Origin of the sequence: Novosphingobium sp. (assembly GCF_030696665.1) — a bacterium.
Classification (GTDB): Bacteria; Pseudomonadota; Alphaproteobacteria; order Sphingomonadales; family Sphingomonadaceae; genus Novosphingobium.
The window spans coordinates 1-55868 of the sequence record NZ_JAUYRV010000026.1; the positions used below are offsets into that span (position 1 = coordinate 1).

General features: G+C 62.4%; 53 protein-coding genes (1 of these 53 running past the window's edge). 25 read left to right on the forward strand and 28 right to left on the reverse strand.

The window, feature by feature from the left end; all coding sequences use genetic code 11:
* Together xylA and xylB are read right to left on the reverse strand one after the other, a co-directional pair.
* Window positions 1–1086 (reverse strand): xylose isomerase (gene xylA / locus Q8R81_RS05640; protein WP_305616464.1); only part of this gene is annotated, 1086 nt, incomplete at its 3' end.
* Window positions 1087–1099: 13 nt separating this feature from the next.
* The gene (xylB, locus tag Q8R81_RS05645) at window positions 1100–2542 is read right to left on the reverse strand and encodes a xylulokinase (protein ID WP_305616614.1); all 1443 of its coding nucleotides are present in this window, start codon (window positions 2540–2542) and stop codon (window positions 1100–1102) included.
* A 401-nt stretch (window positions 2543–2943) separates the two neighbouring features.
* Here xylB and Q8R81_RS05650 point away from each other — a divergent pair, with 401 nt between their 5' ends.
* The 3 genes from Q8R81_RS05650 (at window position 2944) to Q8R81_RS05660 (ending at window position 8757) form a co-directional block, all read left to right on the forward strand.
* Complete coding sequence (locus tag Q8R81_RS05650) at window positions 2944–5604, forward strand: TonB-dependent receptor (RefSeq protein WP_305616465.1); 2661 nt, start codon at window positions 2944–2946, stop codon at window positions 5602–5604.
* Between the two features lie 23 nt (window positions 5605–5627).
* Complete coding sequence (locus tag Q8R81_RS05655; protein ID WP_305616466.1) at window positions 5628–6686, forward strand: tyrosine-protein phosphatase; 1059 nt, start codon at window positions 5628–5630, stop codon at window positions 6684–6686.
* Window positions 6687–6816: 130 nt separating this feature from the next.
* Complete coding sequence (locus Q8R81_RS05660; RefSeq protein WP_305616467.1) at window positions 6817–8757, forward strand: bifunctional diguanylate cyclase/phosphodiesterase; 1941 nt, start codon at window positions 6817–6819, stop codon at window positions 8755–8757.
* On the opposite strand, the gene Q8R81_RS05665 is transcribed toward Q8R81_RS05660, so the two are convergent.
* Window positions 8754–9665: an SDR family NAD(P)-dependent oxidoreductase gene (locus Q8R81_RS05665; RefSeq protein ID WP_305616468.1), complete on the reverse strand. Its 912-nt coding sequence runs from the start codon at window positions 9663–9665 to the stop codon at window positions 8754–8756. The two genes, Q8R81_RS05660 and Q8R81_RS05665, sit on opposite strands and share 4 nt — an antisense overlap.
* Before the next feature lie 131 nt (window positions 9666–9796).
* On the opposite strand from Q8R81_RS05665, the gene Q8R81_RS05670 reads away from it, so the two are divergent.
* Both Q8R81_RS05670 and Q8R81_RS05675 read left to right on the forward strand, forming a co-directional pair.
* Entirely contained in the window at window positions 9797–10597 is an 801-nt protein-coding gene (locus tag Q8R81_RS05670; RefSeq protein ID WP_305616469.1) for a class III extradiol ring-cleavage dioxygenase, read from the forward strand.
* Window positions 10598–10644: 47 nt separating this feature from the next.
* Window positions 10645–10905, forward strand: a complete 261-nt coding sequence (locus Q8R81_RS05675) for a hypothetical protein (protein ID WP_305616470.1) — start codon at window positions 10645–10647, stop codon at window positions 10903–10905.
* Here the strand turns inward: Q8R81_RS05675 and Q8R81_RS05680 are convergent.
* From Q8R81_RS05680 to Q8R81_RS05710, 7 genes are all read right to left on the reverse strand, one after another.
* Window positions 10902–11432 carry a VOC family protein gene (locus tag Q8R81_RS05680; protein ID WP_305616471.1) on the reverse strand — a complete coding sequence of 177 codons (531 nt, stop codon included), beginning with the start codon at window positions 11430–11432 and terminating at the stop codon, window positions 10902–10904. The genes Q8R81_RS05675 and Q8R81_RS05680 overlap by 4 nt on opposite strands.
* The gene (locus Q8R81_RS05685; protein ID WP_305616472.1) at window positions 11429–12862 is read right to left on the reverse strand and encodes a dihydrolipoamide acetyltransferase family protein; all 1434 of its coding nucleotides are present in this window, start codon (window positions 12860–12862) and stop codon (window positions 11429–11431) included. Before Q8R81_RS05685 ends, Q8R81_RS05680 begins: the two co-directional genes overlap by 4 nt.
* An 11-nt stretch (window positions 12863–12873) precedes the next feature.
* Entirely contained in the window at window positions 12874–13887 is a 1014-nt protein-coding gene (locus tag Q8R81_RS05690; RefSeq protein ID WP_305616473.1) for an alpha-ketoacid dehydrogenase subunit beta, read from the reverse strand.
* Between the two features lie 17 nt (window positions 13888–13904).
* Window positions 13905–14879 carry a thiamine pyrophosphate-dependent dehydrogenase E1 component subunit alpha gene (locus Q8R81_RS05695; protein WP_305616474.1) on the reverse strand — a complete coding sequence of 325 codons (975 nt, stop codon included), beginning with the start codon at window positions 14877–14879 and terminating at the stop codon, window positions 13905–13907.
* A gap of 204 nt (window positions 14880–15083) precedes the next feature.
* Entirely contained in the window at window positions 15084–16298 is a 1215-nt protein-coding gene (locus tag Q8R81_RS05700) for an acyl-CoA dehydrogenase family protein (protein WP_305616475.1), read from the reverse strand.
* A gap of 5 nt (window positions 16299–16303) precedes the next feature.
* Window positions 16304–17455 (reverse strand): thiolase family protein, encoded by a 1152-nt coding sequence (locus Q8R81_RS05705; protein ID WP_305616476.1) that lies wholly within the window; start codon window positions 17453–17455, stop codon window positions 16304–16306.
* A complete protein-coding gene (locus Q8R81_RS05710) occupies window positions 17452–17847 on the reverse strand; it encodes a Zn-ribbon domain-containing OB-fold protein (protein WP_305616477.1) in 396 nt (131 codons plus the stop codon). The genes Q8R81_RS05705 and Q8R81_RS05710 overlap by 4 nt, the downstream gene beginning before the upstream one ends.
* Window positions 17848–18102: 255 nt before the next feature.
* Between Q8R81_RS05710 and Q8R81_RS05715 the strand changes: the two genes are divergently transcribed.
* From Q8R81_RS05715 to Q8R81_RS05730, 4 genes are read left to right on the forward strand one after another with little or no spacing between them, the layout of a single operon-like run.
* Complete coding sequence (locus Q8R81_RS05715; RefSeq protein WP_305616478.1) at window positions 18103–18453, forward strand: cytochrome c; 351 nt, start codon at window positions 18103–18105, stop codon at window positions 18451–18453.
* A 5-nt stretch (window positions 18454–18458) separates the two neighbouring features.
* Window positions 18459–20078: an FAD-binding oxidoreductase gene (locus tag Q8R81_RS05720; protein ID WP_305616615.1), complete on the forward strand. Its 1620-nt coding sequence runs from the start codon at window positions 18459–18461 to the stop codon at window positions 20076–20078.
* Window positions 20078–20830: an SDR family NAD(P)-dependent oxidoreductase gene (locus Q8R81_RS05725; protein ID WP_305616479.1), complete on the forward strand. Its 753-nt coding sequence runs from the start codon at window positions 20078–20080 to the stop codon at window positions 20828–20830. Before Q8R81_RS05720 ends, Q8R81_RS05725 begins: the two co-directional genes overlap by 1 nt.
* A 13-nt stretch (window positions 20831–20843) precedes the next feature.
* Window positions 20844–21722 (forward strand): MBL fold metallo-hydrolase, encoded by an 879-nt coding sequence (locus tag Q8R81_RS05730; RefSeq protein WP_305616480.1) that lies wholly within the window; start codon window positions 20844–20846, stop codon window positions 21720–21722.
* A gap of 181 nt (window positions 21723–21903) precedes the next feature.
* On the opposite strand, the gene Q8R81_RS05735 is transcribed toward Q8R81_RS05730, so the two are convergent.
* Entirely contained in the window at window positions 21904–22659 is a 756-nt protein-coding gene (locus Q8R81_RS05735; RefSeq protein ID WP_305616616.1) for a LuxR C-terminal-related transcriptional regulator, read from the reverse strand.
* A gap of 155 nt (window positions 22660–22814) precedes the next feature.
* Here Q8R81_RS05735 and Q8R81_RS05740 point away from each other — a divergent pair, with 155 nt between their 5' ends.
* Window positions 22815–23912 (forward strand): acyl-CoA dehydrogenase family protein, encoded by a 1098-nt coding sequence (locus tag Q8R81_RS05740; RefSeq protein ID WP_305616481.1) that lies wholly within the window; start codon window positions 22815–22817, stop codon window positions 23910–23912.
* A 144-nt stretch (window positions 23913–24056) separates the two neighbouring features.
* Here Q8R81_RS05740 and Q8R81_RS05745 read toward each other — a convergent pair whose 3' ends face one another.
* Window positions 24057–24833: a ThuA domain-containing protein gene (locus Q8R81_RS05745; protein ID WP_305616482.1), complete on the reverse strand. Its 777-nt coding sequence runs from the start codon at window positions 24831–24833 to the stop codon at window positions 24057–24059.
* Window positions 24830–26227: an aromatic ring-hydroxylating dioxygenase subunit alpha gene (locus Q8R81_RS05750; RefSeq protein ID WP_305616483.1), complete on the reverse strand. Its 1398-nt coding sequence runs from the start codon at window positions 26225–26227 to the stop codon at window positions 24830–24832. The genes Q8R81_RS05745 and Q8R81_RS05750 overlap by 4 nt, the downstream gene beginning before the upstream one ends.
* A gap of 164 nt (window positions 26228–26391) precedes the next feature.
* Between Q8R81_RS05750 and Q8R81_RS05755 the strand changes: the two genes are divergently transcribed.
* From Q8R81_RS05755 to Q8R81_RS05770, 4 genes are all read left to right on the forward strand, one after another.
* Window positions 26392–27174 carry an SDR family NAD(P)-dependent oxidoreductase gene (locus Q8R81_RS05755; RefSeq protein ID WP_305616484.1) on the forward strand — a complete coding sequence of 261 codons (783 nt, stop codon included), beginning with the start codon at window positions 26392–26394 and terminating at the stop codon, window positions 27172–27174.
* Window positions 27175–27179: 5 nt separating this feature from the next.
* Complete coding sequence (locus Q8R81_RS05760) at window positions 27180–27995, forward strand: SDR family NAD(P)-dependent oxidoreductase (RefSeq protein WP_305616485.1); 816 nt, start codon at window positions 27180–27182, stop codon at window positions 27993–27995.
* Entirely contained in the window at window positions 27992–28771 is a 780-nt protein-coding gene (locus tag Q8R81_RS05765) for an SDR family NAD(P)-dependent oxidoreductase (RefSeq protein ID WP_305616486.1), read from the forward strand. Before Q8R81_RS05760 ends, Q8R81_RS05765 begins: the two co-directional genes overlap by 4 nt.
* A 251-nt stretch (window positions 28772–29022) precedes the next feature.
* Window positions 29023–31953, forward strand: a complete 2931-nt coding sequence (locus Q8R81_RS05770; RefSeq protein ID WP_305616487.1) for a TonB-dependent receptor domain-containing protein — start codon at window positions 29023–29025, stop codon at window positions 31951–31953.
* Between the two features lie 208 nt (window positions 31954–32161).
* On the opposite strand, the gene Q8R81_RS05775 is transcribed toward Q8R81_RS05770, so the two are convergent.
* Window positions 32162–32623 carry a GreA/GreB family elongation factor gene (locus Q8R81_RS05775; RefSeq protein WP_305616488.1) on the reverse strand — a complete coding sequence of 154 codons (462 nt, stop codon included), beginning with the start codon at window positions 32621–32623 and terminating at the stop codon, window positions 32162–32164.
* Between the two features lie 68 nt (window positions 32624–32691).
* Between Q8R81_RS05775 and ybaK the strand changes: the two genes are divergently transcribed.
* Entirely contained in the window at window positions 32692–33165 is a 474-nt protein-coding gene (ybaK, locus tag Q8R81_RS05780; protein WP_305616489.1) for a Cys-tRNA(Pro) deacylase, read from the forward strand.
* A 34-nt stretch (window positions 33166–33199) separates the two neighbouring features.
* On the opposite strand, the gene Q8R81_RS05785 is transcribed toward ybaK, so the two are convergent.
* The 8 genes from Q8R81_RS05785 to Q8R81_RS05820 all read right to left on the reverse strand — a co-directional run bounded on the left by Q8R81_RS05785 (window position 33200) and on the right by Q8R81_RS05820 (window position 42036).
* Window positions 33200–33634, reverse strand: coding sequence for a nuclear transport factor 2 family protein (locus tag Q8R81_RS05785; RefSeq protein ID WP_305616490.1), 435 nt, complete (start codon window positions 33632–33634; stop codon window positions 33200–33202).
* Window positions 33635–33702: 68 nt separating this feature from the next.
* Entirely contained in the window at window positions 33703–34254 is a 552-nt protein-coding gene (locus Q8R81_RS05790; protein WP_305616491.1) for a VOC family protein, read from the reverse strand.
* Window positions 34255–34428: 174 nt separating this feature from the next.
* Window positions 34429–35763, reverse strand: coding sequence for an aromatic ring-hydroxylating dioxygenase subunit alpha (locus Q8R81_RS05795; RefSeq protein ID WP_305616492.1), 1335 nt, complete (start codon window positions 35761–35763; stop codon window positions 34429–34431).
* Window positions 35764–35786: 23 nt separating this feature from the next.
* Window positions 35787–36305 carry a nuclear transport factor 2 family protein gene (locus Q8R81_RS05800; protein ID WP_305616493.1) on the reverse strand — a complete coding sequence of 173 codons (519 nt, stop codon included), beginning with the start codon at window positions 36303–36305 and terminating at the stop codon, window positions 35787–35789.
* Between the two features lie 4 nt (window positions 36306–36309).
* Window positions 36310–37731: an aromatic ring-hydroxylating dioxygenase subunit alpha gene (locus Q8R81_RS05805; RefSeq protein ID WP_305616494.1), complete on the reverse strand. Its 1422-nt coding sequence runs from the start codon at window positions 37729–37731 to the stop codon at window positions 36310–36312.
* 108 nt (window positions 37732–37839) lie between these two features.
* Window positions 37840–38586 carry an SDR family oxidoreductase gene (locus Q8R81_RS05810; RefSeq protein WP_305616495.1) on the reverse strand — a complete coding sequence of 249 codons (747 nt, stop codon included), beginning with the start codon at window positions 38584–38586 and terminating at the stop codon, window positions 37840–37842.
* A gap of 12 nt (window positions 38587–38598) precedes the next feature.
* Window positions 38599–39645, reverse strand: a complete 1047-nt coding sequence (locus Q8R81_RS05815) for a nuclear transport factor 2 family protein (RefSeq protein WP_305616496.1) — start codon at window positions 39643–39645, stop codon at window positions 38599–38601.
* Between the two features lie 72 nt (window positions 39646–39717).
* A complete protein-coding gene (locus Q8R81_RS05820) occupies window positions 39718–42036 on the reverse strand; it encodes a TonB-dependent receptor (protein ID WP_305616497.1) in 2319 nt (772 codons plus the stop codon).
* A 166-nt stretch (window positions 42037–42202) separates the two neighbouring features.
* Between Q8R81_RS05820 and Q8R81_RS05825 the strand changes: the two genes are divergently transcribed.
* The 5 genes from Q8R81_RS05825 to Q8R81_RS05845 all read left to right on the forward strand — a co-directional run bounded on the left by Q8R81_RS05825 (window position 42203) and on the right by Q8R81_RS05845 (window position 45168).
* Complete coding sequence (locus Q8R81_RS05825) at window positions 42203–42874, forward strand: TetR/AcrR family transcriptional regulator (RefSeq protein ID WP_305616498.1); 672 nt, start codon at window positions 42203–42205, stop codon at window positions 42872–42874.
* A gap of 83 nt (window positions 42875–42957) precedes the next feature.
* Window positions 42958–43644, forward strand: a complete 687-nt coding sequence (locus Q8R81_RS05830) for an SDR family oxidoreductase (RefSeq protein ID WP_305616499.1) — start codon at window positions 42958–42960, stop codon at window positions 43642–43644.
* A gap of 12 nt (window positions 43645–43656) precedes the next feature.
* The gene (locus Q8R81_RS05835) at window positions 43657–44091 is read left to right on the forward strand and encodes a nuclear transport factor 2 family protein (protein WP_305616500.1); all 435 of its coding nucleotides are present in this window, start codon (window positions 43657–43659) and stop codon (window positions 44089–44091) included.
* Between the two features lie 118 nt (window positions 44092–44209).
* Window positions 44210–44527, forward strand: a complete 318-nt coding sequence (locus tag Q8R81_RS05840; protein ID WP_305616501.1) for a hypothetical protein — start codon at window positions 44210–44212, stop codon at window positions 44525–44527.
* Window positions 44528–44688: 161 nt separating this feature from the next.
* The gene (locus Q8R81_RS05845; RefSeq protein ID WP_305616502.1) at window positions 44689–45168 is read left to right on the forward strand and encodes a hypothetical protein; all 480 of its coding nucleotides are present in this window, start codon (window positions 44689–44691) and stop codon (window positions 45166–45168) included.
* A gap of 61 nt (window positions 45169–45229) precedes the next feature.
* On the opposite strand, the gene Q8R81_RS05850 is transcribed toward Q8R81_RS05845, so the two are convergent.
* The 3 genes from Q8R81_RS05850 to Q8R81_RS05860 are packed head-to-tail and all read right to left on the reverse strand — an operon-like array spanning window position 45230 to window position 47567.
* Window positions 45230–45592 (reverse strand): EthD domain-containing protein, encoded by a 363-nt coding sequence (locus Q8R81_RS05850; RefSeq protein WP_305616503.1) that lies wholly within the window; start codon window positions 45590–45592, stop codon window positions 45230–45232.
* Entirely contained in the window at window positions 45589–46392 is an 804-nt protein-coding gene (locus Q8R81_RS05855) for a sugar phosphate isomerase/epimerase (protein WP_305616504.1), read from the reverse strand. The genes Q8R81_RS05850 and Q8R81_RS05855 overlap by 4 nt, the downstream gene beginning before the upstream one ends.
* Window positions 46389–47567 carry an aromatic ring-hydroxylating dioxygenase subunit alpha gene (locus Q8R81_RS05860; protein WP_305616505.1) on the reverse strand — a complete coding sequence of 393 codons (1179 nt, stop codon included), beginning with the start codon at window positions 47565–47567 and terminating at the stop codon, window positions 46389–46391. The genes Q8R81_RS05855 and Q8R81_RS05860 overlap by 4 nt, the downstream gene beginning before the upstream one ends.
* 249 nt (window positions 47568–47816) lie before the next feature.
* Here Q8R81_RS05860 and Q8R81_RS05865 point away from each other — a divergent pair, with 249 nt between their 5' ends.
* Together Q8R81_RS05865 and Q8R81_RS05870 are read left to right on the forward strand one after the other, a co-directional pair.
* On the forward strand, window positions 47817–49439 hold the full coding sequence (locus tag Q8R81_RS05865; RefSeq protein ID WP_305616506.1) for an AMP-binding protein: 1623 nt from the start codon (window positions 47817–47819) through the stop codon (window positions 49437–49439).
* An 89-nt stretch (window positions 49440–49528) separates the two neighbouring features.
* Window positions 49529–49705 (forward strand): hypothetical protein, encoded by a 177-nt coding sequence (locus tag Q8R81_RS05870; protein WP_305616507.1) that lies wholly within the window; start codon window positions 49529–49531, stop codon window positions 49703–49705.
* A 47-nt stretch (window positions 49706–49752) separates the two neighbouring features.
* On the opposite strand, the gene Q8R81_RS05875 is transcribed toward Q8R81_RS05870, so the two are convergent.
* Window positions 49753–50559: an SDR family oxidoreductase gene (locus Q8R81_RS05875; RefSeq protein ID WP_305616508.1), complete on the reverse strand. Its 807-nt coding sequence runs from the start codon at window positions 50557–50559 to the stop codon at window positions 49753–49755.
* Between the two features lie 158 nt (window positions 50560–50717).
* Here Q8R81_RS05875 and Q8R81_RS05880 point away from each other — a divergent pair, with 158 nt between their 5' ends.
* A complete protein-coding gene (locus tag Q8R81_RS05880; protein WP_305616510.1) occupies window positions 50718–51479 on the forward strand; it encodes an SDR family NAD(P)-dependent oxidoreductase in 762 nt (253 codons plus the stop codon).
* Window positions 51480–51483: 4 nt separating this feature from the next.
* The gene (locus Q8R81_RS05885; protein ID WP_305616511.1) at window positions 51484–52011 is read left to right on the forward strand and encodes a VOC family protein; all 528 of its coding nucleotides are present in this window, start codon (window positions 51484–51486) and stop codon (window positions 52009–52011) included.
* A gap of 117 nt (window positions 52012–52128) precedes the next feature.
* On the opposite strand, the gene Q8R81_RS05890 is transcribed toward Q8R81_RS05885, so the two are convergent.
* Both Q8R81_RS05890 and Q8R81_RS05895 read right to left on the reverse strand, forming a co-directional pair.
* Window positions 52129–52845: an SDR family NAD(P)-dependent oxidoreductase gene (locus Q8R81_RS05890; RefSeq protein ID WP_305616512.1), complete on the reverse strand. Its 717-nt coding sequence runs from the start codon at window positions 52843–52845 to the stop codon at window positions 52129–52131.
* A complete protein-coding gene (locus tag Q8R81_RS05895) occupies window positions 52835–53857 on the reverse strand; it encodes an NADP-dependent oxidoreductase (protein WP_305616513.1) in 1023 nt (340 codons plus the stop codon). The genes Q8R81_RS05890 and Q8R81_RS05895 overlap by 11 nt, the downstream gene beginning before the upstream one ends.
* Window positions 53858–54009: 152 nt before the next feature.
* On the opposite strand from Q8R81_RS05895, the gene Q8R81_RS05900 reads away from it, so the two are divergent.
* A protein-coding gene (locus Q8R81_RS05900) for a TonB-dependent receptor (RefSeq protein WP_305616514.1) crosses the window boundary here: on the forward strand, window positions 54010–55868 show its 5' portion. It continues 478 nt past the right edge of the window; only the first 1859 of its 2337 coding nucleotides appear in the window; its start codon is at window positions 54010–54012; its stop codon lies off the right edge, out of view.

Sequence of the window (55868 nt, forward strand, 5' to 3'; positions counted from 1 at the left end):
GTCTACGCCGCCGATGTGGCCGTGGAACAGGTCTGCCGCGTCGATGGACTGGCGGCGCACCTTGGCATCGAAGTTGAACCCGCCATCGGTGAAGCCGCCGGCGCGTTCGATTTCGATGCAGGCCAGCGTCAGTTCCTCGACCGAGTTGGGGAACTGGTCGGTGTCCCACCCATTCTGCGGATCGCCGCGATTGGCGTCAATCGAACCGAAGATGCCGAGCGCGCGTGCCATCGCGATTTCATGTTCGAACGTGTGGCCCGAAAGCGTGGCGTGGTTGGCCTCGATGTTGACCTTCACTTCGTTTTCCAGCCCGAAGCGCTTGAGGAAGCCGTAGACGGTTTGCGTGTCGAAATCGTACTGGTGCTTGGTCGGCTCGTGCGGCTTGGGTTCGATCAGGATGGTGCCCTTGAAGCCGATCTTGTGCTTGTGTTCGACCACCAGCGACAGGAAGCGGCCGAAATTGGCCTGCTCCACCGCAAGATCGGTGTTGAGGATGGTGTCATAACCTTCACGACCGCCCCACAGCACGTAGTTCGCGCCGCCGAGGCGGTGGGTTGCTTCCAATGCATCGCGGACTTGCGACGCACCCCATGCGTAAACTTCGGGGCGGGGGGAGGTGGCGGCACCGGCCAGATAGCGCGGGTGGCCGAACAGGTTGGCCGTGCCCCACAGCAACTGGCGGCCATGTGCGGCTTGCAGTTCCTCAAGATGATCGACCGCGCGGGCAAAGCTGGCGCGGAATTCGCCAATGCTCTCTGCCGGGGCCATCACATCGACATCGTGGAAGCAGTAAAACGGCAGGTCCAGCTTTTCAACGAAGGCGAGGGCGGCTTCACGCTTGGCACGGGCGGCACTTTCGTCCTGCGGTCCGTTCAACCAGGGGCGATCAAACGTGCCTGCGCCGAATACGTCGCTGCCCGGCCAGCAGAAGGTGTGCCACATGCATACGGCAAAGCGCAGGTAATCTTCCATGCGCTTCCCAAAGACCACGCGGTCCTTGTCATAATAGTGATAGGCAAGGTCGCTGGTGCTGTCTGGCCCTTCATAGCGGACCGTGTCGAAAGCGTCGAAATAGGATGCAGACATGGGGGCTTACTCCTTAGAGGGCGGCAAGCGCGGCATAGGCGGCGCGGAAGCGGGTGCGTTTGGGGGTTAGCAATTCGGCCAGGGCGGCGTCGGGTTCGATCACCGCGCGCACGGGTGGGCGGGTGCAGACTTGCGCCGCGCTGGCCCCGGTCACGCCGATCTGGGCGAGGCGTGCCGCGCCGAGCGCCGGGCCAACTTCACCGCCATCGAGATAGACGAGCCTTACGCCCAGCGCAGTGGCAAGGATGCGGCCCCAGTGGGTGGAGCGCGATCCGCCACCGATGACGCAGAGTTCCTCGATTTGGGTGCCAGCGGCGCGCAGCGCGTCGATGCCATCGGCATGGGCAAAGGCCACGCCCTCCAGCACGGCGGCGGCCATTTGCGCGGTGGCGCTTTCATTGCTGAGGCCGAGGAAGGCCGCGCGGATGTGCGGATCGTTGTGCGGGGTGCGTTCGCCCGAAAGGTAGGGGAGGAACAGTTCGCTGCCGGCCTGCACGCCGTGGGCTTCGGCCAGCGCGAACAGGTCTGCCGGGCCGGGGAGATTGCAGGCTTTGGCCGCCCAATCGATGCACGATGCGGCGGAAAGGTGAACGCTCATCTGGTGCCACACGCCGGGCAGGGCGTGGCAAAATGCGTGGACGGCCTGCGCGGGGTTGGGGCGGAAGCGATCATTGCCGACGAAGATCACGCCCGATGTGCCGAGCGAGAGCATGCCTTGGCCTTCGCCCGTCACGCCAACGCCCAGCGCGCCTGCGGCGTTGTCGCCCGCACCGGCAACGACAGGGACGGTGCCCATGCCCCACGATTGGGCCACGTCGGCGCGGAGCTGGCCGGTCACTTCCGGCCCTTCGTAGAGGCGCGGCATGTGGCTTTCATCAAGGCCGGTGGCGGCGAGCATTTCGGGCGACCATGCGCGGCTCCCCACATCGAGCCAGAGCGTGCCCGCGCTGTCCGACATATCGCTGGCCTTTTCACCGGTGAGGGCGAGGCGCACGTAGTCCTTGGGCAGCAGGACGGTGCGCGTGGCGGCGAAGATGTCCGGTTCGTGCGCGCGAACCCATGCCAGTTTGGGCGCGGTGAAGCCGGGCATCATGATATTGCCGGTGATGGCGCGGCTGCGTGGCTGTGCGGATTCCAGCGCAGCACATTCGGCAAAGCTGCGCCCATCGTTCCACAGGATCGCGGGGCGAAGGGGGGCGTCGTCCGCGCCGAGCAGTGTTGCGCCGTGCATTTGCCCGGCAAGGCCAATGCCCTGCACTTGCGCGCGGATCGTGGGATCGAGACCGAGGACGGCGGTATGGGTGGCTGCGACCCAGTCCGCCGGAGCCTGCTGCGACCACAGAGGATGCGGGCGCGAAACATCAAGCGGGGCGCTGCTTTGCGCAAGGACATTGCCGTCCGCACCGGTCACCACGGCCTTCACGCCGCTTGTGCCGATATCCAGCCCCAGAAACATCGCCATCATCCTCTCTCCGGCCACCGAAGCGGCTCTTGTGGGTGTATGATAGCGCTAACTAAAAGGCGTGGCAATCACCGTTGGCGTTTATTCCGTTTGCATGGAATCCCTTCCAATCTTCGTCACCCCGGACTTGATCCGGGGGCCATTTCTCGATCAGGCGCCTCGGTCTGATTGGCGAAATGGATCCTGAACCAAGTTCAGGATGACGGCCTGGGGATTATGCTGCCGGGCGGATACCCGGAATCGCCGTTCGGGCCGTTCGTCGCAACATCTTGCGCATGAAAGCATCACCGTTCTGCCACACCTTAATTTTTCTGACGCCAATCTGACCAACGCCTGTAGCGTTGCGTGCCTAGCAGCGCCCCAACGGCCAAGTCGGCCGACCAGTGGGGGTCATCATGGTTCATCGTTTTCTTGTCGGTTGCGCGCGCGCGGCCATCGCGCTTTCGTCGGTCGCAGCACTTGCCGCCACTGCCCATGCACAGGATATGGCACCGGCAGATGCCGAAGCTGCGCCGGAAGAGCCGGGCGATGTTATCGTCGTCACCGGGGCCATCGCGCAATCGCAGGCCGCTTCGATCCGCGAAAAGCGCATTGCGGTGAACCTTGTCGATGTGGCCGCCGCCGATGCCGTGGGCCGCTTTCCCGATCAGAACAGTGCAGCAGCGCTTTCGCGCCTGCCTGCCGTGGCGGTGCAGCGCGATCAGGGGCAGGAGCGCTATATCCAGATCCGTGGCGCGCCCAACCGCTGGACTTCGGTGATGATCGACGGCGTGCCGATGATCGGCGTGGACGAAGGCGGCGATACCCGCGCGTTCCGCTTTGACGCGATCCCCGCCGTGCTGCTTTCGTCAATGGTCATCAACAAGTCGCTCACCCCGGAAATCCCGGCGGACGCGATTGTCGCCAACGTCGATCTGCGCACCTATTCGCCGATGGAGCGCAAGGGTCTGCATGTGACCGGCGATCTGGGCTATGGCTTCATGGATCTGGGCAAGGGCGAGCAGCGGCAGGCCTCGCTGCGCGTCAGCTGGTCCAACGACAATTTCGGCGTGGTGCTGGGCGGATCGCACTATCGGCGCAAGCAGTTGACCGACAACCGCGAAGTGGGTGCCTATGATGCGCCATCGAGCGCGACCGACACGACCTTTGGCCCGACCGAAATCGACATTCGCCAATACGAGATCGAGCGCTGGAGCAACGGTCTGTTCGGCGGCGTGGAGTATGAGCCGGTGGCTGGCCAGAAGATCTGGGCCAAGGCGATCTTCACCGAATTCAACGATGATGAACAGCGCAACCAGTATGAGTTGCGGCTTGATCGTGCCGCCAGCGGCACGCGCAATCTGGACAACGGCAATCTGGTGGGCGTGCCGATGCGCGGCACTTTCAACTATGGCGAATATCGCAACCGCAACTACATCGGCGCAATTGGCGGCGATTATGAAACCGACGATGGCTTCACCGCCAATGTCCGCCTGAACTATGCGCGGACCGATAACACTTCGTACCTGCCGCTGGTGCAGGCCAGCACATCGGGTCTCAATTCGCCGTCGCTGAGCTATGATCGGTCGGACCCGCTGTTCCCGGTGGTCACGCTTTACAACACGGTGAGCAACGCGGGCGTGCTGGCACGCGGCACCAATGTGCTGGGCGCATTCAACCAGACGACGCTGAACAACGCGGGCACCATCTACATCGCCGCGCGGCAGCGCACGGTGTCTGACAGCTACACGGTGAAGCTGGACCTTGCGAAGAAGTATGAGAACCTGACGCTCGCAGCGGGCGGCTTCTACGCTGACCGCAAGGTGGCGGGGAACAACTTCTCCACGGCAAACGTGGCCGCCATCGGCGCGCTGGGCGCAACCGTGGGGCAGCCGTTTGACGTGAACAGCTTCGTCACCAACCGTCCGTGGGACACCGGCTTCCCGCTGGGCTTCACGCTTAACTATGTTGATAACCGCGCGATGCGGGCGGCGATTGATACGCTGCTGCCGAAACTGGAAGCGGCAGGTCGGTTCAACCCCGCCAACGATGTGCCGGTGACGGATCGTTACAACCAGAGCGAGCAGACCGCTGCGGCCTATGTGATGGCAACGGCTGACATGGGCGACCTGCTGCTGGCAGGCGGCGTGCGGCTGGAGCATTACCAGTTGAACAATGCAGGCACGGTGCTGGCGGCGGGGCAGCAGGTGCCGCTTTCGGTCCGCCGGACGGCCACCGATCTGTTCCCGAGCCTGAACGCGCGCTACTCGGTGGGCGATGATTTCGTCGTGCGCCTTTCGGGTCAGCGCGGCGTTTCGCGCCCGGCCTATGGCGCGATCCGCGTGGGTGCTTCGATCAACGACACCAATTCACCCGGCACGATCACCGGTGGCAATCCGCAGCTAGACGCCGAGTATACGTGGGGGCTGGACGGCAGCCTTGAATACTACCTGCCCGGCAATGGCCTGATTTCGGTCGCCGGGTTCCACCGCTGGGTGGACAACGTGTTCTACGCCAACGCGCAAGTCGTGGGCGGAGACGTGTACAACTTTGGCGGGGTGAACCGGAATGGCTACCTGCTGACCTCCACCTTCAATGGCGAGAACGGGCGGCTTTATGGCGTGGAGCTGAGCTACCAGCAGCAGTTCAGCTTCCTGCCTTCGCCGATGGACGGGCTGGGCTTTCAGGGCAACCTGACGCTGCTTGACGGCAAGTTCGATACGCAAGTGGTCGGCGGCGTGCAGCAGAAGGGCATCGCGTTTCAGGGCTTGTCGGACACGATCTACAACGCTTCGGTCTATTACGAAAAGTACGGCCTGTCGGCGCGAGTCAGCTATCAGTGGCGGTCTGACTGGCTGGATAGCCTTGGCGGATTTGGCAGCGGGGAATCGCGCAAGTCCTATGGCAACCTTGACGTATCGCTGCGCTATCAGCTGAACGATGCGTTGACGCTGTTCATGGATGCGGCGAACCTGACGAACGAGAAGTACATCGCTTATCAGGATACGCTGGAACAGCCGACCGAGGTGGAGCAGATCGGTTCACGCTATCTGTTCGGCGTGCGCTTCAACTTCTGATCAACCGGCATAGGGAGACGACCATGCGCAAGATCCTTTCACAGAGCCTGTTTCTGGGCCTGATCACCGCTGCCACACCGGCTTTTGCTATCGACAATGCGGTGGTGACCCGCGTTGATGCCGGGCATGTGGCGGTGGAATGGAAGGACGCCGATCCGGTCAGCGTGTTCGTCTCCTCCAGCCCGAAGGCCGATGTGAAGAAGGCCGAAGTTGTGGCCAAGGCAGACCGTACGGGCCGGGTGGTGGTGCCCTATGCCGCCACGGATCGCCGCTACTTCATCCTGCGCGATCATGGCGACAAGTCCGTGCTGCACGTGGCCGAACGGGTGCTGCCGCTGGAACAGGGATCGAATTTCCGCGATGCGGGCGGCTATGCAGGTGCGGGTGGCAAGCATGTGGCGTGGGGGCGGATCTTCCGTTCGGGCGCGATGCCGCTGTTGACCGAGCTGGACTATACCACGCTCGAAAAGCTGAAGATCATGACCATTGTTGATCTGCGCTCCACCGATGAACGCATGATTGCGCCGAACATGCTGGATGACCGCACAGGGGCGACTTTCATCAGCAACGACTATTCGTTGAAGGGCCTGATGTCGGGCTATGGCAAGGGCGATGGCGAATTTGCCTATCGCGGCATGGACCAGTTCCTGAAGCCGCAGTTGAAGCAGGTGTTCCGGGCGATGCTGCGCGATGAAGGCGCGGTGATGTATCACTGCTCTGCCGGGCAGGACCGCACCGGCATCACCACCGGGCTGATCCTTTCTGCGCTGGGGGTGGACCGCGCAACGATCCTGAAGGATTATCACCTGTCTACCGAACTGCGCCGCCCGCAGTTTGAAATGCCGCCGCTCGATCCTGCCGACTGGCCGGGCAATCCGATCGTCCCGTATTATGTGGCCTCGATGAAGAAGCCGGGCGGGCCGAAGGCGGAACCGCTGTTCACGGCCAAGGGCAATTCGCACCTCGCGCAGTTTTTCGAGATGGTCGACAAGGACTATGGCAGTGTCGACGCCTATCTGGACAAGGAACTGGGTGTCGGTCCGCAGCAGATCGCGCAACTGCGGGCGCTCTATCTGGAATGATAGGCGCTACTACTTAGCCTGTGGGCGAAGTGAATTTCAGGAAAGTGCTCCATTCCCTGCAGCTTAACCAATCCTCAAGGGGTGGTGGGCGAAAAGCTGCAAGATGCGGGCATTGCTGGACTTTTTCAGATTGGATACCAGCGACGCGGAGCTTTCGCGCGCGCAGTTCCGCTCGATCTCGATGCACCTGCCGCTGCTCTATGCCATTCTGGTCTGCAACGCGCTGGCCATTGCGGTCATCTTCTTTGATTCCGGCAAGCTGCTGAAAACGCTGGCAACCCCGGCGGTGATCTGCGGCATCGCCATTTCACGCGGGGTGTGGTGGTGGCGCAGCGGCGATCCGGCGGCGTTTTCCGACAGCGAAATCCGGCTGCATCTGCGGCGGACCGGCGTGCTGGGTGTGGTGATGACGCTGGCGTTCGAGGGCTGGTGCATCTGGGTTTACAACGATGGCGATGCCTATGCGCGCGGCAGTCTGACATTCTTTCTGGGCCTGACCGGCGTTAGCACAGTGTTCTGCCTGATGACGCTGGGCGCGGTGGCGATGCGCGTGGCGGTTGTCTGCACGTTCTCGTTCATCTTCTATTTCTCGTGGGTCGATAACGGGCAGATGCTGACACAGGCCATCGTGCTGTGTCTGGTCAGCGCTGGGATGGTGGTGGTGGTCCACCGGCACAACCTTTCGTTTGCTGAACTGATCCGTTCGCAGCGCACGTTGCGCATGCGCCAGCATGAGACCGAAAAGCTGAGCGAGGAAAACCGCCGCATCGCCTTCAGCGATCCGTTGAGCGGGCTGCCCAACCGGCGCGAATTGCTGGCCCGGCTGGACCGGCTTGAGGGACGGGCCGATCTTCAGCCCGACAGCTTGGCGGTGGTATTCATCGATCTTGACGGGTTCAAGGCGGTGAATGACGAACATGGCCATCAAGCGGGCGATGCGCTGATCCGCAGCGTGTGCCTGCGGCTGAGCCAGCATTGCCCGGCCAATGCCACACTGGCGCGCGTGGGCGGCGATGAATTTGCGGTGGTGCTTGAAGCGCCCGATGCACAGGCCACCGCGATCAGTCTCGCCCGCGCCATGCTTGAGGAAATTGCGCTGCCGGTGCTGGTGGACCGGCATGTGCTGCAAGTGGGCGGCTCCATCGGCGTTGCCGCCAATGTCGATCCGGATGGCCGCCCGCGCGAACTGCTGCGCCGCGCCGATACCGCGATGTATCACGTCAAGACCAAGGGCAAGGGGCAGGTTGCCATCTATGACGCCGGGTTCGATGAAGGGCGGCTGCGGCGGCTTGAGATCGAGGCGCAGATCGGATCGGGCCTGAACCGGGGCGAGTTTGACGTCTACTATCAGCCCATCGTCGATGCCGCGACCGGGGAAATCGTTTCGGCAGAGGCGCTGCTGCGCTGGCCGCGCCGACCCGAGGGGCCTTTGCCGCCCGACGAATTTATCGACATTGCCGAAGCCACCGGGCAGATCCACCCGCTGGGGCTGTTCGTGCTGGAACGTGCCTGCCGCGAGATCGGGCCGTTGGGCGATCTGCTGTTGAGCGTCAATGTCTCACCCGCGCAGTTCCGCGATCCGGCGTTTGAACGGCAGGTGATGCACGTGCTGGAACAGACGCGGTTTCCGCCGCAGCGGCTGCAGTTCGAGATTACCGAAGGCTATCTGCTGGCCAATCCCGAACGGGTGGTCAGCGCGGTTGAGGCATTCAAGGCGCAGGGCATGTCGGTTGCGCTCGATGATTTCGGCACCGGGTTCACCAGCATCCATTACTTGCGGTCCTACGGGTTCAGCCACATCAAGCTGGACAAATCGCTGCTGGCGGGCCTTGCCCCCGGATCGAAGGCGACGCTGCTGGTAACCGGCGCGATTACGCTGGCGCGCGGGCTGGATATGGCGGTGATTGCCGAGGGTGTGGAGAGCGAAGCGCAGGCGGCGATCCTGCGCGACGCCGGTTGCCACGAATTGCAGGGCTTCCTGTTTGGCCGCCCCATGCCGCTGGACCAGTTCGCGCAGGTTTGTCGCGCGGCTGGCCGGTCCGTCAGCGAGGAGCGGCGGTTGCGGGCTTAACCGCCTTGCTTCTCCATAAAGACCTTCGCCCGGTCTGCGGCCCAGTTCTGCAGCGCTTCGGTGCGCAGGCGCGCGCCTTCGGGATCAGCTTCCAGTGGCAGCACTGATTCCACGATTGCATCGAAGTGGGCGCGCAGGCCCTCCTTCGCTTCGGGATAGGGGATGATGTAAAGCTGGTTCGCCACGATTCCGGCCTTCACATGCTCGGCCAGTTCAACAGGGTCCATGCCGTGCTGGTGAATCGAATGGAGCGAGGCGATGGAGTCCTCGTTTTCCACATAGCCGCTCTGCCCGAATTGCGCGGGGCGCAGGCGGCTGGCTTCGGCGATGTTCGATTTGATGTTGGCGGGGCACAGCACCGAAACGCCGATCTGGTGCTTGGCCAATCCCTGCTGATAGCTTTCCATCAGGTTGACGACCGCAGCCTTCGCGGCGGAATAGGGCGCGGCCAGAGCGCTGCCCATCAACCCGCCCAGCGATGATGTGGTGACGATATGCCCCGGCTTTCCACTGGCAATCATGCGCGGCACGAACGTGACCATGCCGTTGATCACCCCGCCCAGATTGACGCCCACGATCCAGTCGAAATCGTCATAGCTGGTGTCCTCCACCGGGCCGAAGCTGTTGACCCCGGCGGTGTTGAACAGCAGCGTGGGGGGCGCGCCGAACACGGCCTCAACCTCGTCAGCCGCGCGGGCATAGGCGGCGCGGTCCATGATATCGAGCGTGATGCCGTGCGCGGTGATGCCTTCGGCCTGAAGATCGGCCACCGCCTTTGCCACCGCATCGGCACGAATATCGGCCACCACGATCTTCGCGCCTGCCCGCCCGAACACCAGCGCCTGCCCAAAGCCAGCGCCCGATGCGCCGCCGGTGATGAACGCGATCTGGTTTTCAAACGATTGCATGGCGCGGCTCCTCTGCCTGTAATTATTGTTAGTGTTACTTACAATATTTGGAAAAGGGCGGCAAGTGCGGCCTTGCAAGCAAATCGGTCCGTGACCATCTGCAGGCAAGTTCGATGTGGAGACCTTCGCCGATGACCCGATTGCCCAGCCTGTTCCTTAACCACGGTGGCGGACCCTGGCCGTGGATGGAAGGGCCGATGCGCGACGCTTATGGCAAGCTGGAAGCATCGCTCGCGGGCGTGATGGGTGAACTGCCCGAACTGCCGCGCGCGGTGCTGGTGGTTTCGGCCCATTGGGAAGCGCCGGTTGCGCAAGTTTCGTCGCACCCTGCGCCGCCGATGCTTTATGACTACTACAACTTTCCCGAACACACCTACCACATCCGCTATCCCGCGCCGGGCAGCCCGGAACTGGCCGCGCGGGTGCGTGATCTGCTGCGTGGCGGAGGCATGGCCTGCGAGGAAGACGCAGAGCGCGGGTTCGATCACGGCACGTTTTCGATGATGCAGCCGGTGCGCCCGCAGGCGGACATTCCGGTGGTGCAGCTATCGGTGCTGGAAAGCTTCGATCCCGCCGCGCACATCGCGATGGGCCATCTGTTGCAGCCGTTGCGCGATGAAGGCGTGCTGGCGGTGGGGTCGGGCCTGTCCTACCACAACCTGCGTGCGTGGGGACCGGCGGGGGCAGAAGCTGCGGCGCTGTTCGATGCGTGGCTGCGCGAAAGCCTGGCCGGAAAGGACGAGGCTGAGCGTGACGCCGCACTGTTGCGCTGGGCCGATGCGCCGGGCGCCAGGGCTGCGCATCCCCGGCCCGAACATCTGCTACCGCTGATGGTGGCAGCAGGTGCGGGCGGGGCCGACGCCTGCAGTGTTCATTTCCACCAGAGCGATTTCATGGGCAGCATGGCTGTAACCGGGTTCCGGTTCGGCTGAATTTTGCGTAGGCAACGTTCTCCAGCTCTCGGCCGGATCGCATATTCATGAAGAAGAAGCGCCGGTATCTCACGGCCACCCTGCCCGATGGCTATGTGAAGACAATCGGGCCAACGACCGACAGCTTCACGCACTACTGGCGAATTGTGGCCGAACTGGAAAACGGCAAGACCGAAGTTTTCTGGGGGCACGCGCGGTCGCTTGCCGAGGCGAAGCGCAAGCGTGCGCCAGCGCAGGACGCTGCGCGCACGCGAGGTTGGAAAAGCTTCGCTTTCGAAATTGCCGAACTGGTTGAGACGTTCGACTAACCCAGCTTGCGCAGCGGCTCTGTTCCGTCCCAGTCCTGTCCAGCGTCCTTGATCATCTGGAAGATGGCATCGGCGCCGGTCATGTTCTGCAGCAGTTCGATCACGTGACCGGGACCATTTCCGGCATCGACATAGATCACTTCGCCATCCGCGCCGACAGTGCCTTCGACAAGGATTTCCGCGCCTGCCTCGGCACAGGCGGCGCGGGCCTCGGCGATGGATTCAACGAAGATGCAGATGTGGTGCAGGCTGTCTGTCACCGCATATTCGCCGGTGTAGATCGATGGTTCGGCGTTTTCAGGCCGGATCAGTTCGATCTGCACATCGCCCCAGTATGCGATGGCGATGGAGAAGACCGCAGCCGTCGGCACGCCCTTGTACTTGCAATCCCCCAGCGCGACGTTTTCCATCAGGTAGAACGGGCCGACGCCCATTGTTTCGGTCCAGTACCGCACCGCCGCATCGAAATCCTGCGGGAGGTAGGCAAGCTGGCCGACTGGCCCCAGCTGCGTGATCTTGCGGCTCATGCGAACAATCCTTCCGGCGCTTCGAGCAGGCCCTTCAAGGTTTGCAGGAACTGCGCGCCTGCTGCGCCATCGATGGCGCGGTGATCGACCGAGAGGGTGAACGATATGCGGCTTTCAAACGCAATGTCGCCGGCTGCCGTTTCCACCGCCACGCGGTTCACCCCGCCCACGGCGATGATTGCGCCCTGCGGCGGGTTGATGATGGCATCGAAGTTCTCGATCCCGAACATGCCGAGGTTGGAGACGGAGAATGTGCCGCCGTCCATATCCTCATACCCCAGCTTTCCGGCCTGTGCCTTGTCGATCAGCGCGCGGGTGGTGGCCGCGATCTGGGCGATGTGCATGCGGTCTGCCTGCCGGACAATCGGGGTGACGAGGCCCTTGGGGCTGGCCACCGCGATGGACACATCTGCGTGCGGGAACGAATGCACCGCATCGCCATGCACCTGCACGTTTACGTCGGGGTGCTTTGCCAATGCCAGTGCCACGGCCTTGACGATGTAGTCGTTGATCGAAGCTTTCGTGCCCAACACCAGATTGGCGGTCTTGCGCAGCGCCATCAGGTCATCGACCGACGCGGACATGCGCAAGTAGAAGTGCGGGATGGTCTGCTTGGCCTCGGTCAGGCGCTTGGCCACGACCTTGCGGATCTTGTCGAATGGCTGGACCTGCGGCTGATTGGCCACCAGTTCGAACGGAGCGCCAAAGCTGGGGGCAGAGGCGGTGGTCGGTTTGACCAGCGCCAGCACATCGGCCTTGGAAATGCGGCCGCGCGGACCGGTGCCGTTGATCGTGCCAAGTGCAATGCCGTGCTGCGCGGCGATGCGGCGGGCGAGGGGGGAGGCGAAGGCTTCGGGTGTGTCGTCCACCAGTTGCGCAGCGCCGTGGAACGAAGCGGCGCGTTCCGGGCGCAGGGCCTGCATCACATCCTGATACGTGATGCGGCCATTGCGGCCCGATCCGGCGATCGGTTCAATGTCCACGCCTTCGGCCTCGGCCAGCTTCAACGCTTCGGGGCTGATCGCACGGTTGGTGACGATCTTCGCAGGCGTGCGCGCCGGGGTAGGAGCCGCAGCAGGTGTTGGCGTGGGAGCCGGCGCGGAGCCACCGCCCTTGGCCGCGACCGATGTTTCGGCAGGCTTGAACCCTTCGATAAACGCATCGATCTCGGCATCGGGCGTTTCGGCATCGGCAAACACGCCCAGCAGCGCGCCCACAGGAAGGGCCTCTTCGCCAGCGGGAGTGAGCAGGCGCTTGAGCACCGCGTCGTATTCAGCTTCGACCTCGTTGGTGATCTTGGCTGTCTCGATCAGGCACAGGACCTGGCCCTTGGTAAAGGCCTCGCCTTCGTTGACCATCCATTCGGCGATGGTGCCCTCGGTCATTTCGATGCCCCATTTGGGCATGCAGAACGGGCGGATATTGGCCATGTCGCGGCTCCTCAGCGGTAGCTCAGAACCTTGCGCACCGCCGCTTCGATCTTGTCGACCGAGGGGAGGTAGGCAGATTCAAGCTCGCGCGCGAATGGGACGGGGGTGTGCGGCGGGTTCACCGACAGCGGCGGGGCTTTCAGGCTGGCAAAGGCCTTTTCGGCAACCATCGCGCAAATATCGGCACCAAGGCTGCAGCGCGGCGGGGCTTCATCGACCACGATCAGGCGGCCTGTGACCTCTACGGAATCGAGGATCGCTTCTTCATCCAGCGGGCTGGTGGTGCGCAGATCGATCACATCGCAGCCGATGCCTTCTGCCACCAGCTTGTCAGCAACTGCCTCACAAAAGCCCAGCAGCAGGCCGGTGGAGACGATGGTCACGTCCTGCCCGGCGCGGCTGAGGCGCGCGTGGCCGAAGGGGATCATGAAATCCTTGTCGTCCGGCACTTCGCCCGTCACGCCGTAAAGCGCCTTGTGCTCAAGGAAGATCACCGGATCATCGTCGCGGATCGCGGTGCGCAGCAGGCCTTTCACATCGGCAGGCGTTGTCGGCATGACGACCTTCAGACCGGGCATGCCGGTGAGGATCTGGTGGACGGCCTGGCTGTGCTGCGCCGCTGCGTTATAGCCCGCGCCATAGGCCATGCGGATGACGGCGGGGCACTTGGTCTTGCCGCCGAACATATAGCGGAACTTGGCCAGCTGGTTCCAGATCTGGTCGAGCGAGACGCCGATGAAATCGGCAAACATCAGCTCCGCAATCGGGCGCTTGCCCGAAAGCGCAAGGCCAGCGGCCGCGCCCATGATCGCGCTTTCCGAAATCGGCGTATCGATCACGCGGTCTGCGCCGAACTTGCCGAACAGGCCGGTGGAGGTGGACCAGATGCCGCCGATGGCCTCAGGCCCGCCGGGCGTGCCCATGCCGCCGACAATATCCTCGCCCAGACAGACGACGTTCTCGTCGCGCTCCATTTCCTCGGCGATCGTCGAAACGACGGCGTCGCGATACATCATCTTTGCCATTGTCGTGTCGCTCCCGCTCAGTACGAAATGTAAACGTCGGTCAGGACGTCTTCGGCGGTGGGCCGGTCGGCGGCCTTGGCTTGTCGCACCGATTCCTCAATGGCTTCCAGCACTTCGGCATCCAGCGCGTCGAGGTCTGCGTGCTCAAGCAGACCCGCGTCGGTCACGCTTTTGCGGAAGTTCTTCAGGCAATCGCGGAATTCGCGGATGCGGTCCAGTTCGCCGGGGCCGCGATAGCGCTGCGGGTCGCCTTCGAAGTGGCCGAAGAAGCGCTCGGTATCAAACTCCACCGCCGCCGGGCCATTGCCGGGCACGCGCACATATTCCAGCACTTCGCGCATGGTTTCAAACACGCTGAAGAAATCGGTGCCATCCCCGCGCCACACTTTCATGCCGAACGCCTCGGCGCGGCTGGCGATGTCCTTTTGCGTGCCGACCGCATATTCAAAGCCGGTGTGTTCGGAATAGTGGTTGTTTTCGAACACGAAAATGGTGGCGGCCTTGGTCACCACGGCCATGTTCATGGCTTCGAACGTGGTGCCCTGATTACACGCGCCATCGCCCGAAAAGGTGATCGCCACATGGCCCTTGCCATCGATCTTGCAGGCAATGCCCGCACCCACCGCGATGGGGGAACCGGCGCCGACGATGCCGTTGGCGCCCAGCATGCCCTTGTCCACGTCGGCAATGTGCATCGATCCGCCCTTGCCCTTGCACAGGCCTTCGCGGCTGCCCCAGATTTCCTTCATCATGCCGTTCACATCGCAACCCTTGGCAAGGCAGTGGCCGTGGCCGCGATGGGTGGAGACGATCTTGTCCTCAACCGAAAGATGTTCGCACACGCCCACGGCAACAGCTTCCTGACCGCAATAAAGGTGCGTGAACCCGGCGATCTCACCGGTCTGAATGTCGACGTGAAGGCGTTCCTCGAATTCGCGGATCACCTTCATCTGGCGATAGGCGCGCAATAGCGCGTCACGGCTCAGTTGCATCCTGGTTCCCTGCCTTCCGGTTTGGTCTTGGTGTTTTCAAATGTTGCGTGCGGCACAATGCCCACCCCGCTGCGACTAACTTCACTGCGTTCAGCAAGTCTCGCGGCCCTCCCGCTTGCGGGAGGGCAGACGCCGGGTCTTGTTCCCCCCTCCCGCAGGCGGGAGGGGCTGGGGGTGGGCATGGTCCAACACAATGTCATAGTTCTACAGCCCAAGCACAGTTCGCGCGATGATCGTCGCCTGTACTTCGTTGGTTCCGCCGAAAATGGTCCACGCGCGGCTGTTGAGGTAGCGTGCCGCCGCAACTTGCGCACCCTTGGAATGGACGCCTTCCGGTGCATTGCTGCCATACAATGGCCGCGCGAAATCGAGTTGCAGGCCCGCTGCGCCATAAAGATCGACCGCCAGCAGATCCACGTCCTGCCGCAGGTTCGATGCCAGCAGCTTGCACAGCGAGGTTTGTGGCCCCGGTGCGCGGCCCTTGGCCACTTCGGACAGGATTTTCAGTTCGATCATCTCAAGGCTCTGCACGCCAAGGCGGACCTTGGCGGTGCGGCGCTGCCAGTCTGCATCGTTGGCCAGCTTGCCGCCCCGGCCATCGGGTTCGTGCGCGGCGGCCTGTTCGATCTGGGCAAGGTCATATTCCAGCTTGGGCGCATGGCACGATCCGCCGCGTTCGTTTTCCAGCAGGAACTTGGCCAGCTTCCAGCCATCGCCCTCTTCGGCCACGCGGTCTTCCACGGGCACGATGGCGTCCTCAAGGAACACCTGATTGACCTCGTGATCCCCTGCCAGCGTCAGCAGAGGCCGCACCGAAACGCCGGGCTGGTTCATATCCACCAGCAGGAACGAGATGCCCGCCTGCTTCTTCACATTGGCATCGGTGCGGACCAGCGCGAACATCTTGTTGGCCCAGTGCGCATGCGTGGTCCAGATCTTCGATCCGTTGAGCTTGTAATGCGTGCCATCGTCAGACAGCACCGCGCGCGTTTGCAGCGAGGCAAGGTCCGATCCGCTGCCGGGTTCGGAAAAGCCCTGACACCAGTAGTCTTCGCCCGACAGGATCTTTGGCAGGTACTTGGCCTTCTGTTCAGGCGTGCCGAAAGTGTAGATCACCGGGGCGACCAGTTTCAGCCCCAGCACCGTCAAGTTCGGCGCACCCGCCTGCGCGCATTCCTTTTCAAAGATATAGCGCTGCGTCGGCGTCCAACCCGTGCCGCCAACCTCCTTTGGCCACTGGTATGCCAGCCAGCCCTTGGCCGCCAGCACCGCATTCCAGCGCTGCCCAATGTCCGGCTCGACAAACACGGTAGGCGATGCCGCAGCGCCGTCTTTCACGTCTGCTGGCAGGTTTGCGGCCAGAAACGAGCGCACTTCATCGCGGAAGGCCAGTTCTTCGGGGGAAAGATCAATGTCCATTGGAATCAACGCTCAAGAATGGTGACGGCAGAGACGCCGGGTGCGCCATAGACGTGGCTGTAGGCGGTGTTGGGATTGCCCGGCACTTGCCGTCCGCCGCCATCGCCGCGCAATTGGACAACGTTTTCATAGACCTGTCGCAGGCCCGATGCGCCGATGGGTTCGCCGCAGGCAAGGCAGCCGCCATCGGTGTTGACCGGCAATGCGCCGCCAATCTCGGTGCGGCCCTGTTCCAGCCAAGCTTCCTGCTCGCCGTCCTTGCAGAACCCGTTTTCGGCCATGTGCATGATTTCCGCGCCGCATTCGGTATCCTGCAACTGCGCGAGCGAAATGTCCTCCGGTCCGATCCCGGCCATGCGGAAAGCGTCTGCGCTGGCGATGCGGGTGGCAGTGGCGGTGCCGCCGCCGATGTCGATGGAAGGGGTGAAGACCTCGAACGATTTGGGCGGGCGGGTGCGCATGGTGGCCGCTTTCAGCCGGACCAGCGGCTTGCCCAGTTCGCGCGCCTTCTTCTCGCTGGCAAGGATCAGCGCCACGCCGCCTTCTGCCGGAGAGCAGAACATATACTTCGTATAAGGATCGGAAACCAGCGGCGCATCAAGGATCGTCTCGATGTCCACCGGTTCACGCCGCCATGCGTGCGGAGCGTGAACGGCGTTGCGGAACGCCTTGTTGGCCACCCGCGCCAGCGTGGTCTGACTGATGCCGTGTTCGTGCATATAGCGCATGATCTTGGCCGCAAAGAATTGCGTGGTGATCATGTAGCCGGCATCGCCGTACCAGTCTGGCAGGTTGTATTCCGATGGCAGCGCGTTGAACGCCCCGCGCGGGTGCTTGTCGAACCCGACGGCCAGACCTATTTCGAACTCGCCGCTCTTGATCGCCATTTGGGCAGAAAACAGCGCCGATCCGCCCGCCGCGCAGCCATTGCGCACGTTAATGAACTGCACGCCGGTCAGGCCGAGCCGCTCGACCATCGTATCGGGATTGCCCGCCGAATCCGATGATCCATAGGCGAACTGCACGTCAGGCCACGCGATCCCGGCATCGGCCAGCGCTTGATTCACGGCGAACACGCCCTGATCAAGGCCCGATAGCCCATCGGTGCGGCCAAACGGGTGGATGCCCACGCCCACGATGCAAACGTCGCCGCTCATGCTGCTGCTCCTGCGGGACGGAAGGCGGGGATCATCACCGGGTCTGCGGCGTCTGGGTCGAGCGGGATCAGCGTCAGCTCCAGCGGCATGCCGATGTGGATGTCTTCAAAGGCAACGTCGGTAAGCCGCGCTTCGACGATCACCTCGCCGGGCAGTTCGATATAGCCGACCGGCCACGGACGGAATGCCTCAGGCCCGGTATAGGGCGGGGATTTCGGGCGGTAGCGCTGGATCGTGTAGGACCACAGCGTGCCGCTGCGCGAAAGGGCGACCGGTTCATAAAGCGCGCCGGAAGGGCAGGGAAATACCACGCGCCCGCTCGTCCGCTCACGCCCGCCAATCAGGCGCGGTGGCGAATCTTCGGTAACAAGCCCTTGGGCGATAACGCGCATCTCTCTCCCGCTTCACTCAATTCCGGCCCGATTCATCCGATTCCGGTTTGTCACACTAGACCGGGCGCGGAAGCATTTGCCGACTCTGCAAAACGCTAGGGTGAGCGAATGGACAGGTGCGGAATGATCGCAGCAAAGTTTCACATAGTGGAACGCGCAGCCGCACCACCGATGGCAGCGGCGGCAACCCCGCGTTAGCTTTCCTCCAACGCGAAGTTGCGCCGGACAGAGCGCACCGCAAAACGGAGGGGACTTATGTCCGAGACGAGAAACCGTGCGTCACATCGTGCCATGTTGGCCGTGGTGGCGCTTGCCGCCACAGCCTTGGCCGCGCCGCTGCTTGCCGGGCAGAAGCTGGGCGAAGTGCAAGGCACGCGCACGCCTGATGAAATCTATGCCAAGACCTGCGGCTATTGCCACGGTCGCAATGTCGGCCCGATCATCCTTGGCCGCGCGCTGCCGGCCGATACCGTCAAGCACATCGTCCGCCACGGACAGAACGGCATGCCCGCCTTCCGCCCCACCGAAGTGACGCCAGCAGAACTGGATGCGCTGGCGATGTGGGTGGAAAAGAGCGCGGCGCGCAAGCAGGAGCACGGATATTGAGCGGCATGGAACTCGATCGTCGCGGCCTTCTGGGCGCAGGCATCCTCGGCGCGGCCAGCCTCGGCCTTGGCACTGGCGCATCTGCACAGAACCCCGCCCCGCTCGCCCCGCATATGTCCAAGGCGGACTTTGCCGGCGCAATGAAAGCGTTTCGCGGTGTCGTGGGCGCGCAATGGGTGTTCGGCGATGAAGAGGCGGTTGCCCCTTATGCCAAGGTCTACGTCCCCGATCCGCTGAACCGCCACGTGCCCATCGGCGCGGTCTGCCCTGAAACGGTGGAGCAGGTGCAGGAAATCGTCCGCATCGCCAACACCTACAAGCAGCCGCTCTGGCCGATCTCCACCGGCAAGAACATGGGCTATGGCATGGCCGCGCCCGCCACGCCGGGGCAGGTGGTGCTCGATCTGAAGCGGATGAACCGCATTCTGGAAGTGGACGCCGATCTTGGCACCTGCCTGCTGGAACCGGGCGTCACCTATCAGCAGCTCAAGGACTATCTGGTAGAGAACAACATCCCGCTGTGGATCGATGTGCCCACGGTCGGCCCGATTGCCTCGCCCGTTGGCAACACACTCGATCGCGGGGTGGGTTACACGCCCTATGGCGAACATTTCATGTTCCAGTGCGGCATGGAAGTGGTCCTGCCCGATGGGCAGGTGATGCGCACCGGCATGGGATCGATCAAGGGCAGCACTGCGTGGCAGGCGTTCAAGTGGGGCTACGGACCCTACCTCGATGGCCTGTTCACCCAGTCGAACTTCGGCGTCGTCACCAAGATGGGCCTGTGGCTGATGCCAAAGCCCCCGGTCTACAAGCCGTTCATGGTGCGCCACGCCGAAATGGGCGATGTGCCGCGCATTATCGAGGCGATGCGCCCGCTGCGAGTCTCGAACCTCGTCGCCAACTGCAACCTGATGATGAGCGCTTCGTACCAGCTCGCCATGTTCAAGCGCCGCAACGAGATCGTGCCCGATGGCGCGATGCTGGATGAAGTGTCGCTGAAAAAGGCGGCCAAAGCCAATGGGCTGGGCATGTGGAACACCTATTTCGCGCTCTATGGCACCGAACAGACGGTAGCGGCGGTAGAGCCGATCATCCGCGCCACCCTGACGGCCAGCGGCGGCGAAGTGCTGACCTCTGCCGAAATGGGCGACAATCCGTGGTTCCACCACCACGCCACGCTGATGGAAGGCGGGCTGAACCTCGACGAGATCGGCCTGCTGCGCTGGCGCGGGGCGGGCGGGGGCCTTGCGTGGTTTGCGCCTGTTGCCGCCGCGCGGGGGGTTGAGGCTGAACGGCAGACCTTGCTGGCCAAGGAAATCGTCGAAAAGTGGGGCTTTGACTATACCGCCGCCTACGCCATCGGCTGGCGCGATCTGCACCACATCCTTGCGCTGCTGTTCGACAAATCGGACGCCGAGCAGGAGAAGAAGGCCGACGCCTGCTATCGCGAACTCGTCACGCGGTTCGGCGCGCAGGGCTGGGCCAGCTATCGCACCGGCGTCAATTCTATGGACCTCGTCGCGCAGCAATATGGCGAAGTGAACCGCGGCTTCAACGCCAAGATCAAGCACGCCATCGACCCGAACGGCATTCTTGCCCCGGGCAAATCGGGGATCATCTGATGATGCGCTTTGAAGGAAAAGCCGTGCTGATCACCGGTGCCGCCACCGGCATCGGCCGTGCCACCGCGCTCGCCTTTGCACGCGAGGGCGCTTGCGTGATGATCGGCGACATTGATGCGCGCGCCGCTGAAACCGTGGACATGATCGTGGGGGAAGGGGGCCGCGCCGCTTTCCGCCACACCGATGTGCGCAAGTCTGCTGAACTGACAGAACTCGTCTCCGAATGCCTCGAACGCTTTGGGCGTATGGATGCGGCGTTCAACAACGCAGGCGTCCTGCCTCCGCAGCGCCCGATCCACGAAGTGCCAGAGGACGAACTGGACCTTGCCATCGATGTCGATTTCAAGGGCGTGTTCTTTGCCATGCAGGCGCAGATCCGCCATTTCCTCACTGTCGGCGGCGGGGCCATCGTAAACACCGCCAGCGTCGGCGCGCTGATCGCCGATCCGAACATGAGTGCTTATTGCGCGATGAAGCACGCGGTTGCAGGCCTGACCAAGGCAGCGGCGGTCGAATACGCGCAACAGGGCATCCGCGTAAACGCCATCGCGCCGGGCTTCGTCGTCACCCCGATGACGCAGCACTGGGCCGAAAGCAATGAATTCACGGAAATGTTCTTCGCCCAGAACATCTCGGGCCGCGCTGCCCGGCCAGAGGAAATCGCGCCCACGGTGCTGCACCTGTGTTCGGACGGGGCGAGCTTCATCAACGGGGCCACGTTCACCATCGACGGCGGCCAGACTGCCCACTGACGGGATTCAGTTCATGCGCAAAGTTCTCACACTGCTTGCTGCCTCCGCGCTATCTTTCAGTGCGGCACAGGCCAAACCGCTCGACTACAAGGTCATCCCCACCAGCCCGCTCAGCATGGTCGCCAACGTCACGCTGGTGACCGGCGAAAAGGACGCGGTGCTGGTCGACGTGCCCTTCGCCCGGTCCGATGCACTGCGGGTGGTGGCCGACATTCTCGACAGCGGAAAGACGCTGAAGGCCATCATCATCACGCACGATCACCCCGATCACTTCTTCGGGCTGGACGTGCTGCAGGACGCTTTCCCCGACGCCAGGATCGTCGCGCATCCCGTCGCGGCCAAGGACATGGAACGCTCCATCCCGATCAAGTTCAAGCGCTGGAGCGGGCAACTGGGCATAAACGCGCCCAAGCGCCCGGTGCAGCCGGTGGCGATGAGCGGCGACAGCGTGGACCTTGAAGGGCACAAGCTGCAAGTGCTCGGCCCGATGCAGGGCGATCACGTGCATTCCACCGTGGTGTGGGACGCCGAATCGCGCACGCTGATCGCCGGGGACATCCTCTATAACGGTGTCTATGTGTGGCTGGGTGAACATGGCCCGGCGCACTACGATGCGTGGCTCAAGGTGCTCGACCGGCTGGAAGCGATGAACCCGGTGAAGATCGTGGCGGGCCACACCCGGCCCGGCCTGCCCGATGATTCCATGAGCATCGCGTGGACACGCGGCTACATCAAGGCCTTCGTCGATGCGCGCGCGCGCAGCAAAACGTCAAAGGAACTGGCCGCGATCATGGCGGAGAAATACCCCAACGCCACCGAAGTCTACGGCGGCTTCCTGCTCGGCATTTCCAGCCAGGTCGGCGCGGGCGAGATTCCGCCCTGGGATGAGTGAGGGGGGCCTGTCACCACCACATTTTTCGTCACCCTGAACTTGTTTAGCTGCGCTGGTCTTCGGCTCAGGGTCCATCTCTCACCCGCCCCGGCGGCCTGATCGGCAAAATGGATCCTGAAACAAGTTCAGGATGACGGTGTCGTTGGTTGCGTGACTGGTTGGAAAAACGGCCCGCCGCCGCTCACGTCGCCAGCGAGATATACCCCAACTGCGCGGCCTTGAACACGGTCTGGCTGCGGTTCACCGCGTTCAGCTTCATCGATGCATTGTGGATGTGGAACCGCACCGTGGCGCGGCTACGGCTCATGATCATGCTGATTTCAAGATCGGTCTTGCCGATGGCGGCCCAGCGCAGGCATTCCACTTCGCGCTTTGACAGGCGCGATCCCGATGGCAGGGCCTGCGCCGATCCCATCGCGTGGACATAGCTGGCGATGAACGTGCGCGAATAGACGCCAAAAGCATCGCCGTTTTCCAGAAACACATCGTCCAGCTCGGTCAGTTCCGGGTCGACCGGGTTGAAGCTGACTGCGCCGATCTGTCCGAACGGCAGATGCACCGGCACCACGATGGCCGCACGGGTCATGGCGCGGTTCTCAAAGTTGGTGAGGTCAATCGCGGTCAGGTAATGGTTGGGCTGGCGGGTGTGGAACCCGCTGGCGTTGACCCAGAACGGCTCGCTTTCAAACCGGCAGGCCGAAGTCAGCGGCGAATCGAGCGCGATGCGCGAATTGCGCCACCACACCTTTTCATCGTTCCACCCGAACACGTCACGCGCCAGAATGTTGCCATCGGCGTCCACCGGCGTGCGCTTGTCGGCGATGTCGTGCGCGGGCGCGGCGCGCATGCCCGCGCCCGTGGCGATCACGTTCAGCGCCTCGGCCGCGCGGCGCACATCCTGCGGTCCGGTAACCCTGACCGAATCGATGGCTTCCATCGAAAGCTGCACTGACCTCTCCTTTGATTATGCGCGCGACCCTACCGGTGCAGCCCTTTGGAAACAACGACGCACTTGGCCAAACCGCCTAGTCATTTGCCCAGCGTGGCTAGGCGTGCGAACTTGTTACAGAATGATCCCTTGAGGAGAGGGACGTGAATTTCGACCTGAACGAAGACGAGGAAATGCTGAAGGCGCTGGCCGAGCGTTTCGTCGAAGATAATTACGACCTTGATCGTCGCCGCCAGTATCTTGGCGGGCCGAACGGCTTTTCGCCGCAGATGTGGGCGTTGCTGGCCGAACTGGGCCTGATCGCCGCCCCGCTGGCCGAAGAAAGCGGCGGGCTGGCGCTGGACGCCACGGCCATCGCCACCGTGTTCGAAGCGCTGGGCAAGGGTATTGTCGCCGAACCGCTGATCGAAAACGTGATGGTCGCCGCGCGCCTGTTTGAACGGGTCGCGCCCGATGCGTTGAAGGCGCAATGGATGGAAGCGCTGGCGATGGGCAGCCGCCGTCTTGCGCTGGCCCATGCCGAACAAGGATCGCGCGGCGGCAGCCTGTGGGTGGCGACGAAAGCTGGCGCGGATGGCTCGCTGACCGGTGTAAAATCCTGCGTGCCTGCGGGCGCGGGGGTGGATGGCTATATCGTGTCCGCGCGCGAATCTGGCGCGGAAGGTGATCCGGCCGGAGTCGCGCTGTTCCTCGTCGCCGCCGATGCACCGGGCCTTGTCCGCACTGCATGGCGCACGGTCGATGGCGCACTGGCGGTCTCGCTTGAACTGAACGGCGCGCCCGCGCTGCGGCTTGGCGGAAGTGCTGCCGATGTGGCAGCAAACGAAACGCTGGCCTCGCTCGCCCGCTCGGCAGAGGCGCTGGGGATCATGCAGGGCCTGTTCGATGCCACGCTCGATTACTTGCGCACGCGTCAGCAGTTTGGCGCAACACTCGGTTCATTCCAGGCGATCCAGCACCGCATGGCCGCGCAATATGCGGCAATTGAACAGGCGCGCGCGCTGCTGAACCTTGCCATTGTCAGCCAGGGTTCGGACCGATTCGCCAGTGCGGTCGATGGCCTGCGCGCTTTCATCGCGCCTGCCTCGGTCGAACTGGGGCACGAGATGATCCAGTTCCACGGCGGCATGGGCGTGACCGATGAACTGATGATCGGCCACGGGCACAAGCGCTTGCTGATGCTTTCGCGCTGGCCCGATGATCCGCAGGCCGCGCTGGACCGGTTTGCGGGGGTGGTTTGAGGGGGCGGCGCTAGCGACCTAAACGCCGTCATCCTGAACTTGTTTCAGGATCCATCTTGCCACTCTAGCCGCCGTCCGTGCGGAGAAATGGATCCTGAAACAAGTTCAGGATGACGTTAGTGGGCAGGCAAACGCGCCGCGATGCTAAACCTTCGCAGGCCGCTCCTTCAACCAGCCAATCCCGCGCCGCAGCAGGTCATAGAACACCGGCAAATCCCACGCGCAGCGGTCTACCGTGGGCCACCAGTCCAGCATCGGCTGCAAGTCATAATGCCCCCGGCAATGGCCCAGCGTGTTATACAGCACCGCGCCTTTGCCGTGGTCTTTCAGATACATCACCGCATGTTTGCCCAGCGCATCCTTGGCTTCGACAAAGCCGGTGCCCTCAACCGTGCAGTCTGTTTCCAGCAACACGTGCAACGCGCCGTGGTATTCCATGTGGTAAAGCTCGTCGGTCGTCTCGAACGGCTCCACGCCTTGCACCAGCGGGTGGTCCGGGTCGGCCACGGTCACGGTATAGGGTGCGATTGGCGGGTGGCTGATGAACTGGCTGCCCAGCAGGTCCATCATCAGCGGTGCCCAGCGTGGCGCATCCCACAGCCCGGCATGCGGCTCTTCGCTCAGCAGGCGTAGCACCGAGTTGGTGCCGTGCAGCGCATACCAGCGCCCGCCCGCGCGCAGCCAATCGCGCAAGGCTTCCTGCGCGGGCAGCGATGGTGTCACGTCGCAGGTGTAGGTGATGAGAATATCAGCGGCACGGATCGCCTCGATATTCTCGTAATCCTCGAACACGCGGGTGCGCACGGCAGGATCTTCGGCCAGCAGCTTGAGCAGTTCAAGCCGCGCAAAGTCCATGTCGTGCCACACCCCGCCGCAGATCAGCACGCAGTTTATGCGCGCAGGGTGGTTCTCCTCGCTCATGCGTTCAGATACTTGTCGAGCGTCTGGTGGAACTGGCGGATGCGGATTTCCTGATAATCGCCAAGGTTCACTTCACCGGTTTTCGAAGCATGCAGGCCGTCCTGCACATAGGGCAGGTTGTCCATGTCCTGTTCGAACACGTGGCCCAGCACGCCCAGTTCCGGCGCGTCGCTCCACTTCTGATCGTTGGTCAGCAGCTTCATCGGCACGCCACGCGGCATAGGATCGCCCTTCTTCACGCGGGCCAGGATGCGCACTTCCATCAGGCAGGTGTCGGGCGTTTTCCCGGGACGCCAGCGATAGACGATGTTCGGCATGAACCCGCCCCACGGCGCAAAGTTGGGGAACACGTTGTAGACCAGCCCGTCGAGCAGTTCGGCGTCGGTGGCGTGATCGTGGTCGTACCCGGTCTGGGCGGTATAGCCCGCGCGCATGGCTGCACCCAGCGCGGCGCGCGCGGTCATTCCTTCGGGCACGGTCACGGCAAAGGGATCGGCCCCTTCGTAGTTGTCGCCCGACCGGCCGTTGTATTTGACGAACTCGTCAACGATCCACTGCTGCGTCTTGCCTTCGGGATCGACATGCGGGGACATCACGCCAAACGGCACGTGGTTGACGTTCACATTGTCGCCATAGGTCCAGTATGCCCCGTTGGCATCGCCGGTGAAGGGCAGCAATTGCGGGTGGGTGACGACGGTGTGCCATGCCTCCATAAAGGCTTCGGCGGTGACTTTCCAGTTGGCCTGAACTTCCTTGGCCACCCAGATCACCGTGGTGCATTCCTCATGCCGCCAGCGCTTGAAAAACTCGGGCAGCGGGGCAAGGTATTCCTCAAGGCTCGGCCCGCCCTTTTCCTCACGCAGGAAAATGTAGCCTGCCCAGCGGCCTACTTCAGCTTCGGGCAATGCCATCTTCTCGGCCTGCAAGTGCTTGAAGTCCCACGAACAGGGCATGCCGTCAAAGCTGCCGTCCTTGTTCCAGGCAAAACCGTGGAACGGGCAGGTGAACTTGTCCGCCGTCCCGTCCTCTGTCCGCAGCTTGCGCCCGCGATGGAGGCACACGTTGTGCATCGCCTTGACGCTGCCGTCTTCCTGCCGCGAAATCAGCCATGAACGGCCCGCGATTTCGAAGACCACGTAGTCGCCCGCTTCGGGAAGATCTTCCTCTCGCGCGGCGAACTGCCAGACGTGGGGCCACATCTTTTCCCGCTCAAGACGGGCAAAATCCTCGGAGGTATAGCGCGCTGCCGCCAGCGGCTCCGATCCGCGATACTGATAGCTTTCCTCGGTCAGGATCGCAGGTGCGGGGCGCGAATCCTGCGCCAGCAGGTCTTGCCAGCTAATGCCCTCGCTGCGGGCCAGCCCGCCGCCCATGTTCGGATCGCTCTCAGCCATTATGATTCCTCGCCCATTTTCCGGTCTTGGTGCCGGTTTTGCCGTGCCCGCACGCGCGCGTCACCTTGCTGAAAGCATAGGTTGCACAGGCGCGCATGGGGCGTAACCACTCTTTCCATAAATCATGCGGATTCAGCTCATGCGGATTCTCTGGGGAGAGAACAGTGTCGAAAAGACTTGAAGGCAAAGTCGCGCTCATCACTGGCGGCACCACCGGCATCGGCGCGGCCACGGTTGCGCGGTTGACGGATGAAGGCGCAAAGGTGTGGTTCACCGGATCGAAGGAAGAGCCTGCCGCCGCGCTCTGTGCGCAAACCGGCGCGGTGTTCCGCAAGCACCGCGTGGAGGACGCTGCTGCGTGGGCACCGCTGATCGACGAGATCATCGCCAGCGAGGGCCGTCTCGACATCGTCTTCGCCAATGCCGGAACCGAAAGCGGCGATGGCAGCATCGAGGACGTCGGGCTGGAAGGCTGGAGCAGTATCGTTGCCGTCAACCAGACCGGCGTGATGCTGACCGTGCAGAACGCCATTCTGGGCATGAAGCGCAACCCGGATGGCCCGCGCGGCTCCATCATCATCAACTCCTCGATGAACGCCACGCGCCCGCTGGGCAATTATGTGGCCTATTCGGTGACCAAGGCCGCCGTCTGCGCGCTGGCCAAATCGGCGGCGGTGCATTGCGGGCAGCAACGCTATGCCATCCGCGTCAATGCGATCCTGCCCGGCGTGGTCGAAACCCCGCTGATCCAGAACATCATGAACGCGCAACCAGATCCGGCTGCCGCGCGCGCGATGTACGAAGGCATGGCTCCGTTAAAGCGCATGGCGCAGCTTAATGAAGTGGCGGGCCTCGTTGCCTACCTTTCGAGCGATGAGGCCGGGTTCATTTCCGGCGCGGAATACGCGATCGACGGCGCGACCACCGCCGGCATGATGGGAGTCTGATCCAGATGGAACTTTCCGCACAACGCCTCAAAGGCCGCGTCGCTTTCGTATCGGGCGGCCTGCGCGGCATCGGCCTTGCCTGCGCCGAGCGGTTTTTGGCCGAGGGCGCAGAGGTAGTGCTTTCGGACCTCGACGCTGCTGACAGCCCGACGGCTACCGAAGTCATGGCAACGCTGGGCCAAGCCGCCAGCTACATCAGCGCCAACGTGGCCAAGGAAGAGGACTGGGAACGCGCGGTCGCTTTGGTGAAAGAGCGCCACGGCAAGTGCCACATCCTCGTCAACAACGCCGGGATCGATCTCACCGGCCCGGTTGAAGAGCTTTCGATGGAAGGCTGGCGGCGGATCATGTCGGTCAACGTCGATGGCGTGTTCCTTGGCACCAAGCATTTCGTGCCGCTGATGGCGGCCAGCGGTGCCGATTTTCACGGCGGTGCTTCGATCATCAATGTCAGCTCGATCATGGGCATGGTCGGCATGAACGAGGTTTCGGCCTACAACGCCAGCAAGGGCGCGGTGCGGCTGTTTACCAAGGGCATCGCCATTGAATTTGCGCAAAAGAAAATGCCGATCCGCGCCAATTCGCTGCACCCCGGTTTCGTCGAAACCCCGCTGCTCAAGGCCGGGTTCCAGCGCTGGGTCGATCAGGGCTTTGCCGAAAAGCCCGATGATCTGGTGGCAGGCGTGGTGGGCATGACGCCCATCGGACGCCTTGCACAGCCCAGCGAACTGGCCGCCGCCGCCTTCTTCCTCGCCAGCGAGGATTCCAGCTACATGACCGGTGGCGAACTCGTCATCGACGGGGGATACACCGCACAATGACAATCGCTCTCGACAACGTGGTGGCCGTCGTAACCGGCGCCGCAGGCGGCATTGGCCGCGAACTGGTCAAGGCGCTGAAAGCGGCCAATGCCATCGTCATTGCCACCGATCTTGCGGCGGAAGCGGAGATCGAAGGCGCGGACCATTACCTGCGCCATGACGTGACCAGCGAAGCCGATTGGCGCGCCGTCGCAGCGCTGGTGCAGGATAACTATGGCCGCCTCGATGCGCTGGTAAACAACGCGGGCTATTCCATCGTCACCAAGTTTGAAGATACCCCGCTGGCCGATTTCCACCGCGTCAACGCCATCAATGTCGATTCCGTCATCATCGGCACGCAGATTTTGCTGCCCTTGCTGCGTGAAGGCGGCAAGGCGCGCAAAGGCGGGGCGTCGGTGGTCAATTTCTCCAGCGTCGGCGGCCTTCGCGGTTCAGCCTTCAACGCGGCCTATTGCACCAGCAAGGCGGCGGTGAAGATGCTGTCCAAATGCCTTGGCGCTGAATTTGGCGCGCTGGGGTACAACATCCGCGTCAACTCGGTGCACCCCGGCGGGATCGATACGGCGATGCTTGGCTCGATCATGGACCGCTATGTCGAACTGGGCGCAGTCCCCTCGCGCGAAGTGGCGATGCAGGGCATCGTTGCCAACCATCCCATCGGCCGCATGGGCCGTGCAGAGGAAATGGGCGGCGGCGTGGTCTATCTCTGTTCCGATGCAGCCAGCTTCGTGACCTGTGCCGAATTTCTGATGGACGGAGGCTTCAGCCAGGTCTGAACCAATTTGCGTTAACCTCGAAAGGCCTGCTTTCCGTAACGGAAAGCGGGTCACCTTTAATTCCAAAATGAATGTATCTATGTTGCGAAGGCGCAACACCCTTCCGCTGATCGTGACATCCGCAACCAACTTTCGTCGCAATCCGGCTTGACCGCAAAGCCACCTTTGGCGACTTGCCCCAATTCAACACATTGCTGTGTAATGAATTTCGGGGACTCGCCATGCATAACAAAAGTTCATTCCGTTCAGCTATGCTCGTTTCGGCAAGCGTGCTTTCGGTTTGGTCCATTCCGGCGTTCTCGCAGGAAGCACAGGTCACCGATACCACCGCAGCGCAGAGCGCTGACGATGCAGGCGAGCAGACCATTGTCGTCACCGGCAGCCGCATCCAGCAGCGCGCCGATTACAACACGCCCAATCCGCTGGTGGCGGTCACCGCTGAAACGCTGCAGCAGGCCGGCAACATCCAGATTGTGGAAACGCTGGCCCAGAACCCGGCGCTGCTGAACTCGCTTTCGGCTGGGCGCACGTCCGGCTCGAACGCCGATTTCGGCGCAGTTGGTGTGCAGCTGCTCGATCTGCGCGGCCTGGGTGAAAACCGCACGCTGACGCTGGTCAACGGTCGCCGCCATGTGTCGAGCCTTGCAGGCACTGCCGCAGTCGATGTGAACTCGATCCCCACCGACCTGATCGAAAGCGTTGACGTGCTGACCGGCGGCGCATCGGCGATCTACGGCGCGGATGGCGTGTCGGGCGTGGTCAACTTCCGCCTGAAGCGCAATTTTGAAGGCCTGATGGCCAGCGGCCAGATCGGCGTATCCAGCGAAGGCGATGCCGGGCAGCGCTTCGGCTCGGTCACCTATGGCCGCAACTTTGCCGATGGACGCGGCAACATTGCTGTGGCCTACGAATTCCGCGAGATTGATCGCGTGAACGGCACGGCCCGCGATTTCGCTGGCGATCCGCGCCGGACGTTCGGCCTTGTGCGCAACCAGAACGACATTCCTGACAATCCCAGCGTGCCTGATCGCGTGCCCACCAATGATCTGCGCTATGCCGACAGCTCGATTGATGGCGCGGTCGATCTCGACCTCGATGGCATCCCGGATTTCACCGGCTCGGGCACGCGCTATCGTCGCGGCCGTCTTCTGTCATCGGCCGGTGGCCTGACGCAGGGCGGCGACAGCACGCCGCTGGCGGGTTATCAGGGCGATCTTCAGGCCTATAACCGCACGCACAATGTCAACGTGCTGGCGCATTATGATTTCAGCGATGCGCTGTCGTTCTATGTCGAAGGCAAGTACGTCAAGAACCGCACCTTCACGCAGAACCAGCCCTCGTTCGATTTCTTCACCTACCTGACGCCGGAAAATCCCTATCTGCAGGATCGCTACGCCGGTATCGCCGATACCAGCAGCGGTGCGCTGATCTCGCGCGATAACTATGATCTTGGCGTGCGCGGCGAACAGAATGATCGCGAGACGATCCGCGCGGTCGCAGGCTTCGAAGGCCAGATTTCGGACCACGCGCGCTATGACATTTCCTATGTCTTCGGCCAGACCAAGTCGAACATCCTGCTGACCAACTACCGCATTGCTGACCGCTATTTTGCTGCGGTCGATGCTGTGCGCGATGGCGCGGGCAACGTGGTGTGCCGCACCAACATCGATCCCACCGGCAATATCGATCCCAACAACTTCGATTCGCCCGCCACCAGCTTCACCGCCGGGGCAAACAGCGGGTGTCTTCCGCTCAACCTGCTGGGCAATGGCGTGCGCAATCAGGCAGCGCTTGATTGGGTGAATGCCGACATCACCAACCGCGCCACCATCCGCCAGCATGTTGTCTCGGGCGCGATCTCGGGCGATTTCGGCCAGTTCTTTGAACTGCCGGGCGGCCCGGTCGGCTTTGCCATCGGTGGTGAATACCGCAAGGAAAGCAGTGCCTTCACGCCTGACCAGCTGCTTCAGCAGGGCGCTCTGGCAGACTTCTCGCTCCAGCTTCCCGAACAGGGCGAGTTCGACGTGAAGGAAGCCTTCGCAGAACTTCAGGTGCCGGTGCTGCGCGACATGCCGTTCGCCCACAACCTGGCGTTCGGCGCAGCAATTCGCCTGTCGGACTATTCCACCGTGGGCAAGACCACGACGTGGAAGGTCGACGGTACCTACGCGCCGATCAAGGACGTCACATTCCGTGGCACATGGTCAGAAGCGGTGCGTGCGCCGAACATCACCGAACTGTTCGCCCCGCGCAACGGCGGCTTCTCGTTCATCAGCGATCCGTGCGATCCGGTGTTCATCACCGAAGGCACGCAGTTCCGTGCGGCCAACTGTCAGGCAACGCTGACGGCCGCTGGCCTCACCCCTGCGCAGATCGCTGCGTTCAACCCCGAGAACGACCCGACCGCAACGGTCAGCCTTCCCGGCTTCTCGGGCGGCAACCGCAACCTGCGTGAAGAAACCGCCCGCACCTGGACCGCAGGCGTCGTGCTGCGTCCCAGCTTCATCCCCGGCCTCGTCGCCTCGTTCGACTGGTACGACATCAAGCTGGACAACGCGATCAACACGCCAACCGCGCAGGACGTTGCCGAACTGTGCGTCGACCAGCCAGACCTCAACAACGTGTTCTGCCAGAACGTGACGCGTGCTGGCGGCAGCGGCTATATCTCCAGCTACTTCGTGTCGCCGGTGAACGTCGCCAATTTCCGCACGGCGGGCGCGGACTTCAAGCTGAACTACAACTTCCGCACCGACAACTTCGGCTCGTTCAGCATCGGCCTTGTCGGCGGCTACCTCGATCGGCTTGAATTCATCCCAACCCCGGGCGCACAGGTCGATGTAGACCGTGAAGAAGCCTACAGCCCCAAGTGGAACGCCACCGGCGATATCACGTGGAAGATGGAGAACTTCTCGATCAACTACGGCATCAGCTGGTTCAGCAAGACCCGCCGTTACGAGCTGGAAACGCTGGCCGCCAACCCCGATCTGGTTGCGCCGGAATATCTGATGTTCAAGGAACGCTGGCAGCATGACGTGCAGGTCGGCTTCGATGTGAACGACAAGTTCCGCTTCTACATCGGCGGCAACAACATCTGGAACCAGAAGCCCGATATCGCATCGCTGAACTACCCGATCAGCTATGTCGGCCGCTACCTCTATGCAGGTGCGCGCGTCACGATGTGATCGCAGGCTTGCGTTGAAAATGAAAAAGGCCGGTTCCCTAAACGGGGAGCCGGCCTTTTCATTTTCAGGTGTGAAAGCCCACCCCCAACCCCTCCCGCTTGCGGGAGGGGAGTGCAGGCGCTGCTTATGCCCTCCCGCAGGCGGGAGGGCCGTGAGACTTAGCGAGCCGAAGGCGAGGTTAGTCGCAGCGGGGTGGGCATACACGCTGTCAACGCGCTTGAACGGCCAGCACCTCAATCGCGTCGGCCTTCCCGCCAAAGTCCGCAAAATCACCTGCCTCGGCCCCCATCACTGCGCGGGCCAGCGGCGCGGAAAAGGCGATCAGTCCCGCCGCCGGATCAGACTCGTCATCGCCCACAACGGTGATAACCCGCTCCTTGCCGTTCAACCGAAGGCGCACAGTGGAGCCAAACGCCACCACGCCGTCATCGCTCGTCTCGACCAGCTCCGCCGTCGCTTGCCGCGTGCTCCAGTAGCGTAGCGTGCGGCGCAGCTTCTTGACCTCGGCCTCGTCGCTCACCCCCTCAAGCGCGGCCTCTGCTACGGCCAGCTGCTCGGCAATCAGCGCCAAACCCCGCGCCGTCACAAGGTTCGGCCCCGGCGGAATCGGGATTTCGAACTTTGGCTCCATATGCTCGTCATCGCCTTCGCGGCGGAACGCGACACTCATGCTTATCTCTCCACTGGCGCGGCTCGGATTTTGACCCGGCGCGCGCCATCTGCAACAAGCCGTCCGTCATGGCACAAGTCACCCGCGCAACAAAAGCGCTTGAGCAGGCAGGCGTAGCCTTCGAACTGCGCACATATGAATATGATCCCGCAGCCCCCAGCATCGGCCGCGCCGCCGCCGACGCGCTGGGCGTCGATCCGGCACAAGTGTTCAAGACGCTGATGGTGCTTGCCGATGGCAAACCGGCCTGCGCGATTGCGCCGAGCGATGGGGAAGTTTCGCTGAAGCGTGTGGCGGCGGCGCTTGGTGCAAAGTCCGCCGCGATGATGCGTGGTCCCGATGCGGAACGCCTCACCGGCTACAAGATCGGCGGCATCAGCCCGTTCGGCCAGATGCGCCGTGTGCCCGTGGTGATCGATGAAACAGCGCTGCTGTGGGACGCAGTGTTCCTCAACGGCGGACAGCGCGGGTTACAGGTCATGCTGGCGGCTGAGGATGCGGTGAGGGTGCTGGATGCTGCGGTGGCAGATATCGCGGCCTGATCCTTCCCGCGTCGGAACGCAGCCATGCGCGGCCTTACTTTGCGTTTTCAAGGGAACCTGAAAGCGGCATAAGGAAATCCATCGTGTAGCGCGTGGCCTTCCACCCTGCCGGGGTGCGGCGCACGGTGAAGTAGTATCTGCCGTTGACGGTAACGCCCTGTCCATCCTTGCCCTGCCCCATGCCGATCACATAGGCGCGCATCGCGGCGGTATCGCCGTCATAGGCAGTGACCGCAAAGTTCGTCAGGTAGTGGGCGTGGTGTGCCATGTTGGCAAAGACGTTGGTGAAGAAGGCGCGGATGCCATCGTGGCCTTCGATTGCGGCAAGGCCGATGCCCGAAAGATCAAACACCGCATCGTGCGTGAACACGTCGCAGATGCCGTCGATGTCTGTCATCGAATCGACCGCGTGGGCATAGGCCACCATCAGATCCTGTATGGCGATCCGGTCTTCGATCGGGCACTGCATTTTGCAATCCTCTCAGATATTTATGGATTTACACCCGGTGTTTCCCCGGGGAAACATAGGGAGAACATTCAGTCAAAAAGCGGGCGGATCGGATCGGTCACGCCGTCCCAGTCGGCAGCGCCCTGGGCGATCTTGGTGAAGGCCGAAGTCTGGACGTCATCCTGCTCGACAATCTCGATCATGCAGCCGAGCGTGGCCGAAGTATCGATGTAGCAGAAGCGCATTACACCAAACTTGCCATCGATCGCCACAGCATGGCCTTGATCCACATAGCGCTGGCGGCAGGCGTCATAGTCATCAGTATAGACGCAGAAGTGGTGGAAGCCGGTCTGCCCTTTGGCAATCGTATCGCGATAGGCGCTGGGCCGGTCGCAATGCTGCTGGATCAGTTCGATCTGCATTCCGCCCGATTGCGCCAGTGCCACCGAGAAATCGATGCCTGCAGATGGCTCGCCGCGATAGCTGGCCTCGGCCAGTTCGATATGCGGGACGATAAAGAATGGCCCTATGCCGGTTGTGGCGATCCATGCCCTTGCCGCTGCCTCCACGTCATCAACGATGAAGGCGGCTTGCATCAGGTGCGGGCCAGTCTGGCCGGGGGTGACGGATATGCTGGTCATGGGTTCTGCCTATCCTCGTCCAACGCAGAGTGGTGCCCACCCCGCTGCGACTAACCTCGCCTGCGGCTCGGCAAGTCTCGCGGCCCTCCCGCCTGCGGGAGGGCAAAGATCAGTTCTTCGTCCCCCCTCCCGCAGGCGGGAGGGGTTGGGGGTGGGCATTCACGCCCTTGGCATCTACCCCGCCGCCGCTGTCGGATGGCCCAGCACCATGTCGTTCAGCTTCTCATGGAACCGCTGTACGCGCTTTTCCTGCCCCGGCAGAATGCAGCCCTTGAACCCGCGTGAGTTGAGGCCCTGCTGCTGCGTGGTGCCGATGGACAAATCCTGATCGGCCACATAGCCCACCGACACGCCATCGCCGTAGCGCGAATGGCGGGCGATGGCATCGTGGCGCAGCGGCGCGGGGCCGACCGGGGTTTGCACTTCGGCCAGCTTGGCGTTTGGCGGGTAGAGGCACCAGTGCTGGAAAATGCACTTTTCAGGGTCCGTCGGATGCGGTTCGGTGCGCAGGATCTGGCACTGTTCGGGCGACATCGTGATCGTCAAGTTGGGGAACAGCGTGCAGTGGAAATAATCGACCAGTTGCTGGTCGGTCATCGTGGAATAGTCATAGCCCGCATCGGCCCCGCGCTCGCGCTTGGCCTTGATCACGGCTTCGCGGATATCGGCGGTGCGCCCGCGATATTCCTTGGGATCGATGCCCCATGCCTCTGCCGCTTCATAAAGCCCCGGCGGCACATCGCCGCTCACGTAATCCTTGCGGCTGGTGGCCTGATGGCCGATCATCCACATCGCGTTGTGGCCGTTCTCGTACATCTCGAACACGGTCGTCGGCAGGCCATCGTTGATGAATGTGGCCAGCTCCGGGTGGATCGTGGGCAGGTGATAGCTCTCGTTAAAATTGTCGCGGATGATCTTCCAGTTGAAATCGCAATCCGCCGATACGTTGAACGCGCGCACCCAGTTGTCGAGTTTGTAGCCCGCCAGCCGCTCGGTATAGGGCCACAGCCATTCGTGCAGGGGCGCCACATCATCGTCCATGCACCAGAACACGAACGGCCCCCACGTCTCGCAGCGTAGTTCGGAAAGCTTCACTTTGCCGCAGGGGTTGCCGCCTGCAAAATCGTCCGGGTCTTGCACATGCACCAGCGTGCCGTCGGGCGCATACTGCCAGCCGTGATAGCCGCAGGTGATGCGCGGGGACGAACCGACATCGCCCAGCACCAGCCGGTTTCCGCGATGCGGGCAGGTATTGTAGAACGCCTTCACACCGCCATCAGCCTGACGGACCATGATGACCGATTCCTTGCCGAAGTTGTGGCGGATCAGATCGCCCTCTTCCTCAAGATCGGCCACCACGCCGCCCAGATGCCAGACCTTGGGCCAGAGGTTCTTGTTCTCAAGCTCCATCCATTCGCGCGTAATGTAACGGTCAGCGGTGATCACATCGCCGCGCACGGCCACGTCAAACTCGGGAGAATAGCGGGAAATCGTTTCGTGAACGGTCATTTCGGCGTCCTCAACTTTTGTTCTCAAACCGGCCAGTTGCGGGTCTGGCTGAAATCATCTCCGCGCCGTCCGGGCCGGCACAGCGGGTTGCCTTCAAGGAATCCGTCTGCCGCCGGGTCGGTACGCGCCCAGTCCACTATTTCGCGGCGGCGGCTGATGCGCCACTCACCATTCTTGCAGGTGTATTCGTCGACATAGCGGCCCGCGACGACAAGATCCTTCGGCTCGCCATCCTCGCGCGTGCGGTGCCAGGCGTAGAAGTAGACCTCGCCGCTGGCCTCGTCCCCGCGCACGGCAATCTGCGCCTGCCCGATAATGTGCTGGCTGCCTTCCAGATCGGCCAGGAACCCTTGCGCAAAACTGACGAATTCATCGGCGCTGCCCTGCATCAGCCCGCAATCGACCCATGCATCATCGTGAAAGGCACTGCGGTGCAATTCGGGATCGAGCCGGTCCTGCCCGCGCATGTAGCGGCACAGCGCATCGTGAATATCGCGCCGGGCGCACAGATCGCGGACCTCGGCCTCCATGTCGAATGCCATCGGTTCAGCCCTCCGCCGCCAGATATTTGTCAATCACCATCTGGAAATGGCGGATGCGCGATTCCTGATAGTTGCCAAGGTTCTGCACGCCGCGCGCGCTGGCGCGGAAGCCCTGCTGCTGGGCGCGCAGATTGTCGGTGTCCTGATCGTAGACGTGGCCCATCGCAGGATCGAAGCCGGGCGCGCTGGCATAGCTTTCATGTTCGGCCACGCGATAGGGTTCGGGCGGGTCGGGCACGCGTCCGCCTTCGGGGTTGGGGCGCAGGAACAGGATTTCGAACAGGGTGCGGTTGGGGTCCGTGCCGATGGGACGGAAGCGGTAGACCATCGGCAGCGACAGGCCCGGGAACAGCACCATGTTGGGGAACACGTGATATTCGATGGTGTCGATCATCTCGCTGTCAGACACGGCGGACAGATCGGTCTGGTAAGCCTCGCCCATGATCTTGCGCAAGTGGCGTGCCATGACGGTGCGGGCGGTTTCGCCATCCTGCACATCAAGGCTGTCATCGCGTGAATCCTTGTCGCCAAGGATCATGGTGGCGAGCAGTTCCTTTTCGGAAAGCGGCTGCGCAAGGTGGGGGGAATTGACGCCGCTGGCGGCATAGAACCGGGTCACGTGATCCGAATGGCAATCGTACTGCACGTTGGCATCACCCACGCCCTTCAGCAGTTGCGGGTGCGTTTCAAGCACGTGGTACGATTCCAGAAAGGCTTCCTGCGCGGTCTTCCAGTTGCACGGCAGTTCCTTGGCCACGTGGACCGAGACGTGCCGGCCTGCAATGTCCCAATCCTTGAAGTGTTCGGGCAGGGGGGCAAGGAACTCCTCAAGGCTTGGCCCTTCGGCGCTCGGATTGATGAACACGAAGCCGCCCCAGTGCCCAACGCGTGCTTCGGGCAGGTTGGTCTTTGCCGCATCGATGTGCTTGAAATCCCACGCGCAGGGCACGGCCTTCAGAGTGCCGTCATTGTTCCACGTCCAGCCGTGATAGGGGCAGCGGATATTGTCGCCCGATCCGATGCCCTCACCGCGCTTGAACTTGGTGCTGCGGTGGAGGCAGGAATTCACGAAGGCGCGGACCGACATATCGTCCTGCCGCACGACGACATAGGAAAGATGCGCGACTTCATAGGTGTAGTAATCGCCCGGTTCGGGAATGTGATCTTCGCGGCACACCCATTGCCAGGTCTTTTTCCAGATTTTCTCGATCTCGGCGTCGAAGATCGTCTGGTCGAAATAGCGGTTCACGTTGACAGGTTCGCTGCCGAGGAATGCCGGTTGCTCCATCGCCAGAACAGCAGGCGGGGGCATGGCATCGGTGGCGATGATCTGTTGCATGCTCGGCGCATCGGGGCAGCGGATGGCGGCAAGGTCTGCACCTTGCGCTGACTCGGGCAAGCCGTGAGGAATGATTGCGTCCAGCATGGGTCTCTCCGATGTGCTGCTCGATAAAACCGGCAACACTGCCGGTTTTATGGTCCATAGCCCGATTCGCCTCAACCTGTCTGTTGCGCTAGGTTGGGGCGGCGGCGTTCACGCCATTGTCTCGCCGTTATCGATGGTGATGGTGGTGCCGGTGATGTGGCGGCCATCGTCACAGGCGAGGTAGAGCACCATGCTGGCAATATCGGCGGGCTGGCCCATGCCGTGGCCCTGCACCTGATCCAGCCCGGCGTTGTCGGCGGGAAGTTCGGCCAGCGCCTGCGCGGTCATCGGGGTGACGATGCCGCCGGGCGCGATGGCGTTCACGCGGATGCGGTTGGCCTGTTCGCGGCAGTGGACCGCGATGGAGCGGGTCATGCCGATGATCCCAGCCTTGGCGGCGGTATAGGCCGGGATCGCGCTGATCCCTTTCAGCCCGGCGACTGACGCCATGTTGATGATCGAACCTGACCCGTCGCGGCTCATGTGCGGAAGCGCGGCCTTGCAGCCCAGGAACGTGCCGCCGACCATCACATCGGTCTGCAGGCGGAAATCGTCGTAGGACAGATCCTCCACCGTGCCGAAGCGGACGAGGCCGGCATTGTTGACCAAGGTATCAAGGCGGCCAAAGCGAGCCAGCGTTTCGGCCACGACTTCGGCCCAGCGCGCCTCGTCGCGCACATCGTGTTGCAGGAACACGCAGTTCGGGATTTCGGCGGCGACCTGTGCGCCAAGTTCTGCCTGCATGTCGGTGATGACGACGCTGGCCCCTTCGCGCGCCAGCACGCGCGCATCTTCTGCACCGAGGCCAGAAGCGCCGCCGGTGATGAGCGCGACTTTGCCGTTCATTTTGCCCATGCTGATAACTCCTTATGCGGCCCAGTGGGCATAGACGGGATCGGACGGGCCGAAGCAGCCCCGGTTGGTCAGCGCTTCGTAAAAACCGTCACGCTCCATCGTTGAGGGGTGCGAGTGGCTCCAGTCGGATACGAAAGTACGGCTGTGGATCAGCCATTTGCCATCGCGGCGCTGATAGCGGTCGATGTAGCGGCCGCCGGTGAGGACTTCGGTGCCTGCCTGCACCATTTGCGCGATCACGTAATGCTCGCCAACTGCCTCGTCCCCGCGCACATCAACCCATTCGTTGGCGACCGAGTGGAAGCACATTTCGAGATTGCTGCTGACAAAGGCGGTGATGTCGCGCGCAAAGGCCGCGCCCGAACCGTTGACCACGCCTGAAATGACCGTGGAATCTTCGGTGAAGATCGCGGCGAGCAGCGCTTCGTCCGCCCGGTCCACTCCGCGTGCATAGGCCATGCACAAGTCGTGGATTTCGGCGCGGGCGAGCGCGGCATCGAGTGCGGCTTCACGGTTGGGTGTGGCGGTCATGGTGATGGCTCCGGCAGAGGCGGAATGGAAGGCGAGCAGGGCGCGGCCCGGATCGGCGGCCCCTTTGGCGCCTGCGGGCACGAAGTGTTCGAAACCGGTTGGTGGATCGGCGCGTTCCGAGGTGCCGGGGCGGTTGACGTTGGCATCGAGCACATAAGTGCGGTGCGTCAGCCGCCATGCGTCGTCGCGGCATTCGTGGGCGTCGAGATAGCGGCCCATGACCCAGCGTTGCAGGCCGGGTTCTTCTACATAGGCGACGACGTAGGATTCGGACGTGGCGCGGTTGCCGTCGACCCGGATCCAGCAGTTCGAGGTGCGGTGCAGCGTGGGCGGCGTGCCCTTTTGCGCAGCGGCCAGCATATCGACCAGCGCGGCGGCGGGGCCTGCGTAGAAGCCGTAATCGACCGTGGCATCGGCGTGATAGGCGCTGCCGAGCAGGTTTGCATCGGCGCGGTCCACGCCCCGGCTGTGAACGGCCAGCGCGTTCAGGATATGGTGGCGGGCGATGAGGTCGTCGGGACTGATCAAGACACGCTCCTGAAGAAAAAATGCCCCGGCTGCTGGTGAAGGCAGCCGGGGCCAGGGAGGATCGTGCGAACTTTAGAAGTTGTAGCCCACCGTCACGCCGAACTGGCGCGGCGGGGCATAGCCCACCAGACCCATGTATCCGGGGCTGTCGAAGACGGTCGAGATATAGCGCTTGTCGAACAGGTTCTTGCCCCACAGGCCGATCGAATAGCGCTTGTCCGGGCCGTAATAGGTCAGCAGCGCATCGACATAGTAGGTTGGCTGGATCGACGAACGCTGCGTGTTGACCACGGCGGTGTAGAACTTCTGCGCGGTGTACATCCAGCTGACGTCGGCCACGATGCTGGCACCGCTGGCAAACTCCGTGGTATAGTTGGCACCCAGCGTCGAGGCCCAGCGCGGTGCGTTCTGCAGCGCAAAGCCTTCAAGGCTGATCGTGTTTGCAGCAACCGGATCGAAGTAGAGGAAATCCTTGTATTTGGTATCGAGGAAGGCGAGCGAGCCGCGCAGGGTGAGGCCATCGGTCGGCACGGCCTGCAGTTCCAGTTCGAAGCCCTTGATCTCGGATTCGGCGGCGTTGAGGATGCGGTTGCCCTGCACATTGGTGGCCGGATCGAAATAGATCTGCGCAACCTGCATGTCGCGATAGCTGGTGTAGAACGCAGCCAGATTGGCACGCAAGCGGCGGTCGAGGAAATCGGCCTTCAGACCCACTTCGAAGGTATCGACCTTTTCGGGGTTATAGGGCGTGTCACCATCAGCCGCCACACCGATGCGGCCGGTAAAGCCCCCCGATTTGAACCCGCGCGCCCAGTTGGCATAGACCAGCTGGTTCTGGCCCATCTCGTAATCGAGGCCGACTTTCCAGCCGACGTTGTTCCAGCTTTTCTTGCCGCCCACATCGATGCTGCCGGGGAACAGCACATCGAACCTGTCCCAGTTGGGTGAAGTCAGCGGCTCGCTGCCAAGGCCGGTGTCGAGCTTGGCGCGGGCATCGATGCTGTCGTGCGTGTAGCGGATGCCAGCGGAGAGCTTCAGGCGGTCGGTGATCTGGGTGTAGCTTTGCACGAAGGCGGAGAACGATTCGGTGCTCTGGTCCTGCACGTTGTACTGGATCAGCCCGGGCACGGCGAAGTCCAGGTGGTACATCTGGTAGTGGTTGAAATCGGTCTTCAGGTAGAACAGCCCGGCCACCGCGTTGAAGCTTTCGCCCACATCGAATGCGGTGCGCAGTTCCTGGCTGAACTGCCAGCCACGGGTGCGGCGGCGGGTGGCGTTGTTGGTCTTGGCCGTGCCATCCTGATCGGTATATTCGAACAGAGTGAAGTTCTTGTAGCCGGTGATTGCGGTAATATCGCCCAGCGGGGTGTTGTCATACTGGATCGTGCCGATGAAGAACTTTGTCGTCATGTCGGACTGATCGGGCACTTCGTTGTTGCCGGAAAAGTACTTGTCCGGCGCAACGCAGGGCTGGCCTGCGGTGGCGCAGGGGCTGCGATACATCGGCAAGGCCGCGCCATTCCAGAAGCTGCCCTCGGGCACGAAGTTGGCTTCACCCGGCAACCCGCCGTTGACCACGATGGGGGCGCCGTTGCGCGCTTCGACATATTCGCCCTGCAGCGTGACGGTAAGATCGGAATTGGGCGTGATGCGCAACTGGCCGCGCACGGCGTCCACATTCTTGCGGCCCATATCCTCGCCGTTCCACACGTTCGTGACCCAGCCATCGCGCTGCGTGTGAATGCCCGAAACCTTGAGGCTGACCACATCCTTCACTAGCGGCGCTTCGATTGATGCGTTCACATCGAAGCGGTTCCAGTTGCCATAAGTGCCGCGCACATAGCCGCCGAATTCGCCGCTGGGCTGGTTGGTGATCACGTTGACCACGCCGCCGGTGGTGTTCGCGCCGAACAGCGTGCCCTGCGGCCCGCGCAGGATTTCGACGCGGTTGGTGTCATAAGTATCGAGCAGCGCGCCCATCGAGAAGAACTGCGGCACGCCATCGACCACGATCGACACGGTGTTGCCGGCATAGGGATCAGGCTCGATCACGCCGATGCCGCGGATCGTGAAGACCGCGTTGTTGGGGGTGTTGGCAAAATTGTCGATCTGCACGTTGGGCACCGCGCCCTGCAGCGCCTGCAGCGTGGTGACGTTCATCGCCGAAAGCGTTTCACCGCCGACAGCGGCAATCGAGATCGGCACAGACTGGATGCTTTCCGAACGCTTTTGCGCGGTCACGATGATTTCAGACAGGCCGCCGGTGGTGACGGTATCATCAGCCTGCGTTTGGGGCATTTGCTCTTGCTGGGCCATCGCCGCAGCTGGCAGTGTGGCCAAAGCCAGCAGCGACAGGCTGCCGAGCAGGCGTGAGGCGGTGTTCGCGTTCATGGTCTCTCCCTCCGAAATGCGCCGGGCTTGATGCCGGTCGCCTGAATTCCTGCTGTGCCTGCAAAAACAGGTGTTACTGCCGGTTTTATGAACCGGTTTATGGGGGCAACGTAACTGGCGGTTTTGTCAGGAGGTATTGTCGGCGGTGAAAAGGCATGACAGGACAATGACGATGGCCGGAACCACGATGCAGAAGCGGATGCTTGCCGCGATGCGCCCCAACGGAATGGGTGAAGAGCCTGTACGCTGGCAGCAGCGCAAATCGGCCCAGACGCGGCTGAAAATGCTGGAAGCGGCGGTCGATTGTCTGGTCGAAGGTGGTTATCAGGGGCTGACAACGGCGCAAGTGGCGGAACGTGCGGCGGTTTCACGCGGGGCGATGCACCATCATTTTGCCACGCGCATCGATCTGGTGGCAGCGGTGGTAGAGCATATCTTCTATCAACGCATGCGCCTGTTCCTTGAAGATTACCTCGCCACGATGGCGCAGCAGCGCGATGCCGAACTGATCGATCTGGCAACGCAGGCGTATTGGCGCAGCGTGCAGACGCGCGAATATGCGGCGTGGCTGGAACTGGCGGTGGCTGCGCGCACCGATGCGGAACTCAACGCCGCGTTCGAACCGGCCGCGCGCCGGTTTGACGAGGTGTGGACCGCCGAGATGATCGAGTCGTTCCCGCAATGGCAGGACCAATGGGAAGCGATGAAGCTGGGCAATGATTTTGCCATCGCGGTCCAGTCAGGCCTGCTGCTGCATCGCCCGGTGTTCGGGCAGGAGCGGATCGACCGCGTGCTGGCGCTTGTCATGACAGCGATTCGCGGCCTTTACCGGATGTGATTTCAGTTTTCGGCGGCTCACCCACAGGTGGGCAGCGTTACGCAACAAGGCCGCATGACGGCGCAGCATGGGAGAATCGGATCATGGCAACCGTAGCAATCACTGGCGCAGGGCGCGGCATCGGCCTCGAAATGACGCGGCAGCATGTCGCGGCGGGTGACCGCGTGCTGGCGCTTGTGCGCAATCCCGAAAGCGCAGGCGCGCTGGCTGATCTGGCGGCAACCTCTGGCGGAAGGCTGACCGTTCACCAAATGGACGTGAGTGATGACGCATCGGTCAAGGCTGGCGTGGCTGACAGTGGCAGTGACGCCATCGACATCCTCTATAACGTCGCGGGCGTTTCCGGTCCTGACGGTGCCGAACTGGAAAGCGCCGATTGGGACGCGTGGGATGAAACCTTCCGCATCATGGTGCAAGGCCCGCTGCGCGTGTTGCAGGCGTTCCTGCCGCGCATGGGTGCCGGATCGAAAGTCATCAACATTTCCAGCCAGTTGGGCGCATCGACCTGGCCCTACGGCGGATTCTATGCCTATGCCGGTGCCAAGGCCGCGCTGAACCGCATGATGCGCTCGGTCGCCATTGATCTCAAGGATCGCGGCGTGATCGTCGGGCTGGTCCATCCGGGCTGGGTGCAGACCGATATGGGCGGCGCGGGGGCTGACATCACGCCACAGGCCAGCGCGCAAGGCATTCTCAAGGTTGCCGCCGACTGGACGCTCGACCGTTCGGGCGATTTCCTCAACTGGAACGGCGAAACCCACGCCTGGTAAGGACCATAACCCATGCCATTCACCGGACCCATCGAGGACCGTATCGCCATCCGCGAACTGATGGACACCCACGCCCACGGCGTGATGACGAAGGATGCCGAAGTCTGGGGTTCGATCTGGGCCGAAGACGCCTATTGGGAACTGCCCGATTATCCTGATCTGGGCGGCTTTACCGGCAAGCAGGTGATCGTCGATGGCTGGGTGGAGTCGCTGACAGCCTATGGCCTCGACAATTGCACCAAGCCGATGATCTACTTCATGCAGCCCGGATCAATCGAGGTGGACGGCGATTCAGCGACCGCGGTTGCCTACACCATCGAGATCTACGACGACCCCGCCACCGGCAAGCGCATCCACACCACCGGCCGCTACAACGACGAACTGCGCCGGATCGACGGGGCGTGGAAGTTCACGCGGCGGGCATATCGGACGGTGTTCGCGGATTGAGCAAGTTGGTGCGTTGACTTGGTGAGGCGGCGGCCGTTCGCCGGTTCCCCGCACGCAAACCGGACATTCCGGACACGACGCCATTGCGGCCGTTGCGCGCACGGCTTAGCATCCATGCGTGAGCGATTTATTTAATCTTATCTTGGTCGCAATTCCCATTGCCCTTGCAGCTGTGGTCGGCCGATTAACTGCAAACCATGCCTTTTTGCCAATGGGCCTCATGTTGTTGGTTGTTGCCTCGCTTTATCCATTGGCGCACTGGTACTTACTCTACTACTGTCTTGGTATAGGTAATGACCCTAACGACAAAGATGATGTCGTTGGTGCAGGCTTGATTTGGCTGTTGATGCTCGCCGAGGTTCCGCTCTGCTTTGTAGCGTCGCTAGTCGGGCGTACAGTCGGCCGCCTAGCGGACAAATCATACGGTGACTTCTAACCACCCAATTCCGGCCATCCAGCAGCTCTGACCAAATCACATAAAGCTGCCTTTGGTTCATCTCTTTGATGAACGACCACTTTCCGTCATTCGCGCCCAACAGTTGACTGTCAGGACACAACGCCATTGCGGACATTTGATTTCGTTGTCAGCTTGCTCGCATGATTTCTTCAAAGCGCCAGCTTCGGATCACATTGGGAGCGGCAGCGGTTCTTCTCATTTGCATCGACGCTTGGTGGTTGATCACCCAGCACAATCGCGAAACCCAGCAGTTCAGCATTTCCCTTTTACCCACTGCCGTAGAGTATTCAGAGGAGAGCGATTTCCCTCAGTATGATCCGGCAACAGGACGTTGGGCTTTCCAAGGCCATGATTTGAAAGAGCTTAGACCATATCTCCGAGATTCCGACGGAGGTCCTCATCGCGTTGGAAAATTCTTAGTAGTTAACGTTACTGAGCCAACCACGGTAGATGATGTTCGGAAGACGTATCACGCACTAATTGAGAATGGGATTTGCCAAGTCGCGGTCACCGACAAAGATTATCGTCCCGGTGGTACCCGCACCGTCCTTGCAGTTCATATCGACTGGGCCGTTGACGAGCGAGGCGACAGAATTCCTTGCAAGTCAAAGTTCGGCTAACCACCCATCTCCCGCCGCTGCCATGCGCATGGCGCTACATCCAAAGCCGTCATTCGCAGCGCTACTTGCCAATGTCCGGCAAAGCCGAACAGCACGCCTCCACCGCATAGGTCCGTATCCGCGACCGGTCGAACAGCCGTCCTTCGTCGTCGACGATTTCAGCCATGATCGCCGGATTGGCCATTGCGGCAAAGCAGGCGTCGCAGGTGGACTGATTGGGGAAGTCCATTTCGAGGACGACGTCGAAGTCGTGGTCCACATCGGCGCCGTCCAGCGGGTGCAGGTGTTTGCGGACATAACGGGTCGCCCAGCCGGAGAGGACTTTCTCGCCGATCAGGCGGTGGTGTGATTCATAGTAAGCGTTGAAATCCGCCTTGCTCATGCCCTCGCGGCGCTTGAGCAGGGTGAGGACGGTGATGGTCATGCATATGCCTCAAGCCAACGCCGTGTTGCATCGGCCACGGCGGCGGCGCGCAGGGCAGGGTGGGGGAAGGCATCGCGCAGGGCTTCGGAGCGTAGTTCGATGGCCAGCGGAATGTTTGCGGGCCGCGCCTGATGCAGCGCGGCCAGCGGCAGCGCGCCTTCGCCGCACTGTTCGCGCAAATTGATTGCGTCGTGGATTACCGCGGCGAAATCTGCGGGATCGGGGCGCTGCGCCGGGGCATCGCAGAACTGCGCATAAGGTAGCAGTGCGGGATCGACCTTGGCGATTTCTGCGATGGAACTGTCCGAACGGTCCACGTGGATCGGATCGATCAGCAGCGCGCGCAAGGGATGCGCCACCTGATCCAGCACCGCCATCGCCGCGCGCAAGTTCTTCACTTCGGTGAAAATCCCGAACTCCAGCGCCACGCGCATGCCGCTGCCTTCGGCGTGGCGACAGAGGTCTGCGAGCCGGGCGGCGGTGCGGGCGTGGTCCGGGTCTGACGATACGCACAGCACATTTGCCGCGCCCAGTTCGGCGCCAACGTCTATGACCTTGCGGTGGTCATCCATTGAAGAGTCGGGCTTGAGCCAGATCACCTCCACATCCAACAGTGGCAGGCCGGTGGCGGCAAGCGCGGCGCGGGCATCGTGCGTGTGGCGCGCGGTCCATTCCGCCGGATCGACCCACAGCCCCACCATGTCGAAGCCGCCAGCACGGGCGGCCTCGATGGTGTCCACGGGGCCGAATTCGGGCACCACGCCCGATGCAAGACTGATGGGGTTCATCGCGCCGCTCACATTTCCGGCTCGGGCAGGTCTTTGTCATCTTGCAGATACCAGTCCAGCCATTCGTGGAAGTACTGGTTCCCGCGCTCGTTGCGGCCGAACACCAGTTCGTCATGCGCGCCGCTTTCGAGGCCTTTCTGGATTTCCAGCCCGATCAGGTAGTCCTCGTTATATGTCACATCGCGGAAGAAGTTCATCGCCGCTTCCACATTCGCGCGGTCTTCCTCGTCACGGATCGGTTCGCGGCGCAGGTAATTCAGCACGGTGCGATTCTCCCCCGGCGTCGGCCCGGGGAACAGCTGCGCCACTTGCGTGATCTCGGGCGCGATAAAGGCCGATACGTTGGGGAACATGATCCGCACAAAATCGAAGCCGTTGTTTTCCTGATTGCCCCAATCATCACGCGGCACATCCTTCAATGCTTCGGCAATCTTGTGGTGCGGAAAGCCGATGCGCTGGTGCGGGCCAAAGCCTTCGTAATGCATGCAGTTGGATGGCGTGCGCGGGAAGATCGTTTCGGGATGGAGCGATGAGAAGTGGTAGCCTTCAAGGTAGCCGTCATAGGCCACCTTCCAGTTTGCGCCGTGGATCGTGCGGCTGCCCATGTAGGTCCACTTGCCGAAATCGAGCGCATCGAAATCATCGAGGAAGCCGCGGAAATAGGTGTCCACATCGATCGGCGCATTGGGCGTGAGGACCACGAAGATCATCCCCGCTTTTTCCTCGCAAGGCAGTTCACGCAGCCCGAGTTCTGACTTGTGGACCTCGCCAAACTTGCTCGCTTCGGAAATGCCGATCAGCTTGCCGTCCGGGCCATACGTCCACCCGTGGTATTTGCAGGTGAAGCGCGGGCAATTGCCATGCCCCTCAGCCGCCACCGGCGCTGCGCGGTGCGAACAGACGTTGAGGAACGCACGGACTTTGCCCGCCTTGTCGCGGTTGATCAGCACCGGCATGCCGACCGCGTCCATCGCCTTGTAATCGCCCGCATTTGGCAGTTCGGCGGTGAAGGCAAGCATCAGCGGCACGCGCTTGAACACCAGCTCCATCTCGGCCTTCCACTGGTCCGGGTCGGTATAGCTGCGCGCCGGCACGCGCTTGGTGCTGTCCGTCAGGAAGGTTTGTTTGTTCTCAACATAGTCGCGCATGATTTCAGCGACTTGTCCGATGCGTTCGATACGGTCCATGCTGGTATTGCCTCTCCGTGGCCTTGTGGCCCAATGTTGCTGGCAACCATGCCGCGCACAAGGGCAGGGGGGAAGCTGTGACAGGGGCTAGGTTCAGGCGAATTGCCCACGCCGCTGCGGGAGGGCACACAACTCCCGTCGCATTCCCCTCCCGCAGGCGGGAGGGGGCAGGGGTGGGCGGCGTCGCTAAGCCAAACTCGCCTTTTCGCCAATTGCGGGGCAGGGGTGGTGCTTGGAACAAGCGGGCGCATGAACGAGAACAACAAAATGCCTTGGGACTGGCTGCCGATTCCCGCCCCGCACCAGCAGGCCTATGCCGCAAATGGCGCGTGGGCAATGAACACACTGGCCGATCTGGCGCGTGAACGGGCGGCGCAAGCACCTGATTTCGTGTGCTTCATCGATGGCGAGGGGCAATACACTTTCGCCCAAGTGCTGGAGCAGGCCGAGGCTTTGGCTGCGGCGCTGCACGGACGGGGCTTGCGCGCCGGAGACGTGATTGCGTTCCAGGTGCCCAACTGGCGCGAGGCGGCGGTGATCAATCTGGCGGCGGTGATTGGCGGCATGATCGTCAACCCCATCGTGCCGATCTACCGCGATGCCGAAATGCTGATGATGCTGGGCGATTGCCGGGCCAAGGCGATCTTCGTGCCGCAGGTGTGGCGCAAGCTCGATTATGCCGCGATGGCCATGCGGTGCCGCGATGCCCTGCCCGATCTGGCCCATGTGTTCACCGTGCGCGGGGAAGGGCTGGACGATTTTGCTGCACTTGTTGCGGCAGGGAAATGTGCAGCATTTGCCGCACCCGCAGTCGATCCGATGGGCGTGAAGATGGTGCTCTATACATCGGGCACCACCGGGCGGCCCAAAGGCGTGCTGCACAGCCATTGCACCCTGACGCGCATCGTGGCCGAAAGCGGGCGGCACTGGGGGCTGGCCGAAGGTGAGACGACGCTGATGCCATCGCCGGTCACGCACGTGTCGGGCTATGCCAACGGGCTGGAAGCGCCATTCATCTGCGGCATCCGGTCGGTGCTGATGGAGGCGTGGAGCGCCGCAGAGGCGCTGGCGCTGATCGAGCAGCACCAGTGCGTGGGCACGGTTGCAGCAACGCCTTTTCTGGTGGAACTGGCAGCGGCGGCACGAGCGGCGGGCACGGGCCTGCCAAGCTTCCGCTTCTTTGCCTGCGGTGGTGCCGCGGTTCCGGCAGACCTCATCCCGGCAGCCAATGCGGCATTCGAAAACGCCCGCGCTTTCCGCGTGTTCGGCGCGTCCGAAGTGCCGCTGGTCACGTTTGGCTGGCCGCAGGATGAGCACCTTGCCGCGACGACGGATGGCGCAGTGGTCGATTACCAAGTGCGCATCGTTGACCATGACGACGCGCCGCTACCCGCAGGGCAGGAAGGCGAAATACTCGCCCGTGGCCCCGCAATGCTGCTGGGCTATGCCGACGCCGCCCAAACCGCCGAAGCCATCACCCCCGATGGCTTCTTCCGCACCGGAGACCTCGGCGTGCTGACCGCAGATGGCGCGCTGACCATCACCGGCCGCAAGAAAGACCTGATCATTCGCGGCGGCGAAAACATCTCCGCCAAGGAAATCGAGGACGTGCTTCACAGTCATCCTGCGGTGCGCGAAGCCGCCGTCATCGCCATGCCGCACGAGCGCTTGGGCGAAGGCGTCTGCGCCTATGTCATCCTGTGCGGCGATGCTGACGCTGCTGCACTGGCCGCCCATGTCGGCGCATCGGGCATGGCCAAACAGAAAATCCCCGAACGTTTCGAATTCGTGGAAGACTTCCCCCGCACTGCCAGCGGCAAAGTGCGCAAGGACTTGCTGCGCGCTATGGTGCGCGATGTGTTGCACACCTGACCGGAGCAGGCCGAGGAACATAATCCCGCGTCGGGAATTTTCTGCTTGTCGACCGTTACGAAAGTGCGGCGATGAACAGGGAGACGCAGATGTCCGGATTGGTGCACGAAATCGCTGCGGCTGCGGACATGATCACGCCTTCGGGCGAACACAATATTCTCATGCTGCGCCACCACCTCAATGAAGCGTTTCTGTTCAGCGAGGAACTCGGCATGAAAATGACGGCCAGCGATCTTTGCCGAATGTTGAGGTTGCTGGAGGACTGAAGGCGGTTCGTCCAAGCCTTCCAGCTTCTGATCCTCAACTGTCCAGATCAACCCTCCCCCATTGCCTTCGCCACCGCCGCGTTGATCTCCTCACGCATCGGATTGCGGCGCAAGGTCAACCCGCCGTTCACTTGCAGGTTTTCGCCGGTCATGAAGCATTCGTCGCTGGCGAGGAACACCACGGCTGCCGCCACATCTTCCGACGTGCCCCAGCGGCCCAGCGGGTAGGAATTGCGGAAGCTTTCGAACAGGCCAGGCACCTGCTTGGCGTCTGCGTTCATCGGGGTGTCGGTCAGGCCGGGCGAGATCGAGTTGGCGCGGATGCCCTCGTGGCCGAATTCATGCGCGATGCAGCGCACGATGTGGTCGGTCCCGGCCTTGGTGCCCATGTAGATGGCGTGGTCGTTCAGCATGATCGTGGCGGTGGCCGAACTGATCGTGATGAGCGCGCCGCCATTGCCGCCGTGCGACTTTGCCATCGTGCGGACCATCGCCTGAAAGAACTGATGCGGGCCAACCAGTTGCAGCGCGGTCATCGCGTCCAGCTCTGCGCGGGTGACTTCAAGGAAGGGCTTGAGCAGGCCCCATCCGGTGGCGTTGATGGCAATGTCCACGCCGCCCATCTTTGCCACTGCCGTATCGGCAAGCGCGTTGACGCTGCCTTCATCGGTAATGTCGCAAGGCGCCCAATGGCAGCCGGTGGTTTGCGCAAAGTCCTGCAACACCGCTTCCTTGCGGCCGGCTACCAGCACTTGCGCGCCCTCTGCCATCAGCCGCTGGGCAATCACCTGCCCCATGTTGCCTTCGCTGCTGGCCCCCAGCACAATGGCTTTTCTGCCTTCGAGACGCTGCATAGTTCTTGCTCCCAAACCGGTTTTGCTCCCACCGGTTTTGGCAGGGCTACCACCAGCCACGCCTTGCCGTTTCCTGTTCAAAAGGGGAGTGGCTTGGCTGCGGCGCGCGCTTCAAGGATGCTGTAACGGAATCTGAACGGGATAGAGGAGCCAAGCGCATGGATCTGGGACTCAAAGGCAAGAAGGTGATCCTCACCGGCGGCAGCCGTGGCATTGGCCGCGCCACCGTGGAAATCCTTGCCGCAGAAGGCGCGGACATCGCGTTCTGCTCGCGCAATGCCGATCAGGTGGCCGAAACCGCCGCCAGCCTCTCGGCGCACGGCGGCAAAGTGTTCGGCTCCGCATTCGATATGGACGCAGGCCACGATGCCTACCGCGCATGGCTGGCCAAGGCCGCCGAAGACCTTGGCGGCTGCGATATTTTCATCCCGATGATCTCCACCAGCGGATCGGGCCAGACCGGCGATTGGCAAAAGGGCCTCGATCACGACATCATGGGTTCGGTGGTCGGCGTGGAAGTGCTTGAGCCGTTCCTTGAAAAGTCTGCAGATGGCTCCATCATCATCACCGCGTCCACCGCAGGGCTGGAAACCTTCATCGTGCCGCAGGGCTATAATGCGCTCAAGGGCGCGCTGATCGTCTATGCAGGCCAGCTCAGCCAGGCGCTGGGGGCCAAGGGCATCCGCGTGAACACTGTCTCACCCGGCCCGATCAAGTTTACCGGCGGCAACTGGGACGTGATCGAAACCGCTGTGCCGGAACTCTACAAGTCGGTCGAAGCAGGCTTTGCGCTGGGCCGCTTTGGCGGGCCGGAAGAAGTGGCCAAGGCCGTGGTGTTCCTTGCCAGCCCGGCATCGTCTTACACCACCGGCACCAATTTGGTGGTCGATGGCGGCTTCACCAAGCGCGTGCAGTTCTGAAGCCATGAGCATCGGCGCACGGGCAATCCAGCACATTGGGGTGTCCGTGCCCGATCTGGAAAAGGCGCGGCACTTCTATCTCGATCTGCTGGGCGCGGTAGAAGTGGGGCCGCCGCTGGAATGGCGGGACAATCCGTTCATCGATGCGGTGGTGGGGCTGGAGGGCAGTGCGGCGCGGCAGTTCATGTGCCGATTGGGCAATGCGCATATCGAAGTGTTCGAATATTCCGCACCAGAACCGCAACGGCAGCATGGCGATCGCCCTGTAAACCATCATGGTTACACGCACTTTGCGGTGCAGGTTGAGGATATTCAGGCCTGCTACCAGCGCCTGCTTGCCGCTGGAATCCGCGTCCACGCACCGCCTTCGATGGCTGGCATTACCATTGATGGCGATGGCAATAAGCGCGGCTATGCCGCCACTTATGCGCGTGACTTCTTTGGCAATGCCTTTGAAATCATGGAGATATACGACGATCCGCAGATTCGCCCGGTCTGGCGCGCGGGTGAGGGCGTGGTGCTGCCGGATTGATTGCAGGGTCTGAGTAACAACATCCCGTTCGTGTCGAGCGACGTCGAGACACCAAAATCCCAGCAGTGGTGCGTGGTGTCTCGACGTCGCTCGACACGAACGGACTCAGACACGTTTTCAGTGCCGCACCATCGCCCCGCCATCCACCCACACGCCGTGGCCGGACATGAAGCGCGCATCGTCGCTGCACAGAAACGCGATCACATCGGCAATGTCAGCGGGTTGGCCAAGGCGGCGCAGGGCGGCCTTGTTCTCCCAGAACGTGCGGAATTCGGGCATGTCTGAAAACGCAGGTGCGGTCATCGGCGTGGCAATGGCACCGGGCTGCACGCAGTTGACCGTTACCCCGAATGGTCCCAGTTCCGCCGCCACCGATTTGGTCAGGCCCAGCACCGCGTGCTTTGACGCGGAATAGGCGCAAAGCCCTTCATCGCCGAAGCTGGATGTGGTCGATCCGATCGTGACGATCCGCCCGTTCCCCGCTGCTTTCAGGTGCGGCACCGCATCACGAATCAGGCGGAACACGGTGACGAGGTTGACCTCTATCACGCGCAGGAAATAGGCATCGTCATGCCCCTCCAGCGGGTGAAACGCGCTGATCCCGGCGCACGGCACCAGCGTATCCAGGCCGCCCATCGCATTCACCGCCGCATCCACAAGCCGTGCATTGGCATCGGGTGCGGTAAGGTCGGCCACGAAATCCACCTCGCCCTGAACGTCGGCGGTAAACACTTGCGCCCCGTCGGCGCGCAGGCGTGCAGCGGTGGCGGCCCCGATACCCGATGCTGCCCCGGTGACCACGGCCCTGCGGCCCGCCAGACGATCAGAGGCCATCGGCGATCTTCAGCACAAGCTTGCCGGTGTTCGCGCCGCTGAACAGGCGCATGAATGCCGGGTAGGCATTTTCCAGCCCCTCCTGCACGTCCTCGTCGATTCGCAGGCGGCCCTGTGCCATCCACTCTGCCATCACCGCACCCCCTTCGGCAAAGCGGGGTGCGTAATCCATGATGAGGTAGCCATAGAGCGTGGCCTGCTGCGCCAAAATCGACCACAGGTTGCGCGCCCCGATCTTGGTTGGCGAGTTATATTCGCTGATCAGCCCGCACAGCACGATTCGCGCGTGCTTGGCCAGGTTCAGCAGCGCGGCGTCCATCACATCGCCGCCCACATTTTCAAACACCACGTCCAGACCACCTGGGGCGGCTGCGCGAATCTCTGCGGCGAGCTGATCAACCGACTTGTTCTTGTAGTCGATAGCCACGTCGAACCCGTAATCGTCGATCAACCTGCGGCACTTGGCCTCGCCACCGGCAATGCCAATCACGCGCGCGCCCATGATCTTGCCGATTTGGCCCACGGCCGATCCCACCGCGCCCGCCGCGCCCGATACCAGCAACGTCTCACCGGGCTTGGGCTTGGCCACGTCGGTCAATCCGAAATAGGCCGTCAGGCCCACTGCACCCATAGCAGAAAGGAACCTTGATGGTGATTTCACGTGTGACACATCAACCTTCATGGTGAAGCCACCGGTGCCGTTGACCGAGTAATCCTCAAGTGCATTCAGGCCCACAACCCAGTCACCGACGTTGAAATCAGGCGATTTTGACGCAGCTACTACCCCGATGGTCGATGCCCGCACCGGATCGCCGAGCGGGATGGGCGGCATGTAACTGGGCGCATCGTCCATCCAACCGCGCTGCGCCGGGTCCAGCGAGGCATAGCAGTTGCGCACCACGAAGCCCCCCTCGGGAGCATCTGGAACGGCTTGTTCCACAAAGGAAAAGTCGTCTGACACCGGACTGCCATGAGGGCGGTGGGCCAGCAGGAAGCGGCGGTTCACGGTCATGGCGATCTCTCCGGGTGGTGGTTTGCAACAATGCAACATCGCGCGTTGGGGGCACCTGTAACAAGTCGCAGTTGGTTCCTGCGCCTGTGCAGTGGATGAAAGAGGGGAGCAACGGCCCAACGAGGCTGATGACCTTTTTTAGGGAGGATACCATGAAGACCCCAGCCACGCGGCGGCTGATCGCCGCTGCCCTTGCCACATCCGCACTTGCATTCGCGCTTCCGGCTTTCGCCGCCGAAGCTGACGAGCAGCAGGTCAATGAACCGCAGGCTGACCAGAGCGACGCCGCTCCGCAAGAGACCGGCGCGATCATCGTGACGGCGCGCCGCCGTTCGGAAACGCTGCAGTCCACGCCGGTTGCCATCACGGCGGTGAACACCGCCATGCTCGAAGCCAAGGGCGCGATAAATATCGGCGATCTGCAGGGCGCAGCACCAGGGCTGCTCATTACCCAGCAGAATTCCGGCGCGCAGGCTGCCAACATCTCGATCCGCGGCCTGACTTATGCCGACGTTGAAAAGTCGCAGACGCCCACGGTGGGCGTGGTCGTCGATGGCGTGACCATCGGCACCAACACCGGCCAGTTGCAGGATGCGTTTGACGTGGCGCAGATCGAAGTGCTGCGCGGCCCGCAGGGCACGCTGTTTGGTGCCAACACCATCGGCGGCGTTATCAACATCACCCGGTCAAAGCCGACCAAGGAACCGGGCCTGAAGGCCGAGGCCACCTATGGCCGCTTCAACACCCTGTCGCTCAAAGCCATCGCAAACTACGGCAACGGCGAAAGCTGGGGTCTGAAGGCATACTATTTCCACAACGAAACCGACGGTTTCTACAACAACGTGGTGCAGGGCAAGAACGGCGGCTGGAGCAAAGGTGACAGCTTTGGCGGCAGCCTGCTGTTCACGCCGGTCGGCACCGGATTCGAAGCACAGTTGACGGTCGAAAAGGTCAATCAGACCTTCGATCCGGTTGTGGCCAACCTTGCCAACAGCAGCGAAGTGTTCTGTGCGTTCGAACCGGCCATCGAGTGCAACCGCAACAACACGTCCGATCTTTACACCGTGTTCAGCGCCCCTGCCACCAGTAGCTACAGCGCGCCCAACGCCACGCTGGAACTGAACTACGATCTCGATGCCGTAAAGCTGACGATGATCACCGGCTGGCGCAAGAGCACCGAGGCCCAGACCCAGGACTTCGATGGCTCGTCGGCCGATCTCTATTACGTCGATCGCCGCCAGCACTACGAACAGTGGAGCCAGGAAATCCGCGCGGCGGGCAACCTGTTCGATGGTTTCGACTACGTGGTCGGCGGCTTCTACTTCAAGTCCACGTATGACCTGACGCAGTGGAGCCGCGTGTTCGGCTTCAGCCCCACTGTCGTGCCGACCTTGTTCGATCGCAACGCGCAGCATGTTGAAGGCAAGACCGAAAGCTATGCGTTCTTCGGGGACTTCAACTGGAAGCTGGCAGACACGGTTCGCCTGTCGTTCGGCGGCCGCTGGAGCCATGACAACAAGCAGCTGTTCAACGGTTTTGCCGGCGGCAAGCTGATTGATCCGGACAATGTGGATCGCACGCAGTTTGTGCCTGTCGGCACCGGCAATGCCAACTTCAGCAAGTTCACGCCCAAGGTCGGCCTCGATTGGCGGCCCACCAACGATCTGATGGTCTATGCCTCATGGTCGCGCGGTTATCGCTCGGGTGGTTTCAGCCCGCGCGCTGCCACGGCGGCCACTGCCAGCACGCCGTTCCAGAACGAAACCGTGGATTCCTACGAAGTGGGCCTCAAGCTGGCTGCGTTCGATCGCAAGGTCGAACTCAACCTTGCCGGGTTCGTGTCGGATTACAAGGACATGCAGCAGAACCTGACGCTTCCCGGCGGTCCCACCGGCAACCAGACGGTCACCGGCAACGTCCCCGGCGGCGCGCTGATCAAGGGCATCGAAGTGGACGGCACTTTCCGCGTGACCGACAACTTCAAGCTGACCGGATCGGTCGCGGTAATGGA

Excerpts from the sequence above, each read along its gene's own strand:
- xylB (WP_305616614.1), bottom strand. The coding sequence starts at position 2,542 with ATGTTTCTGGGGCTGGATATCGGCACAAGCGGCGTGAAGGCCGTGGTG.
- Q8R81_RS05650 (WP_305616465.1), top strand. The coding sequence starts at position 2,944 with ATGGTTCATCGTTTTCTTGTCGGTTGCGCGCGCGCGGCCATCGCGCTT.
- Q8R81_RS05655 (WP_305616466.1), top strand. The coding sequence starts at position 5,628 with ATGCGCAAGATCCTTTCACAGAGCCTGTTTCTGGGCCTGATCACCGCT.
- Q8R81_RS05665 (WP_305616468.1), bottom strand. The coding sequence starts at position 9,665 with ATGCAATCGTTTGAAAACCAGATCGCGTTCATCACCGGCGGCGCATCG.
- Q8R81_RS05670 (WP_305616469.1), top strand. The coding sequence starts at position 9,797 with ATGACCCGATTGCCCAGCCTGTTCCTTAACCACGGTGGCGGACCCTGG.
- Q8R81_RS05675 (WP_305616470.1), top strand. The coding sequence starts at position 10,645 with ATGAAGAAGAAGCGCCGGTATCTCACGGCCACCCTGCCCGATGGCTAT.
- Q8R81_RS05680 (WP_305616471.1), bottom strand. The coding sequence starts at position 11,432 with ATGAGCCGCAAGATCACGCAGCTGGGGCCAGTCGGCCAGCTTGCCTAC.
- Q8R81_RS05685 (WP_305616472.1), bottom strand. The coding sequence starts at position 12,862 with ATGGCCAATATCCGCCCGTTCTGCATGCCCAAATGGGGCATCGAAATG.
- Q8R81_RS05690 (WP_305616473.1), bottom strand. The coding sequence starts at position 13,887 with ATGGCAAAGATGATGTATCGCGACGCCGTCGTTTCGACGATCGCCGAG.
- Q8R81_RS05695 (WP_305616474.1), bottom strand. The coding sequence starts at position 14,879 with ATGCAACTGAGCCGTGACGCGCTATTGCGCGCCTATCGCCAGATGAAG.
- Q8R81_RS05700 (WP_305616475.1), bottom strand. The coding sequence starts at position 16,298 with ATGGACATTGATCTTTCCCCCGAAGAACTGGCCTTCCGCGATGAAGTG.
- Q8R81_RS05705 (WP_305616476.1), bottom strand. The coding sequence starts at position 17,455 with ATGAGCGGCGACGTTTGCATCGTGGGCGTGGGCATCCACCCGTTTGGC.
- Q8R81_RS05710 (WP_305616477.1), bottom strand. The coding sequence starts at position 17,847 with ATGCGCGTTATCGCCCAAGGGCTTGTTACCGAAGATTCGCCACCGCGC.
- Q8R81_RS05715 (WP_305616478.1), top strand. The coding sequence starts at position 18,103 with ATGTCCGAGACGAGAAACCGTGCGTCACATCGTGCCATGTTGGCCGTG.
- Q8R81_RS05720 (WP_305616615.1), top strand. The coding sequence starts at position 18,459 with ATGGAACTCGATCGTCGCGGCCTTCTGGGCGCAGGCATCCTCGGCGCG.
- Q8R81_RS05725 (WP_305616479.1), top strand. The coding sequence starts at position 20,078 with ATGATGCGCTTTGAAGGAAAAGCCGTGCTGATCACCGGTGCCGCCACC.
- Q8R81_RS05730 (WP_305616480.1), top strand. The coding sequence starts at position 20,844 with ATGCGCAAAGTTCTCACACTGCTTGCTGCCTCCGCGCTATCTTTCAGT.
- Q8R81_RS05735 (WP_305616616.1), bottom strand. The coding sequence starts at position 22,659 with ATGGAAGCCATCGATTCGGTCAGGGTTACCGGACCGCAGGATGTGCGC.
- Q8R81_RS05745 (WP_305616482.1), bottom strand. The coding sequence starts at position 24,833 with ATGAGCGAGGAGAACCACCCTGCGCGCATAAACTGCGTGCTGATCTGC.
- Q8R81_RS05750 (WP_305616483.1), bottom strand. The coding sequence starts at position 26,227 with ATGGCTGAGAGCGATCCGAACATGGGCGGCGGGCTGGCCCGCAGCGAG.
- Q8R81_RS05760 (WP_305616485.1), top strand. The coding sequence starts at position 27,180 with ATGGAACTTTCCGCACAACGCCTCAAAGGCCGCGTCGCTTTCGTATCG.
- Q8R81_RS05765 (WP_305616486.1), top strand. The coding sequence starts at position 27,992 with ATGACAATCGCTCTCGACAACGTGGTGGCCGTCGTAACCGGCGCCGCA.
- Q8R81_RS05770 (WP_305616487.1), top strand. The coding sequence starts at position 29,023 with ATGCTCGTTTCGGCAAGCGTGCTTTCGGTTTGGTCCATTCCGGCGTTC.
- Q8R81_RS05775 (WP_305616488.1), bottom strand. The coding sequence starts at position 32,623 with ATGAGTGTCGCGTTCCGCCGCGAAGGCGATGACGAGCATATGGAGCCA.
- ybaK (WP_305616489.1), top strand. The coding sequence starts at position 32,692 with ATGGCACAAGTCACCCGCGCAACAAAAGCGCTTGAGCAGGCAGGCGTA.
- Q8R81_RS05785 (WP_305616490.1), bottom strand. The coding sequence starts at position 33,634 with ATGCAGTGCCCGATCGAAGACCGGATCGCCATACAGGATCTGATGGTG.
- Q8R81_RS05790 (WP_305616491.1), bottom strand. The coding sequence starts at position 34,254 with ATGACCAGCATATCCGTCACCCCCGGCCAGACTGGCCCGCACCTGATG.
- Q8R81_RS05795 (WP_305616492.1), bottom strand. The coding sequence starts at position 35,763 with ATGACCGTTCACGAAACGATTTCCCGCTATTCTCCCGAGTTTGACGTG.
- Q8R81_RS05800 (WP_305616493.1), bottom strand. The coding sequence starts at position 36,305 with ATGGCATTCGACATGGAGGCCGAGGTCCGCGATCTGTGCGCCCGGCGC.
- Q8R81_RS05805 (WP_305616494.1), bottom strand. The coding sequence starts at position 37,731 with ATGCTGGACGCAATCATTCCTCACGGCTTGCCCGAGTCAGCGCAAGGT.
- Q8R81_RS05810 (WP_305616495.1), bottom strand. The coding sequence starts at position 38,586 with ATGGGCAAAATGAACGGCAAAGTCGCGCTCATCACCGGCGGCGCTTCT.
- Q8R81_RS05820 (WP_305616497.1), bottom strand. The coding sequence starts at position 42,036 with ATGAACGCGAACACCGCCTCACGCCTGCTCGGCAGCCTGTCGCTGCTG.
- Q8R81_RS05825 (WP_305616498.1), top strand. The coding sequence starts at position 42,203 with ATGACGATGGCCGGAACCACGATGCAGAAGCGGATGCTTGCCGCGATG.
- Q8R81_RS05830 (WP_305616499.1), top strand. The coding sequence starts at position 42,958 with ATGGCAACCGTAGCAATCACTGGCGCAGGGCGCGGCATCGGCCTCGAA.
- Q8R81_RS05835 (WP_305616500.1), top strand. The coding sequence starts at position 43,657 with ATGCCATTCACCGGACCCATCGAGGACCGTATCGCCATCCGCGAACTG.
- Q8R81_RS05845 (WP_305616502.1), top strand. The coding sequence starts at position 44,689 with ATGATTTCTTCAAAGCGCCAGCTTCGGATCACATTGGGAGCGGCAGCG.
- Q8R81_RS05850 (WP_305616503.1), bottom strand. The coding sequence starts at position 45,592 with ATGACCATCACCGTCCTCACCCTGCTCAAGCGCCGCGAGGGCATGAGC.
- Q8R81_RS05860 (WP_305616505.1), bottom strand. The coding sequence starts at position 47,567 with ATGGACCGTATCGAACGCATCGGACAAGTCGCTGAAATCATGCGCGAC.
- Q8R81_RS05865 (WP_305616506.1), top strand. The coding sequence starts at position 47,817 with ATGAACGAGAACAACAAAATGCCTTGGGACTGGCTGCCGATTCCCGCC.
- Q8R81_RS05870 (WP_305616507.1), top strand. The coding sequence starts at position 49,529 with ATGTCCGGATTGGTGCACGAAATCGCTGCGGCTGCGGACATGATCACG.
- Q8R81_RS05875 (WP_305616508.1), bottom strand. The coding sequence starts at position 50,559 with ATGCAGCGTCTCGAAGGCAGAAAAGCCATTGTGCTGGGGGCCAGCAGC.
- Q8R81_RS05880 (WP_305616510.1), top strand. The coding sequence starts at position 50,718 with ATGGATCTGGGACTCAAAGGCAAGAAGGTGATCCTCACCGGCGGCAGC.
- Q8R81_RS05885 (WP_305616511.1), top strand. The coding sequence starts at position 51,484 with ATGAGCATCGGCGCACGGGCAATCCAGCACATTGGGGTGTCCGTGCCC.
- Q8R81_RS05890 (WP_305616512.1), bottom strand. The coding sequence starts at position 52,845 with ATGGCCTCTGATCGTCTGGCGGGCCGCAGGGCCGTGGTCACCGGGGCA.
- Q8R81_RS05895 (WP_305616513.1), bottom strand. The coding sequence starts at position 53,857 with ATGACCGTGAACCGCCGCTTCCTGCTGGCCCACCGCCCTCATGGCAGT.